General features: G+C 41.4%; 52 protein-coding genes and 1 other RNA gene (2 of these 53 only partly in view). 32 read left to right on the plus strand and 21 right to left on the minus strand.

All coding sequences use genetic code 11. The features are described from left to right. The 17 genes from murE to mutT form a co-directional block, all read left to right on the plus strand. On the plus strand, positions 1-147 hold the 3' portion of the coding sequence (murE, locus tag CXF95_RS27600) for a UDP-N-acetylmuramoyl-L-alanyl-D-glutamate--2,6-diaminopimelate ligase (protein ID WP_101201609.1). The gene continues 1,416 nt to the left of window position 1, outside the view; only the last 147 of its 1,563 coding nucleotides appear in the window; its start codon lies off the left edge, out of view; its stop codon occupies positions 145-147. Beyond that, on the plus strand, positions 144-1,553 hold the full coding sequence (murF, locus tag CXF95_RS27605) for a UDP-N-acetylmuramoyl-tripeptide--D-alanyl-D-alanine ligase (RefSeq protein WP_101201610.1): 1,410 nt from the start codon (positions 144-146) through the stop codon (positions 1,551-1,553). The genes murE and murF overlap by 4 nt, the downstream gene beginning before the upstream one ends. Continuing rightward, entirely contained in the window at positions 1,547-2,629 is a 1,083-nt protein-coding gene (gene mraY / locus CXF95_RS27610; protein WP_101201611.1) for a phospho-N-acetylmuramoyl-pentapeptide-transferase, read from the plus strand. The genes murF and mraY overlap by 7 nt, the downstream gene beginning before the upstream one ends. 17 nt (positions 2,630-2,646) lie before the next feature. After that, positions 2,647-3,954, plus strand: coding sequence for a UDP-N-acetylmuramoyl-L-alanine--D-glutamate ligase (murD, locus tag CXF95_RS27615; RefSeq protein WP_101201612.1), 1,308 nt, complete (start codon positions 2,647-2,649; stop codon positions 3,952-3,954). Further along, positions 3,951-5,291: a cell division protein FtsW gene (gene ftsW, locus CXF95_RS27620; protein WP_101201613.1), complete on the plus strand. Its 1,341-nt coding sequence runs from the start codon at positions 3,951-3,953 to the stop codon at positions 5,289-5,291. The genes murD and ftsW overlap by 4 nt, the downstream gene beginning before the upstream one ends. Continuing rightward, on the plus strand, positions 5,284-6,372 hold the full coding sequence (gene murG / locus CXF95_RS27625; protein ID WP_101201614.1) for an undecaprenyldiphospho-muramoylpentapeptide beta-N-acetylglucosaminyltransferase: 1,089 nt from the start codon (positions 5,284-5,286) through the stop codon (positions 6,370-6,372). The genes ftsW and murG overlap by 8 nt, the downstream gene beginning before the upstream one ends. Continuing rightward, entirely contained in the window at positions 6,369-7,823 is a 1,455-nt protein-coding gene (gene murC / locus CXF95_RS27630; protein ID WP_101201615.1) for a UDP-N-acetylmuramate--L-alanine ligase, read from the plus strand. The genes murG and murC overlap by 4 nt, the downstream gene beginning before the upstream one ends. Continuing rightward, positions 7,820-8,794 carry a D-alanine--D-alanine ligase gene (locus CXF95_RS27635; protein WP_101201616.1) on the plus strand — a complete coding sequence of 325 codons (975 nt, stop codon included), beginning with the start codon at positions 7,820-7,822 and terminating at the stop codon, positions 8,792-8,794. The genes murC and CXF95_RS27635 overlap by 4 nt, the downstream gene beginning before the upstream one ends. Positions 8,795-8,798: 4 nt before the next feature. Then, a complete protein-coding gene (locus CXF95_RS27640) occupies positions 8,799-9,557 on the plus strand; it encodes a cell division protein FtsQ/DivIB (protein WP_101201617.1) in 759 nt (252 codons plus the stop codon). A gap of 92 nt (positions 9,558-9,649) precedes the next feature. After that, entirely contained in the window at positions 9,650-10,879 is a 1,230-nt protein-coding gene (ftsA, locus tag CXF95_RS27645) for a cell division protein FtsA (protein WP_101201618.1), read from the plus strand. 125 nt (positions 10,880-11,004) lie between these two features. Further along, positions 11,005-12,177, plus strand: a complete 1,173-nt coding sequence (ftsZ, locus tag CXF95_RS27650) for a cell division protein FtsZ (RefSeq protein ID WP_101201619.1) — start codon at positions 11,005-11,007, stop codon at positions 12,175-12,177. 170 nt (positions 12,178-12,347) lie between these two features. Then, positions 12,348-13,262, plus strand: a complete 915-nt coding sequence (lpxC, locus tag CXF95_RS27655; RefSeq protein WP_101201620.1) for a UDP-3-O-acyl-N-acetylglucosamine deacetylase — start codon at positions 12,348-12,350, stop codon at positions 13,260-13,262. Positions 13,263-13,582: 320 nt separating this feature from the next. After that, entirely contained in the window at positions 13,583-14,491 is a 909-nt protein-coding gene (locus tag CXF95_RS27660) for a M23 family metallopeptidase (protein WP_101201621.1), read from the plus strand. 172 nt (positions 14,492-14,663) lie between these two features. Beyond that, on the plus strand, positions 14,664-17,363 hold the full coding sequence (gene secA, locus CXF95_RS27665) for a preprotein translocase subunit SecA (protein WP_101201622.1): 2,700 nt from the start codon (positions 14,664-14,666) through the stop codon (positions 17,361-17,363). Positions 17,364-17,719: 356 nt separating this feature from the next. Beyond that, the gene (locus CXF95_RS27675; RefSeq protein ID WP_101201623.1) at positions 17,720-17,929 is read left to right on the plus strand and encodes a hypothetical protein; all 210 of its coding nucleotides are present in this window, start codon (positions 17,720-17,722) and stop codon (positions 17,927-17,929) included. A gap of 246 nt (positions 17,930-18,175) precedes the next feature. Further along, positions 18,176-19,417, plus strand: a complete 1,242-nt coding sequence (gene ltrA, locus CXF95_RS27680; RefSeq protein ID WP_232787834.1) for a group II intron reverse transcriptase/maturase — start codon at positions 18,176-18,178, stop codon at positions 19,415-19,417. A 135-nt stretch (positions 19,418-19,552) separates the two neighbouring features. Beyond that, entirely contained in the window at positions 19,553-19,948 is a 396-nt protein-coding gene (gene mutT / locus CXF95_RS27685) for an 8-oxo-dGTP diphosphatase MutT (protein ID WP_101201624.1), read from the plus strand. A gap of 73 nt (positions 19,949-20,021) precedes the next feature. Here mutT and CXF95_RS27690 read toward each other — a convergent pair whose 3' ends face one another. Next, positions 20,022-21,020 carry an NADP-dependent oxidoreductase gene (locus CXF95_RS27690; protein WP_101201625.1) on the minus strand — a complete coding sequence of 333 codons (999 nt, stop codon included), beginning with the start codon at positions 21,018-21,020 and terminating at the stop codon, positions 20,022-20,024. 152 nt (positions 21,021-21,172) lie between these two features. On the opposite strand from CXF95_RS27690, the gene CXF95_RS27695 reads away from it, so the two are divergent. From CXF95_RS27695 to mtnK, 3 genes are all read left to right on the plus strand, one after another. Next, on the plus strand, positions 21,173-22,072 hold the full coding sequence (locus tag CXF95_RS27695; RefSeq protein ID WP_101201710.1) for a LysR family transcriptional regulator: 900 nt from the start codon (positions 21,173-21,175) through the stop codon (positions 22,070-22,072). 89 nt (positions 22,073-22,161) lie between these two features. Beyond that, positions 22,162-23,337 (plus strand): dipeptidase, encoded by a 1,176-nt coding sequence (locus tag CXF95_RS27700; RefSeq protein WP_101201626.1) that lies wholly within the window; start codon positions 22,162-22,164, stop codon positions 23,335-23,337. Between the two features lie 74 nt (positions 23,338-23,411). Beyond that, positions 23,412-24,656, plus strand: a complete 1,245-nt coding sequence (gene mtnK / locus CXF95_RS27705) for an S-methyl-5-thioribose kinase (RefSeq protein WP_101201627.1) — start codon at positions 23,412-23,414, stop codon at positions 24,654-24,656. A gap of 135 nt (positions 24,657-24,791) precedes the next feature. Here mtnK and CXF95_RS27710 read toward each other — a convergent pair whose 3' ends face one another. Then, entirely contained in the window at positions 24,792-25,679 is an 888-nt protein-coding gene (locus tag CXF95_RS27710) for an SDR family oxidoreductase (RefSeq protein WP_101201628.1), read from the minus strand. A gap of 126 nt (positions 25,680-25,805) precedes the next feature. After that, a complete protein-coding gene (locus tag CXF95_RS27715; protein WP_101196919.1) occupies positions 25,806-27,059 on the minus strand; it encodes a DDE-type integrase/transposase/recombinase in 1,254 nt (417 codons plus the stop codon). A gap of 153 nt (positions 27,060-27,212) precedes the next feature. On the opposite strand from CXF95_RS27715, the gene CXF95_RS27720 reads away from it, so the two are divergent. Beyond that, positions 27,213-28,652 (plus strand): IS66 family transposase, encoded by a 1,440-nt coding sequence (locus CXF95_RS27720; protein ID WP_101197042.1) that lies wholly within the window; start codon positions 27,213-27,215, stop codon positions 28,650-28,652. Between the two features lie 260 nt (positions 28,653-28,912). Then, positions 28,913-29,143, plus strand: coding sequence for a hypothetical protein (locus tag CXF95_RS30145; protein ID WP_198556732.1), 231 nt, complete (start codon positions 28,913-28,915; stop codon positions 29,141-29,143). Between the two features lie 307 nt (positions 29,144-29,450). Here CXF95_RS30145 and CXF95_RS31605 read toward each other — a convergent pair whose 3' ends face one another. Continuing rightward, positions 29,451-29,792 (minus strand): transposase, encoded by a 342-nt coding sequence (locus CXF95_RS31605; protein ID WP_157828281.1) that lies wholly within the window; start codon positions 29,790-29,792, stop codon positions 29,451-29,453. 752 nt (positions 29,793-30,544) lie between these two features. On the opposite strand from CXF95_RS31605, the gene CXF95_RS27730 reads away from it, so the two are divergent. Beyond that, positions 30,545-31,654 (plus strand): M23 family metallopeptidase, encoded by a 1,110-nt coding sequence (locus CXF95_RS27730; protein ID WP_101201630.1) that lies wholly within the window; start codon positions 30,545-30,547, stop codon positions 31,652-31,654. Next, positions 31,644-32,057, plus strand: a complete 414-nt coding sequence (locus tag CXF95_RS27735) for a polymer-forming cytoskeletal protein (RefSeq protein ID WP_101201631.1) — start codon at positions 31,644-31,646, stop codon at positions 32,055-32,057. The genes CXF95_RS27730 and CXF95_RS27735 overlap by 11 nt, the downstream gene beginning before the upstream one ends. A gap of 500 nt (positions 32,058-32,557) precedes the next feature. Here the strand turns inward: CXF95_RS27735 and rpiA are convergent, their stop codons facing one another. The 7 genes from rpiA to ssrS form a co-directional block, all read right to left on the minus strand. Continuing rightward, positions 32,558-33,214 carry a ribose-5-phosphate isomerase RpiA gene (gene rpiA, locus CXF95_RS27740; RefSeq protein WP_101201632.1) on the minus strand — a complete coding sequence of 219 codons (657 nt, stop codon included), beginning with the start codon at positions 33,212-33,214 and terminating at the stop codon, positions 32,558-32,560. 62 nt (positions 33,215-33,276) lie between these two features. After that, on the minus strand, positions 33,277-33,885 hold the full coding sequence (locus CXF95_RS27745) for a 5-formyltetrahydrofolate cyclo-ligase (protein WP_101201633.1): 609 nt from the start codon (positions 33,883-33,885) through the stop codon (positions 33,277-33,279). Next, positions 33,878-35,506, minus strand: coding sequence for a GAF domain-containing hybrid sensor histidine kinase/response regulator (locus tag CXF95_RS27750; RefSeq protein ID WP_101201711.1), 1,629 nt, complete (start codon positions 35,504-35,506; stop codon positions 33,878-33,880). The genes CXF95_RS27745 and CXF95_RS27750 overlap by 8 nt, the downstream gene beginning before the upstream one ends. Before the next feature lie 85 nt (positions 35,507-35,591). Continuing rightward, positions 35,592-36,533 (minus strand): nucleoside hydrolase, encoded by a 942-nt coding sequence (locus CXF95_RS27755; RefSeq protein WP_101201634.1) that lies wholly within the window; start codon positions 36,531-36,533, stop codon positions 35,592-35,594. 431 nt (positions 36,534-36,964) lie between these two features. Further along, positions 36,965-37,873 carry a ribokinase gene (locus CXF95_RS27760; protein WP_101201635.1) on the minus strand — a complete coding sequence of 303 codons (909 nt, stop codon included), beginning with the start codon at positions 37,871-37,873 and terminating at the stop codon, positions 36,965-36,967. A gap of 140 nt (positions 37,874-38,013) precedes the next feature. Beyond that, complete coding sequence (locus CXF95_RS27765) at positions 38,014-38,427, minus strand: hypothetical protein (RefSeq protein ID WP_101201636.1); 414 nt, start codon at positions 38,425-38,427, stop codon at positions 38,014-38,016. Positions 38,428-38,463: 36 nt separating this feature from the next. Continuing rightward, positions 38,464-38,646: non-coding RNA, 6S RNA (gene ssrS / locus CXF95_RS27770), on the minus strand. Between the two features lie 163 nt (positions 38,647-38,809). Between ssrS and CXF95_RS27775 the strand changes: the two genes are divergently transcribed. The 6 genes from CXF95_RS27775 (at position 38,810) to CXF95_RS27800 (ending at position 43,577) form a co-directional block, all read left to right on the plus strand. After that, the gene (locus CXF95_RS27775; protein WP_101201637.1) at positions 38,810-39,379 is read left to right on the plus strand and encodes a UPF0149 family protein; all 570 of its coding nucleotides are present in this window, start codon (positions 38,810-38,812) and stop codon (positions 39,377-39,379) included. Positions 39,380-39,451: 72 nt separating this feature from the next. Next, positions 39,452-40,771: a Xaa-Pro aminopeptidase gene (pepP, locus tag CXF95_RS27780; RefSeq protein ID WP_101201638.1), complete on the plus strand. Its 1,320-nt coding sequence runs from the start codon at positions 39,452-39,454 to the stop codon at positions 40,769-40,771. A gap of 4 nt (positions 40,772-40,775) precedes the next feature. After that, on the plus strand, positions 40,776-41,990 hold the full coding sequence (locus CXF95_RS27785) for an FAD-dependent monooxygenase (RefSeq protein WP_101201639.1): 1,215 nt from the start codon (positions 40,776-40,778) through the stop codon (positions 41,988-41,990). A gap of 55 nt (positions 41,991-42,045) precedes the next feature. Continuing rightward, complete coding sequence (locus CXF95_RS27790; RefSeq protein ID WP_101201640.1) at positions 42,046-42,336, plus strand: hypothetical protein; 291 nt, start codon at positions 42,046-42,048, stop codon at positions 42,334-42,336. 18 nt (positions 42,337-42,354) lie between these two features. After that, positions 42,355-42,822 (plus strand): Cys-tRNA(Pro) deacylase, encoded by a 468-nt coding sequence (gene ybaK, locus CXF95_RS27795; protein WP_101201641.1) that lies wholly within the window; start codon positions 42,355-42,357, stop codon positions 42,820-42,822. Between the two features lie 2 nt (positions 42,823-42,824). Then, positions 42,825-43,577, plus strand: a complete 753-nt coding sequence (locus CXF95_RS27800) for a sulfite exporter TauE/SafE family protein (protein ID WP_101201642.1) — start codon at positions 42,825-42,827, stop codon at positions 43,575-43,577. A 16-nt stretch (positions 43,578-43,593) separates the two neighbouring features. Here CXF95_RS27800 and CXF95_RS27805 read toward each other — a convergent pair whose 3' ends face one another. The 9 genes from CXF95_RS27805 to CXF95_RS27845 form a co-directional block, all read right to left on the minus strand. Continuing rightward, positions 43,594-45,513 (minus strand): hypothetical protein, encoded by a 1,920-nt coding sequence (locus CXF95_RS27805; RefSeq protein WP_101201643.1) that lies wholly within the window; start codon positions 45,511-45,513, stop codon positions 43,594-43,596. Next, on the minus strand, positions 45,510-47,894 hold the full coding sequence (locus CXF95_RS27810; protein ID WP_232788079.1) for a hypothetical protein: 2,385 nt from the start codon (positions 47,892-47,894) through the stop codon (positions 45,510-45,512). The genes CXF95_RS27805 and CXF95_RS27810 overlap by 4 nt, the downstream gene beginning before the upstream one ends. After that, complete coding sequence (locus CXF95_RS27815) at positions 47,895-49,070, minus strand: BatA domain-containing protein (RefSeq protein ID WP_232788080.1); 1,176 nt, start codon at positions 49,068-49,070, stop codon at positions 47,895-47,897. It lies immediately after the preceding gene. Between the two features lie 40 nt (positions 49,071-49,110). Continuing rightward, a complete protein-coding gene (locus tag CXF95_RS27820) occupies positions 49,111-50,037 on the minus strand; it encodes a DUF58 domain-containing protein (RefSeq protein WP_101201645.1) in 927 nt (308 codons plus the stop codon). A 20-nt stretch (positions 50,038-50,057) separates the two neighbouring features. Then, positions 50,058-51,104 carry a MoxR family ATPase gene (locus CXF95_RS27825; protein WP_101201646.1) on the minus strand — a complete coding sequence of 349 codons (1,047 nt, stop codon included), beginning with the start codon at positions 51,102-51,104 and terminating at the stop codon, positions 50,058-50,060. Between the two features lie 129 nt (positions 51,105-51,233). Beyond that, positions 51,234-51,932, minus strand: coding sequence for a DUF4159 domain-containing protein (locus tag CXF95_RS27830; RefSeq protein ID WP_101201712.1), 699 nt, complete (start codon positions 51,930-51,932; stop codon positions 51,234-51,236). Positions 51,933-51,990: 58 nt separating this feature from the next. Next, positions 51,991-53,334, minus strand: a complete 1,344-nt coding sequence (locus CXF95_RS27835) for a TldD/PmbA family protein (protein WP_101201647.1) — start codon at positions 53,332-53,334, stop codon at positions 51,991-51,993. Between the two features lie 30 nt (positions 53,335-53,364). Next, positions 53,365-54,993: a TldD/PmbA family protein gene (locus CXF95_RS27840; RefSeq protein ID WP_101201648.1), complete on the minus strand. Its 1,629-nt coding sequence runs from the start codon at positions 54,991-54,993 to the stop codon at positions 53,365-53,367. 163 nt (positions 54,994-55,156) lie between these two features. Then, positions 55,157-55,807 (minus strand): GDSL-type esterase/lipase family protein, encoded by a 651-nt coding sequence (locus tag CXF95_RS27845; protein WP_101201649.1) that lies wholly within the window; start codon positions 55,805-55,807, stop codon positions 55,157-55,159. A gap of 166 nt (positions 55,808-55,973) precedes the next feature. On the opposite strand from CXF95_RS27845, the gene CXF95_RS27850 reads away from it, so the two are divergent. Next, positions 55,974-56,282 (plus strand): type II toxin-antitoxin system RelE/ParE family toxin, encoded by a 309-nt coding sequence (locus CXF95_RS27850; RefSeq protein WP_101201650.1) that lies wholly within the window; start codon positions 55,974-55,976, stop codon positions 56,280-56,282. 34 nt (positions 56,283-56,316) lie between these two features. Continuing rightward, on the plus strand, positions 56,317-56,613 hold the full coding sequence (locus CXF95_RS27855; RefSeq protein ID WP_101201651.1) for a HigA family addiction module antitoxin: 297 nt from the start codon (positions 56,317-56,319) through the stop codon (positions 56,611-56,613). 236 nt (positions 56,614-56,849) lie between these two features. Here CXF95_RS27855 and CXF95_RS27860 read toward each other — a convergent pair whose 3' ends face one another. Then, on the minus strand, positions 56,850-57,671 hold the 3' portion of the coding sequence (locus CXF95_RS27860) for a S41 family peptidase (RefSeq protein WP_101201652.1). The gene runs 738 nt beyond the window's last position; only the last 822 of its 1,560 coding nucleotides appear in the window; its start codon lies off the right edge, out of view — the gene reads right to left on this strand; its stop codon occupies positions 56,850-56,852.

The raw sequence follows: 57,671 nt of genomic DNA on the forward strand, positions 1-57,671 counted from the left end.
ATGGCCGCGGCTAAGCAGGCTTCTGCAGGCGACATTATCTTAGTCGCGGGTAAAGGCCATGAAAATTATCAAATTATAGGGTGTCAAACCCTGGCTTATGATGAACGCCAGTTTGTTGCGCTTTTTCAAGAGGGGAAAACAGTATGATCCCGGTTTCACTATCCTGGGTGGCAGAACAGGTTAATGGGCAACTAATAGCTCAGCAAAAGCAGGGTTTGATCATCGAAGGTGTCAGCACGGATACCAGAAGTCTTTTACCTACTGATTTGTTTTTGGCACTAGAAGGCCCAAACTTTGATGGGCATAAGTTTGTGCAACAAGCTGAAGAAAAAGGGGCTATTGCGTTGATTTTATCACGCAAAGTCGAAACCCAGCTTCCTTATATTTTGGTGGAAGATACCACGCTGGCACTGGGTTTATTGGGGGCGGCGGTAAAAGCCAAAGTTGCACCAAAAACTGTAGGTATTACGGGTAGTAGTGGTAAAACAACCGTTAAGGAAATGGTGGCGGCCATCTTATCTCGTCGGGGTAAAGTGCTGGCGACTAAAGGTAATTTTAATAATGACTTAGGTGTGCCAATGACGTTGCTTAGACTAGAGCAGCAACATGAATTTGCGGTCATTGAGATGGGTGCCAATCATCTAGGTGAAATTGCCTATACCACTAATTTAGTTAAGCCTGATGTCGCCACTATTGTTAACGCCGCTGCCGCGCACTTAGAAGGCTTTGGCAGTTTGCTTGGGGTTGCAAGAGCAAAAAGTGAAATTTTTAAAGGTTTAACTGAGAACGAAGGTTTAGCAGTAGTCAACGCAGATAGTCAGTTTGCAGATTATTGGGTGGGTAAACTTAAGTACAATAACGTACAAACCTTCTCGGCTAAAAAACAAGCAGATGTATATGCAGAAGATATTATTCTTGGTTTGGACGGCTGCGCGCAATTTGAATTAGTCACGCCTAAAGGGCGGATCTCTATTAGTTTATCTTTGCCCGGTGAACACAATGTGAGTAATGCTGTTGTTTCTGCATCGTTGGCTTTGCACGTGGGAGCAACTTTAGAAGATATTCGCGATGGTTTGCGCGTTATGCCCCATGTTGCGGGGCGTTTACATGTCAAACAACTGACGAATCAAGTGAAAATTTTGGATGATACTTACAATGCAAATGTAGGTTCGGTGAATGCTGCAATCGACTTGTTGTCTAGCTTTGCTGGAAGAAAAATTCTGGTGCTTGGAGATATGGCAGAACTGGGTGAAAAAGCGCGCTATTACCACGAGCAAGTCGGTGAGTATGCCAAGCAAAAAGGTATCGATCATCTGTATACCTTGGGTGTGTTAAGTCAAAGTGCGAGTGATGTGTTTGCCGATAACGGTCGCCATTTTAGTCGTTTAGAGCAGTTGGTTGAATTTATTAACCAACAAACATTGCCAGAAAAATGTGATGTCAGTATTTTGGTTAAAGGTTCTCGTAGTGCAAAAATGGAATTAGTAGTCAAAGCCTTGGAGGGATCCCCATTGGGAAAGCTTGAACGCTTTAGGGAGCGAATTGCATGCTGATTTGGTTAGCCGATTGGCTACAGCAGTTTGATACGAGCTTTCGAGTCTTTTCGTATTTAACCTTGCGCGCTATCTTAAGTACCCTAACCGCATTGCTTATTGCTGTGATTATTGGCCCTAAAATGATCCGTTGGTTGCAGCGTATGCAAATTGGCCAAACTATACGGGATGATGGTCCGGAATCCCATTTGGCGAAATCAGGCACCCCCACTATGGGTGGATTATTAATTTTGGCTGCGATTGTCTTAAGCGTGCTGTTATGGGCTGATTTAACCAATAGATATGTGTGGATCACCTTATTTGTTTTGGTGAGTTTCGGGGTGATTGGTTTTGTTGATGATTATCGAAAAGTTATTCGTAAAGATGCTAAAGGGTTAATCGCTCGCTGGAAGTATTTTTGGCAGTCTGTGATTGCCATTGCCGTCGCGTTTTACTTATATTCTAGTCAACAAAATCCGGCTGAAACAGCTTTGTTAGTCCCATTTTTTAAAGACGTTATGCCGCAAATGGGTATGTTATTTATGGTGGTGACATACTTCGTCATTGTTGGCACAAGTAACGCAGTGAACTTGACTGACGGTTTGGATGGACTTGCAATCGTACCCGTTATCCTAGTTGCAGGCGCTTTTGCCATATTTGCTTATGTGACAGGCAACATCAATTTCTCTGCTTATCTGCATATACCTTATCTACCACTTACCAGTGAGTTAGTCATTGTGTGCACGGCTATAGTCGGTGCTGGTTTAGGGTTCTTGTGGTTTAACACTTATCCGGCTCAAGTGTTTATGGGTGATGTTGGCTCTTTGGCATTAGGTGGAACATTGGGTGTTCTAGCGGTATTGGTTCGCCAAGAAATCGTTTTGTTTATTATGGGCGGTATTTTTGTGGTCGAAACGTTGTCGGTTATTTTGCAAGTCGGGTCATTCAAATTACGTGGTAAACGTATTTTTAGGATGGCGCCAATACACCATCACTATGAATTAAAAGGCTGGCCCGAACCCCGCGTTATTGTGCGTTTTTGGATTATTTCTTTGATGTTAGTGTTGGTGGGATTAGCCACTTTGAAATTGCGTTAAAGGAGCATAAATAGAAAGTGAAGAAATTAACTTTAGCTAATAAAAGTATCGTTGTAGTAGGCATGGGTCTTACGGGCTTATCCTGCGTGCGATTTTTATTGACTAAAGGCGCCAAGGTGATTGCCATGGATAGCCGCAGTGAATTAACACTTAGCTTAGATGTGCCATTGTTATTAGGTGAGTTTGATACAAACAAGTTATCTCTAGCTGATTTGATAGTGCTGAGTCCCGGAGTTGATCTCAATACTCCGGCGATTCAACAAGCTATTGAATCGGGTGTGCGCGTGATTGGTGATATTGAGTTATTTGCACAGTTTAATACCTGTCCGGTTATCGCTATTACCGGCTCAAATGGTAAATCGACAGTCACCCACTTAGTGACTGAGATGTGTAAATCTGCAGGTAAAAAGGTATTGATGGGTGGCAATATTGGTGTGCCTGCTTTGGATTTATTAGGGCAATCGGCCGATGTCATTGTGCTCGAATTGTCTAGTTTTCAACTAGAAACCACCTATTCTTTGATGCCACTAGTGGCCACGGTATTAAACATTACCGCAGATCACTTAGACCGCCATGGTGACTTGGCGCGTTACCAACAAATTAAACTTAGCGTGTATAAAAACTGCGAGTTTATTGTCTGTAATCGAGATGATGATTTGTGTTATCCCGTCAACAAAAATGCGTCCATGAGTTATGGGTTATCCCAAAGTAACTCGGGTTTTTCTTGGGATAATGACAACACCTGTATCTTGTTAGACGGCAAGATATTCTTGGATAGTAAGCGTTGTTTATTGGTTGGCGCCCATAACATGTTAAACATTCAAGCTGCTGCCGCCTTGGCTAAAGTATTCGGCATAGACGATGCTAGTATTCGACAAGGCGCTCAACAATTTGGCGGCTTGCCCCATAGATGCCAAACCGTATCAATGTTCAATAATGTACGCTGGATCAATGATTCTAAAGCCACCAATGTTGGGGCCACTTTGGCTGCAATTAATGGTCTGGCAAGTCATATTAACGGCAAGTTAATATTGATTGCCGGTGGCGAAGGCAAAGGGGCTGACTTCTCTGTGATGGCCGAGTGTTTAACTCAATCTGTTGGCCTGCTCATAACCCTTGGTAAAGACGGTGATAAAATTGCCCGCTTGCACTCAAATAACGTAAAAGTACAGACCATCGAAGAGGCCGTTTTGGTGGCAGCTAAACATAGCAGGGCTGGTGATATTGTGATGCTCTCACCAGCTTGCGCCAGTTTAGACATGTTTGTTAGTTACCAGCAGCGGGGCGACTGTTTTGCCCAAGCTGTTCAGGCGCTAGCAGCATGAGTACGATAACTGAAAACAAAGTTAGCTCTCTTAAACAACTCTTTATGTCTAAGCATGACAAAACTCAAGCGCCTATTAAAGCCGATATTCAGCCATATGATCACACACTAGTACTCTTGGCGATTGCTTTATTATCAATAGGGTTGGTGGTGGTGACTTCAGCCTCAATGCCGGTCGCGGATAGGCTGTTTGGTAATCCGTTTCACTTTGCTATTCGCCATGGCATTTATGTTGTTTTGGCGATGATTTCAGCTCTAATCGTGATGCAAATACCTATGCGCTGGTGGCGTATGAGTAATGTTTGGTTGTTGCTCTTGACTGTGGTTTTATTGATTGCCGTATTGGTAATAGGTCGCAGCGTTAATGGCAGCACTCGTTGGTTGGTTATTGGGCCAATCACGATCCAAGCTGCAGAACCCGCCAAGTTGTTTTTCTTTTGTTATTTAGCGGGTTATTTAGTCCGCCGACATGAAGAAGTGACTGAGAATATAAAAGGATTTATTAAACCTTTAGTGGTGTTTTTTGCCCTTGCTACATTACTTCTATTACAACCAGACTTAGGCACGGTAGTGGTCATGTTATTCACTACTATTGGTTTGTTGTTTTTGGCAGGTGCAAAACTTTGGCAGTTTTTCAGCTTGGCCATTGCGGGCACTTTGGCGGTGGTGTTACTTATCGTTTTTGAAGAATATCGAGTTCGGCGTATTACTTCTTTCCTCGATCCATGGGCCGACCCTTTTGGTAGCGGTTATCAGTTGACTCAATCACTGATGGCATATGGTCGTGGTGATATATTTGGTCAAGGTTTAGGCAATAGTTTACAAAAACTCGAATATTTACCTGAAGCTCACACCGATTTTATCATGGCGATTTTAGCCGAAGAATTAGGTTTTTCAGGCGTTTTGACGGTCTTGATTATCATGCTCGTCATCGTGATGAAAGCCATGAAAATGGGTAATTTAGCGTTACGCAAAGAACGCCCCTTTGAAGCTTATTTAGCTTATTCTATTGGTATATGGTTCAGCTTACAAACGGCTGTCAATGTGGGTGCCAGTTCAGGTGTTTTACCCACTAAAGGATTAACCTTTCCTTTACTAAGTTACGGTGGCTCAAGTTTAATCATTATGTCAATAGCGGTAGCCATTTTAGTACGCATCGATTTTGAAATGCGCGTAGATGGTATTCAAGCTATTAATAAATCAGGTGTGGCTAAAGGCAAAAAAAGAACATTGATCAGAAAAGCCAAGCAAAAAGTCAGCACTGTTATCGAGGACGTGATTGAAGAGGCGCAAATAGAGCCATCTGGCAGTGCGAAAGCTGGAGGACAACATGACTAAACGTTTACTTGTCATGGCTGGCGGTACTGGTGGCCATGTTTTCCCAGGTTTAGCCGTTGCTTCTGAACTGGTTGCTCAAAACTGGCAAATTCATTGGCTGGGCATAGCAGGTCGTATGGAAGCTCAGATTGTTCCGCAAGCAGGTTATCCCATCAGTTTTATTGATGTAGTTGGGGTGCGTAAAAATGGCATAGGTACTTTGTTACTGGCACCCTTTAAAATAATTAAAGCAATTATCCAAGCCCATAAGGTGATTAAACAATTTCAACCTGATGTGGTGATTGGCATGGGTGGTTTCGCAAGTGGACCGGGCGGCGTTGCTGCTTGGTTGAATCGATTACCTTTAATCTTACATGAGCAAAATGCGGTACCTGGTCTGACGAATAAACTCTTGTCGCGGCTCGCTAAAAAAGTGCTGACAGGGTTTGATAAAACGTTCCCAGAGCAAAAGTTAAACCACAATAATAAATATGCCTGGGTTGGTAATCCCGTCCGGAGAGAGTTTGCACAACTACCGGAAAAAAATACCATTGATTTACCTCTTAACCTGCTTGTGGTGGGAGGGAGCTTAGGTGCGCAAGTGTTAAATGAAACTGTGCCTTTGTCACTGGCTACTATTAAACAGATACAGGTTTGCCATCAAACTGGAGCAGGGCATTTAGCAAAAGTACAAGAGGCTTATTCACAGCAAGCTATTGCAGCAGACTTGTATCAGGTTACCGAGTTTATTGATGATATTCCTGCAGCCTATGCTTGGGCTGACGTTGTCATTTGCCGAGCGGGGGCGTTAACAGTAGCTGAAGTTTCTGCAGCGGGCGTACCGGCAATATTTGTACCCTTACCCTATGCGGTAGACGATCATCAAACAAAAAATGCACAAACTTTAGTCGAGTTACAAGCAGCAGATTTGTTACCTCAAAGTGAGTTAACAGCTCAGAAGTTATGCACACTGCTTGAAAAATATCTGCAGTCACCAAATACACTTATAGAAATGGGCAAGCGTGCTAAGACTGTTGCCCGTTTAAATGCCGCTAAAGAAGTCGCCCATTATTGTATTAAATTAAGCGAGCGAGAAGAATGAAGATAGAAACCCCAACCCATTTCCATGTGCCTGAGATGCGTAGGATTAAGCATATTCATTTTGTGGGAATTGGTGGTGCGGGCATGGGTGGCATCGCCGAAGTATTGCTTAATGAAGGTTATAATATTTCTGGCTCTGATCGCCAGGCAAATGGCATGACCCAAAGATTACAGAATTTAGGCGCAACCATCTATTTTGGTCATCTTGCGAGTAATATTGAGCTAGCAAACGTGGTAGTAGTCTCTAGCGCCATTGACAATACTAATCCTGAAATCAACGCTGCTATTGAGAAGCGTATTCCTGTGATACGCCGCGCGGAAATGTTAGCCGAATTAATGCGTTTTCGCTATGGAATTGCTATAGCTGGAACACACGGTAAAACGACTACTACTAGTTTAATTTCAACTATTTTTGCTGAGGCTAAACTCGATCCTACTTTTGTGATTGGGGGCCTGTTAAACAGCGCAGGAACCAATGCCAGATTAGGTGATAGTCAATATCTCATTGCCGAAGCTGATGAAAGCGACGCGTCTTTTGTGCATCTGCAACCTATGGTGTCTGTTGTTACAAACATCGAAGCAGATCATATGGAAACCTATCAAGGTGATTTTCAGAAGATGCAGGACACCTATATTGATTTCCTGCATAACTTACCTTTCTATGGCTTAGCTGTATTGTGTATTGATGATCCTGTTATCCAAAAGTTGTTACCGCGGGTAGGTCGTAAATACCTAACCTATGGTGTATCTGAGCAAGCTGATGTGCGTGGGGTAAACATTCAATTAGGCTTTAATAAAAGTTCTTTTGATGTGATGCGGGAAAACTTACCACCACTGGCCGTCACAGTTAATCTTCCAGGGCAACATAATGTGCTGAATTCTTTGGCAGCTATTGCAGTTGCAAGTGATGAAGGACTAGATGATAAATATATAGTGAAGGCGTTGGCTGAATTTTCAGGTATTGGCCGACGCTTTGAGTTTCTGGGTGACTATGCCACGTCTAAAGGACAAGCTATTTTGATAGATGATTATGGACATCATCCAACAGAAGTTGCAGCAACTATCGCCGTAGCCAGAAATAACTGGCCAGATAGACGTTTAGTCATGGCCTATCAGCCTCACCGTTTTACGCGAACCCGAGACTTGTATGAAGACTTTGTCAAAGTGCTGTCGCAGGTAGATGTGCTGTTGTTACTCGAAGTGTATTCGGCAGGTGAAGACCCGATAGATGGTGCGGATAGCCGCTCTTTATGTCGTTCAATTCGTCAGCGTGGACAACTCGAGCCGATTTATGTGTCAAACATTACTGAACTACCAAAATTGCTATCTGAAAGCCTTAATGATCAAGATATTGTTTTGACTCAAGGTGCAGGCAACATAGGGCAAATTGCCAAGTTTTTACAAACAAGCAAATTAGAACCCGAAATACTAAGTAAAGGGTTAGAGCCGTGAGTGAGCAGCAATTAACATCCACTAACCTTGAGCCTAATACTAATCCTAGTCACTATGGAAAAGTCGCCGTAATGTTTGGCGGTAACTCGGCTGAAAGAGAGGTGTCTCTTAATTCTGGCAAAGCCGTATTGTGTGGGTTGCTTGATATGGGGATTGATGCCCACGCTTTTGACCCTGCTGAGCAACCTTTAACTCAGTTGTTGTCTGAAAAATATGAGCATGTGTTGATTATGTTACATGGTCGAGGTGGTGAAGATGGTTCACTCCAGGGGGCATTGCAGCAACTTAATTTACCGTATTCTGGAACCGGTGTATTGGGCTCTGCGTTGTGTATGGATAAAATTCGTAGTAAGCAGGTTTGGCAAAGTTTAGGACTGCCTACAGCCAATTATAAAATAGCTGATAAAAGAAGCTTTGATGCAGGATCATGCGGGGCTATAATGGCGGACTTGGGGAATGAGGTAATGGTCAAACCTGCGCAGGAGGGGTCCAGCATAGGTATGGCCAAAGTGAATAGTGCGCTACAACTAGAAATAGCCATTCAAGACGCGTTTAAATACGATGATAAAGTCTTGATAGAGCAATTCATTCATGGTTCTGAATATACCGTTAGCATACTCAATGGCAAAGCGTTGCCATCTATTAGTATGTCCACCCCCCGGGTTTTTTATGATTATGCGGCAAAATACCAAGCCGATAGCACAGTATATAGTTGTCCAAGCGGCTTGACCGATACCCTAGAAACTATGCTGGGTGAATTAGCCCTTGAAGCATTTGATGCGTTGGCCGGTTCAGGTTGGGGACGTGTCGATTTTATGCAGGATAAGCTAGGTCGCTTTTATTTGTTAGAAGCGAACACAGTGCCAGGTATGACGGAAAAAAGTTTATTGCCAATGGCAGCCAAAAAGGCAGGCTTAAGTTTTGCTGAGTTGTCTTTGTCTGTGCTTGCAACAGCTGATGTTGTGAGGTGAATGGATGAGCCAATTGCCCGCATTACAGAAGCTTCGTAAAAACGTTCATTTATTGATGGGATTGACGTTTTTGCTTTGTTTGTTGGGTTTATTGGCTTTTGCTGTCGTCGAACTTAATATTTGGCTAGAAGATGAGCAACAGGCGCCAGTACAGGATATTGTGGTTTCAGGTGAACTCACTTTTATCAATGATAAGAATATTGAAATGTTGATAAAACGCACACAGCCCGGCAGTTTTTTTGAGTTAGATGTTAACCAAACCCATCAAGCAGTTGAAGCTATGCCATGGGTGTATCGAGCGTCGGTTCGGAAACGTTGGCCTAGTGGCTTAGAAATTTTTGTGGTTGAACAACAGCCTTCTGCTATTTGGAACGGCGATATGTTGCTTAATCAATATGGTGACGCATTTGATGCGCGAATTAGTAGCGCCGATCTAAATTCGAAAATAACGCTGCCTAATTTATATGGACCAGGTGGAAGTGAGCAAACAGCACTGCAGGGTTACCGTAATATGCAGTCATTATTAGAAACATCCAATTTGTACATAGTGGAATTGTTTTTAAGCGAACGTTTTGCTTGGAATGTTGAGTTAAACAACGGCATTAAATTGAATTTAGGGCGCACTGAATTTGTTGACCGATTACAGCGATTTGTGGATTTATTACCACTTATCTTACAACAAGACAGACAAGTGGATTATGTAGACTTGCGATATGACACAGGCTTAGCTGTAGGCTGGAAATCCATTGAGAAAGCAGCATAAATCCAAGCAACATTAAAACTAAATAATAAGAGAATAAATTAACGTGAGTGTGATGAGTGTGATGAGTGTGATGAGTTTGAGAGTTGGGATATATGTCTAAGGGTACAGAAAGAAAGCTAATTGTTGGCTTAGATATAGGCACCAGTAATGTTAAAGCCGTTGTTGGTGAGTTATTAAATGACAACTCTATTAGCATTGTGGGTGTAGGTACTCATGCGTCAAAAGGCATGGATAAAGGGGGAGTAAACGACCTTAATCTTGTGGTGCAATCAGTTAAACGTGCGGTGCACGAAATGGAACTGATGGCAGACTGCAGCGTATCTTCTGTGTTTATGGCGATTTCGGGGCGTCACGTAAAATGTCAGAACGAAAGTGGCATGGTACCCATCAATAACCAGGAAGTGACTCAGGAAGATGTAGACAATGTGGTTCACGCTGCGCGGTCTGTACCCATTGCTGCTGAACGTCGTTTGTTACATGTATTGCCTCAAGAATTTACGATTGACGTACAAGAAGGCATTAAAAACCCTATCGGTATGTCAGGCGTTAGGATGGAAGCCCAAGCGCATATTATTACCTGTGCTGACGATATGGCTAAAAATTTGGTTAAGTGTGTCGAGCGCTGTGAATTAACTGCTGACCAACTGATTTTTTCGGCTCTGGCTTCTAGTTATGCGGTATTAACGGATGATGAGAAAGAATTAGGTGTGTGTGTGGTCGATATCGGTGGCGGTACCATTGATGTGGTGATCTACACCGATGGCGCAATACGACATACTGCTGTTATCCCAGCTGCGGGTAATCAAATCACTAGTGATATTGCGAAGATATTCCGAACACCTATTAGTCATGCAGAAGAGATAAAAATTAAACATGCCTGTGCCTTAAAAGATATGGTCAGCATGGAAGAAAATATCGAAGTACACAGTGTCGGTGGTAGGCCATCTAGAGCGATGTCAAGACATACATTAGCAGAGGTGATTGAGCCTCGTTATCAAGAACTGTTTGAACTGGTACATGATGAAATCCGTGCCAGTGGATTAGAAGAGCAAATTGCAGCTGGCATAGTCTTAACCGGCGGGACGGCTAAAATGGAAGGGGCAGTTGAATTCGCTGAAGAAATTTTTCAAATGCCAGTTCGTGTTGGTGAACCCTTAGGAATGAAAGGTTTATCTGAATATGTAGAAGATGCAAAATTTGCTACAGCTGTAGGTCTACTGCAATACGGAAAAGAGCATGTCATAAGCCAGCTTGCCATGAAAAACAAGGCAAGTGAGGGTGTGTGGCAACGCATTCAAAGTTGGTTTAAAGGTGAGTTTTAAGATGTGATTTTTGAGAGTTGGTCTTTAAATAAAAAGTATTAAACAAAAAGTATTAAACGATAAATAATGGGCAGCAGGCAAGGACGAATTCCTGACTGCTTTTATGTACAAACCGGAGAGTAAAAATGTTTGAGTTAATGGATAGTCACAACGAAGAAGCTGTAATTAAGGTGATTGGAGTTGGTGGCGGTGGCGGTAATGCAATAGAGCACATGGTGGCACAGAATATTGAAGGTGTAGAATTTATTGCCATCAATACCGATGCCCAGGTGTTGCGCAGTTCCTCTGCAAACGTGACATTGCAAATTGGTTCTGGTGTGACTAAAGGTTTAGGTGCAGGTGCTAATCCTAATATCGGCCGCCAAGCTGCAGAAGAAGACAGAGAAACCATACGTCAGGCCCTTGAAGGCGCAGATATGGTATTTATAACTGCCGGTATGGGAGGTGGTACAGGTACAGGAGCGGCGCCAGAAGTAGCCAAAGTAGCCAAAGAATTGGGGATTTTGACTGTGGCAGTTGTCACTAAACCTTTCCCGTTTGAAGGTCGAAAACGTACAGATTTTGCTGAGCAGGGCATTGAAGAGTTATCTAAATACGTCGATTCATTGATCACTATCCCTAATGAAAAATTACTCAAAGTGATGGGTAAAGGTACACCATTACTAAAAGCTTTCAGTGCCGCTAACGATATTTTAAGTGGTGCGGTACAAGGTATTGCAGAACTGATTACACGTCCTGGTTTGATTAACGTGGATTTTGCAGATGTAAGAACCGTTATGTCAGAAATGGGTACAGCAATGATGGGCCACGGCACTGCATCCGGTGAAGACCGTGCAGAAGAAGCCTCAGAAAGTGCCATTGCTTGTCCTCTTTTAGAAGATATCGACTTGTCTGGTGCTAGAGGTATTTTAGTTAATATTACTGCTGGCCCTGATTTCTCTATTGATGAGTTTGAAATAGTGGGTAACGCGGTTAAAGCATTTGCATCTGAAAACGCCACAGTGGTAGTGGGTACCGTAATCGATATGGATATGACTGACGAGTTGCGCGTTACGGTTGTGGCAACAGGAATTGGCGCTGAAAAGAAACCTGATATTTCATTGGTTTCTAATCGAGTGAGTAAAGTGAATGCTGACAGTAATGAGTTCAAATTGCAGGCAAATGGATCACACGTGATGCCGAGTGCGAGCGTGATGCCAGAAACTTCAAAAGCCGTAGCTAGCGAAGAAAAAGCGGTACAAGGAAATGATTTGGAATATTTGGATATTCCAGCATTTCTGCGTAAACAGGCTGACTAGGTAAACTAGGTAACTTGGTATAAAAGTGAATTATTTGGTAATAAATCTGTCTTTGTCTGGTCTAGTATTAGATATGGCGTTAAATATGACAGATTTTTGACAATGCTAAGTATATTTAGTACTATACGTCCCGCTTTTTATTCCATTAAGCTATTGATGAGCTAAAGGTTATGATTAAACAACGCACCATAAAACAATCTGTGCAAGAGACGGGTATCGGTCTGCATAAAGGTGACAAGGTCACTATGACTCTCCGGCCAGCGCCAGCGAATACGGGTATTGTATTTCGCCGCGTTGATCTTGAGCCTTATGCCGATATACCCGCTCGTGCAGATGCTGTAGGCGATACTATGCTGTGCACATGCATTAGTAACGCCGACGGTGCGAAAATTTCTACCGTTGAACATTTAGCCTCTGCTTTAGCAGGGTTAGGTATAGACAACATTATTGTAGAAGTTGACAGTGACGAGTTGCCTATTATGGATGGTAGCGCGAGTCCGTTTATCTTTTTACTGCAATCAGCAGGCATTGAAGAACTCAATGCACCAAAACAGTTTATAAAAATCAAAAAAACAATCAAAGTCGAAGACGGTGATAAATGGGCCGAGCTTCGCCCTTATGATGGTTTTAGGGTGGACTTTAGAATTGATTTTGAACACCCAGTGATCAGTCAAACTCGACAACATATGGTACTAGATTTTGATTCCTCGTCTTATGTAGATGAAGTCAGTCGTGCACGTACATTTGGTTTTATGAAAGATCTTGAATACATGAATTCACATAATTTAGCATTGGGTGGAAGCATGGAAAATGCTGTGGCATTAGACGAATATCGAGTTCTTAACCCTGAAGGTTTGCGCTACCCTGATGAGTTTTTAAAACACAAAATACTCGATGCTATAGGTGATTTGTATCTAGGTGGCCACAGTATTATTGGTGAACTGGTGGCGTATAAAACAGGTCATGGTTTGAACAATAAATTACTGAATGCATTGTTAAGAAGTAAAGAATGTTGGGAATTTGTTGGTTATGACACACCAGAAGAGATGCCTATCTGTTTTGCATCAGCATTATTAACAAACTAGGCCTTTGGTTGTTGTGCATTTTGACTATTCAATTATTACCCAGTCAAACAGTAACTTTCTATCGTTATCAATGATGTTTGGCCCAACTGTATGTTATTGTTTATGAAGGCATAAGAATAGTTGAATATAATTATCTCAACGTTTGATTAATTGCTAATAAGAAGTATGCCTTTGGTAAATTCCGAATAGGGGACATCCGAAACGTTTAAAAAAATAGCAGTGTGTCGTGATTGGTATACCTCAAAACGCTATTAGTTCAGCTACTGGTGAATTAAACTTAAAGGTATATTGAGTTCATATTGAAAAGGTAGTCAATAGTAATGAAATTAACGTTACTCTTCAGAGGTAATAAAGCACCCTTAGTGCTGAATATTGATAAGCAAAGATTGTTGTTGGGGCTAATAGTTATCAGCGTTTTTTTCCTTATTTCCAACCGCTCTACCCATTCTCCAGAAGAAAATATTGCTAGGATCCAGCATGTAAAAACAGGCTTTGTACAACAAGCTGAAGAGGTAAGTTTGCTCATCACTTCTACTGAGCAACGAATGACGGGTGTGATGCTGAAGCTAGCAGATATGCAGAGTCAAATTCAACGCTTAGATGCCTTAGGGTCAAGGTTAGTAGAGCAAGCGAAGCTTAATCCTGACGAGTTTAGTTTTAATCAAATGCCTAGCATGGGCGGTCCAAAGGACATTTCACCTGTTGATATTCAGGTTCAAGATGAGTTTTTGTCGAAAATGACTGGCATGCTTGAAAAAATTCAAAATAAAGCACAAGAACTGACAGCCCTTGAATCTATCATGTTAAGCCACCATATAGAGCAAGAGAGTAGATTAGAAGGTAAGCCTATTGCTTCTGGTTGGTTATCCTCTTATTACGGCATACGTAAAGACCCCTTTAGTGGCTTGCCATCGATGCACAAAGGGCTAGATTTTGCAGGCAAGGAAGGCGAACCTGTTCTTGCAACTGGTGCAGGCATGATTATTTGGTCTGGTTCTCTTTATGGATATGGCAATTTAGTTGAAATAGATCATGGCGATGGTTTAGTGACAAGGTACGGGCACAATAAAGCACTTAATGTTAAGATTGGCGATGTGGTAACCAAAGGACAAACTATTGCAGAAATGGGCAATACAGGTCGTTCTACTGGACCTCATGTGCATTATGAGGTCATACGCAAAGGCAAACAGCAAGATCCGTTACCTTATGTGTACCGCAAAAGCTCCTAGCAAGTTGCAGAAGTGATAAACATATTAACGACAATCGGCCATAGGGCCTATTTGAAGAACAAATAGGCCCTATGGCCGATTGTTTTATTTTAGTACAGGGTTTGTTCATAAGTTGTTCGTGATTTGTGTGCAATTAAAATTATTAATCCTTTAGATTGGAATCTGTAAATCAATGTTTTCTAGTATTTTCACCAAAATCTTCGGAAGTCGTAACGACCGGACAGTAAAAAAGCTGAGCAAGTCTGTTGACCTTATTAATCAGCTAGAAACTGAATACGAAGCCTTAACTGATGAACAGCTTAAAGACAAAACGAGCGAATTCAAACAACGTTTAGACACAGGCCAGACCACAGAAGATATTATGGTCGAAGCCTTTGCAGTGGTGCGTGAAGCGAGTAAACGAGTGTATGGAATGCGTCACTTCGATGTGCAAATGCTTGGCGGTCAAGTATTACACCAAGGTGAAATTGCTGAAATGCGCACCGGTGAGGGTAAAACCTTAACTTCAACCTTACCTTCATACCTAAATGCTATATCAGGCAAAGGTGTGCATGTTATTACGGTTAACGACTACTTAGCCAGCCGCGATGCGGACTGGAGTAAGGCGTTATTTGAATTTTTGGGTTTAACGGTAGGCTGTAATATCCCCGGCATTAATCATGAGCAAAAACGAGACGCTTATGCCGCCGACATTACTTATGGCACAAATAACGAATTTGGATTCGATTATCTACGGGACAATATGGCGTTTAGCCCAGGTGACCGTGTTCAAAAGCCCCTGCATTTTGCTGTGATTGATGAAGTGGATTCGATTCTTATTGATGAAGCGCGTACCCCTCTTATCATCTCTGGACAGGCTGAAGATAGTTCAGAGTTGTATCGCAAAATTAATGTCATTATTCCTGAGCTCACTAGGCAAGAAAAAGAAGATGAAGAAGGTGAGGCAGGTGATGGTCATTACACTATTGATGAGAAAGGTAAACAAATCCATTTAACCGAGAATGGTCAGATATTTGTAGAGCAAGTCTTACAGCGCGAAGGTATCTTACCTGAAGACGAGTCTCTGTTTGCTGCTGCTAATATTTCATTATTGCATCATGTTAATGCGGCATTACGGGCACACAAACTGTTTGCAAAAGATGTGGATTACATTGTTAAAGATAACGATATTGTGATTGTTGATGAACATACTGGACGCACCATGGAAGGACGTCGTTGGTCTGAAGGTTTACACCAAGCGATAGAAGCCAAAGAAGGCGTTAATATCCAAAATGAAAATCAAACTTTAGCCTCTATCACCTTTCAGAATTACTTCCGTTTATACGACAAACTTTCTGGTATGACAGGAACTGCAGATACTGAAGCATTTGAATTCCAAAGCATTTATGGTTTAGATACGGTTGTTATACCTACTAACCAACCTATGATACGTGATGACAAAGCAGATTTGATTTTCTTAACGGCTGATGAAAAGTACGAAGCGATTGTCGAAGATATCAAAGACTGTGTTAAACGTGGTCAACCCGCTTTGGTGGGTACCGTATCCATAGAAAATTCAGAGTTAATTTCAGATATTCTGAAAAAAGTAAAAATCTCTCACAAAGTATTGAATGCTAAATTCCACGAACAAGAAGCCGATATTATTGCCCAAGCGGGTAAACCAGGGGCTATTACCATTGCCACTAACATGGCTGGCCGTGGAACTGATATCGTTTTAGGCGGTAACTGGCAGGCTGAGATTGACAAGATCCATGATCCTAAACCAAGCAAGGTTGAAAAGATTAAAGAAGAATGGAAAATCGCCCATGACGCCGTTTTAGCATCTGGTGGTTTGCATATCATAGGCACAGAGCGCCACGAATCACGTCGAATAGATAATCAGCTACGTGGGCGTTCAGGTCGTCAAGGTGATGCAGGTTCTTCACGTTTTTACTTGTCTTTAGACGATGCGTTAATGCGTATCTTTGCCTCTGAAAAAATGGGCAATATGATGAAACGTTTAGGCATGGAACGGGGCGAAGCTATAGAGCATCCTTGGGTGACGCGAGCTATCGAAAACGCCCAGCGTAAAGTTGAAGGACGTAACTTCGACAGTCGTAAACAATTATTAGAGTATGACGATGTTGCTAATGATCAACGTAAAGTTATTTACCAGCAACGTAATGAATTATTAGATGAAGGCGAAATCAGTGGCACAATTGAAGTTATTCGTGAAGATGTCGTTAAGGGCATACTTGACCAATATATTCCGCCGCAATCGTTAGAAGAAATGTGGGATGTCCCAGGTTTAGAAGAACGTTTTAAAGCTGAATTTTTAATCGATTTGCCGGTACAAAATTGGCTTGATGAAGACGATAAGCTTTATGAAGAGAAGCTTCGAGAACGTGTCTTAGAAGAAGTCTCTACAGCATATAAAGCTAAAGAAGACATTGTCGGCCCAGAAGTGATTAGGCAATTCGAAAAAGCGGTGATGCTGCAAAATCTTGATAGCCATTGGAAAGAACATCTAGCTGCTATGGATCATTTGCGCCAAGGTATTCATTTACGTGGTTATGCACAGAAAAATCCTAAACAAGAATATAAACGTGAATCTTTTGAGTTATTTACTGAGATGTTAGAAGCGCTAAAAGTCGAAGTGGTCACTATCTTGAGTAAAGTACAAGTTAAAGCCAAAGAGGACGTTGAGGCAGTAGAAGAACAAAGACGTCAGGCAGATGATACCCCGAAAAAATTCGAACATGAATCGGCAAGTAAATCAGAACAACCTACTGCTAGTGCAGAACCTCGTCAAGGACCTAAAGTTGGACGAAATGATGCTTGCCCTTGTGGCTCTGGTAAAAAGTATAAGCAGTGTCATGGTAAGTTGAGTTGAAGTAAAGGTTAACAAATGTCAATAAAAGTCGGGCTTATGTCCGACTTTTTTGTTTGCCCAGCGAAGCTGGCAAACCCGTCTGGTTGAAAGAAACCAGTATCACCCTGATTGAGGGGAAGATGATCCGAATGGCAAGTGCGTCACTGGCTAACGGTGGGGTGTGACGGAAGCCATAGGAAGTTAGCGATACACAGCGTAAGCGAACCTGTTTCGGCGTGGTGGGTGGGTAAGCGTGCAAAATAGCGCAACGCCCAATACTCAATCAGATCCACTACGTGTTTGAGGGTGGAATAGCAAACAGGGAGCCATAACGCGGTTACCGGAACAGTAACTGGGGAAGCCTGACATCGTTTCCAATGTTATTGGAAGTTTGTATTCAAGAAGTAATTCAAGGTACAGATTGGTGCGAGGTGGCAGATGAACCCGTAGTAGTGAGTAAGGTCAGGCCGATGAAAGCCAGTAATGGTGTGGAGGATAAAACCAGACCGACTGTTGGCAGTGTGTTCAACAGAGCAGGCAATACTCAAAAGGAATCGTCTGTTGCGAAGGGGGGAAGTGTACTATAAGTGTCTGTTGTTCTTTTTTTTGAAGTGTTGTGGACTCATAAGTGTGCCGACGGGCGCAGACATCTTACTAATGGTTGCTTAGGAATAAGTGGACTGTGGTGAAGAGCCGAGTATTGGAGTAGCTTGTTAACGCTCAAGTAGATTGCCCCGATTAAGGGGCTAGCACGTTTGAGAAACAAGTGAAGTTGTCAGCCACAATGATGATAAAGCCAAGACAACGACCACAAGTTAAAGGTGAGGGTGGAAATGTTCTACAGTCTTTATGGTCGATTGTTACATGCGCAAGCATTAGAAGCGGCTTATAAACAAGTGGCAAGGGCGAAAGGTGCGGCCGGAATAGATGGGCAGAGCCTAAGCGATTTTGCAGCTGACTTGCAGAGCAATCTTCATATTTTACTGCTCGAACTGAAAGGTAAAACCTACCAAGCGCAGCCTGTACGTCGGGTAGAAATACCCAAAGAAGATGGCAGTATGCGATTGCTTGGGATACCGACAGTGCGAGACCGCATCGTCCAACAAGCGTTATTAACGATATTGCAGCCCATCTTCGATAAGGATTTTCATCCATCTAGCTATGGATATCGCCCGAAGCGAAGTTGCCATGATGCGATTAACAAGGCCACATTGTTTATAAGGCAATATGGTCGGCGTTGGGTCGTGGATATGGACTTGTCAAAGTGCTTTGACCGTTTATCCCATGAGTTAATACTCAAAGGCGTTAAGTGCAAAGTCACAGATGGCAGTGTGCTGAAATTAATCCAACAGTTTTTATCCAGTGGTGTGATGGAAGGTAACGAAGTGATACCGACTATCAAAGGCAGTCCGCAAGGCGGGGTAATCAGTCCGTTGTTATCGAACATTTACCTTGATGCATTCGACCAAGAAATGAAACGCAGAGGGCACCGAATAGTGCGTTATGCGGATGATATTTTAGTGTTATGCATCAGCCGAGTAGGCGCAGAGCATGCCTTGAACATTGCCACGACTATTTTAGAGGATGATTTACAACTTGTTGTGAATAAGACCAAAACCCATATCACGCACAGTGATGATGGTGTTAAGTTCCTCGGAGTCGAAATTGGGACACAATATACCCGAATTCAACCTAAGAAACTGGTTAACTTCAAGCAGCGAGTGAAGCAGCTCACTAAGCGTAATACAGGGAAACCGCTGATAGATATCATTAAACGGTTAACCCCTGTGCTAAGAGGGTTCGCACATTATTTTAAGATAGCCAATTGCAAGCGAGAGTTTGTGAGCTTGATGAAATGGATAAGAAGACGCATGCGCGCTATTCAATTGAAGTTGTGGAAACGCCCAGCTCGTCTTCATAGACGACTAAGGCAACTTGGCTTCAAAGGAAAGTGTGTCTTCATAAAAATGGCGTCATGGCGCAATGCGAATTGTCCAATGGCGACTATTGCCATGAAGAATAGCTGGTTCGATGAAATAGGGCTTTATCACATTGATAGGGTATTCTATGACTAACTTGTTATCACCCTTGGTGGTTTTATAGTACGCATGAGCCGTACCGTACGTACGGTTCTGTGAGAGGGATGAGGCATAAGCCTCACCCTACTCGATATGTTTATAGATTGGTTTTATTAGATGAAGGGAACCAGAATGAAAATAGTCGAAGTGGCAGTGGGTGTAATCAAACGCGGTAACCAAATCTATATTAGTAAACGCGCCGACGATTTACACCAAGGCGGTAAATGGGAGTTCCCAGGTGGTAAACGTGAAGCTAATGAAACTATTGAGCAAGCGCTTGCCAGAGAGTTGTCAGAAGAAATTGGCATAAAAGTCACAAAACAAAGCCATTTTATGCTGTTCGAACACGACTATGGCGATAAAAAGGTACGTTTAGATGTGCGTTTGGTAGAGGGGTTTGAAGGCAAGGAACATCACCAAGAAGGCCAACAAAGTCAGTGGGTCGATATTAATGACCTAAGTCAATTTACCTTTCCAGATGCCAATAAAGTGATTATTGATAAATTAGTTAGTTTATTTATTGACTGAAACTAAATAGTATTAACCAAAATCTGAAGACATCACTGGGATGTCTTCTCTTTGAATAAGTTAACCATCAGTATTACAATTTAATGATTAACTTACCTTTGTTACCACCCGTTAGTAATAAGTTCAGACCATCGACAGCTGACTCTAATCCATTTAATACATGGGCGCGGTGTTTGATTTTTCCTTGCATCACATAAGGAGTGAGTTTGGCTACTAGCGCTGGCACTTTGTCGTAGTGGTCGGGCATAGTAAAGCCTTGGATCGTCAGGCGTTTTTTGATGATGGGGACCCAATTTGGGCCTGCGCTTGGAGTTTCAGCTGTGTAATCAGAAATCATGCCGCACACCACTACTCTGCCATGGGCATTCATGTGATCGATGGCGTGATGTTGAATTGGGCCTCCGGTATTTTCAAAATAAATATCCACTCCTTGTGGCGCTAACTCGGTTAACTTGGCGTCAATATCATCTGTTTTGTAGTTAATCGCACCATCAAACCCTAAGTCATTGACTATCCAGTTACATTTTTCGTCAGAGCCCGCTACGCCGATCACGTTTAGCCCTTCTGCTTTGGCTAGTTGACCTACTATAGAGCCGACAGAGCCTGCCGCTCCACTGACGACTATGGTTTCGCCAGTTTTAGGGTGACCACAACCAAACAAACCTTGTGTGGCTGTTAACCCAGGTAAAGCAAAGACAGATAAGACCATCTCAGCATCTAGTCCAGGTTGCACTTTTCTGAGGCCTTCCCCCGTGCTTAATAGATATTCAGTCCATCCCATCATACCCATTACACGCTCACCTACAGCAAAGTCAGGATGATTACTTTCGATCACCTCACCGATACCTGAGGAACGCATCACGTCGCCTAAACCAACAGGTGGGATATAACTTTCTGTATCTGGACTCATCCAACCAACCATGGCGGGATCTAAAGACATATGGGTTTGTTTAACCAAAATCTGTCCCGGACCTGCGCTAGGTATCGATTTTTGTACGACTTCAAAAAGTTCTGCACCTATTGGGCCGGGGGCAGGGCGGGCAACAAGATTAATCGCGGTAAATGTGCTCATATTTGGAACTCCAGTATGTGATTGCTGTTAAGGCAATGATGTAAGTAATGCTAGTATTACTGAATAAAAACTTAAGATATATAGCTGAAAAAGGCTATCTTTATTGTTATAAAGACAATAATAGCCGGTTAAATTTAATATTTGAGGGAATAATGGATCAATTTAGGGCATTAAGGTATTTCAGTAAGGTCGCAGAAACGGGCAGTTTTACTAAAGCTGCGGCTGTTTTTGGGGTGCCGCCTTCTTCGTTGTCAAGACGAGTGGCAGACTTAGAAAACAGTTTAGGCGCTACCCTGTTGCAGCGCTCTACCCGTGAAGTCAAATTAACTGAAGTGGGTCAGCGTTATTACACTCAAGTACTTGATATTCTTAATCAGCTTGAGCAAAGCAATGAGGCTGTGCGCAGTTATCAAGCAAAACCCATGGGGCAGCTGCATATTAGTTCGATGGTGGGGTTTGGCGAACGTATTTTACTACCAATGCTTGACGAATTTAGTCAGCTTTATCCTGACATAGTGCTAGATGTCAGCCTTAGTGATGAATTATCTGCATTGAGTCGTGATGAAGTTGATATAGCTATTCGTGGAGGTTATGCACCCAATGAGAGAGTGTTAGCCATCAAACTAATGGGTAACCAATTTATTCCAGTGGCCGCTCCAAGTTATTTAGCTGAAATGGGCCGGCCGCAATATGCAATTGAATTGAAGCAGCATAGAGGTTTATATTTTCGAACACCCAATGGCCCTACACCTTGGTTAAGCCAAATTAATGGTCAATGGCAAGATGTTTCTGCTCCACAAGTAGCGGTTTCCAATAATGGAAAATGGTTAGGTGAGTTGGCGGCACAAGGAAAGGGCATATTGATGACGCCACGTTGGGCGGCGGCAAACTACCTTGTGAGCGGTGAGTTAGAAGAGCTAGTGTTAAATCCACAGGTTCAGATTAGTCAAAACAATGATATGGCAGTCTATTTATTGTATCAAAAGCAAAGATATCTTGTACCAAAAGTCAAAGCCGCAGTAGATTTTATAGTGGCGAGAGTTAAGTGTTAAAGCCATGCAAATATACAATTTAATTTGACATTTATGCAACGAACTAAGATTGTACATCATCAGGTTTCTTAACGCTTAGATGAATATCCATGCCTTCTAAAAAAGTAATGTTTACAATTATTTCCTCTTTCATCATTCTGGTTATTATTGGCTTTTTTGTGTTTTTCCCCGCTCAATTAGATAAACAAACCAACCGGTTACATGATTCGACATTGCCTGCGATATCCGAGCAAGCCAGAACCTTGCATAGGGATTTATTGATCGGTGATTGGCATAGTGATTCTTTATTGTGGAAAAGGGATTTGATGGACAATCATGATTATGGTCATGTGGATATTCCGAGATTGCAGCAAGGTAATGTTGCGTTACAGATGTTTACCACAGTCACTAAGTCTCCAGACGGAATTAATTACGAAACGAACAGTAGTGATGCCAGTGACAATATTACGAAACTGGCGTTAGTTAACCTTTGGCCTACAAATACTTGGAGCAGCTTAGCTGAAAGAGCGCTATTTCAGGGGAGTAAAGCATTAGAGTTGACAGATAAATTTCCCCAACAAGTTTCGCTGATCACCTCAAAAACCGCTCTCTCAGAATTTTTACTGCAACGAAAAGCGAACCCTCAATTATTAGGTATGTTGTTAGGTACTGAGGGCTCTCATGCATTAGACGGTGATTTGAGTAATATTCAACGCTTATACGATAGTGGTTTTCGTATGATGAGTTTACAGCACTTTTTTGACAACAAATTAGGTGGTTCACTGCACGGGGAAAGTGGTGAGGGTTTAACAGAATTTGGACGAGAAGCAGTACAACAAATGCAATTTTTGGGCATTATGTTGGATGTATCCCACTCTTCTGAGCAAGTGGTAAAAGACGTATTGATTATGAGTAGTCAGCCTGTATTAGTCAGCCACACTGGTTTTTATGGACATTGCCCATCACCACGAAATATTTCAGATGATTTGATGCAACAGATTGCTGCTAATGGAGGTCTTATTGCTGTGGGGTATTGGGATGCTGCTGTATGCGAGTCTAATGTAAACGAAATTGCCAAAGCGATTCAATATGGAATTACATTAGTTGGCAGCGAACATGTTGCCCTTGGTTCAGATTACGACGGTGCGACTAGTGTGCCTTTTGATACGTCTGAGTTAATTTATTTAACCCAAGCTCTGTTAGATTTAGGGGTGACTGAACAACAAATTAAGCAAGTGATGGGCGGTAATATGCTGCAATATTTACAATTACATCTGCCGGATTAAAACCTATGTGTGAGGTCAAAACTTCTAAATCAAGTATTGATTCAATTAAAATTTAATTTAACGTATAAGAATTAATGGAATATTATCAACTAACCCAAACCAATCTTACTGACTATCTAAAGTTATTACCCGAAGTTCAACTCAGGTTTTCGTCTTTTGACAGCCTAAAGGTGCAAGAAATAAACGATGGGAATATGAATTACGCTTTTGTCGTAACCAATAAGTTAGACACAAATCAATCCGTATTTGTTAAGCAGGCACCCCCCTACATCAAAGTATTAGGTGAACAGTGGCCATTGACCCGTCAACGGATGACAGCAGAAATTAATGCGTTAAATTATCAAGTTAGCGTATGCCCTGAGATGGTACCAGAGGTGTATTATCAGTCTGAGACTTTGTCTGTGCTTATCATGGAAAATCTCAGTACCCATGCTCTTTTACGCACAGAGTTAATCCAAGGACGATATTTACCTAGACTGGCGGAAGACTTGTCTACTTTCCTTGCTGAGACATTATTTTATTCTTCTGATTTCGCTCTGCCATCAGCAGATAAAAAGGCGATGGTCAGTAAAAGTAGTAATCAGGAAATGTGTCAAATCACCGAAGACTTTGTATTTACTTATCCTTTTGAACATCATGACATGAATGATTACAATCCCGCTTTGTCCCAGTCGATTATTGACTCGATTCAAAAAGATGCAAACGTCAGGGCCCATGTTGCACAAATGAAGTTCATATTTATGAATAGGCCAGAAGCCTTATTACATGGCGACTTGCATACCAGTTCGGTCATGGTTAATGTGCAACAAACCTTTGTGATTGATCCTGAGTTTTCTTTTGCAGGCCCAATGGGATTTGACATTGGTGCACTTATTGCCAATTTATACTTAAGCTACTTTTCACATGCACATAAGTCATCGGCTGAATCTGTTAATTACAGTCAATGGTTACTGCAGACTATTGACGACCTTTGGTACAAATTCGAAGCCAAGTTTTTATCTTTGTGGTCTGAACATGAACAGTCTGCGCTAAGTACCTTTATGGGCAAAGATCTAACCGGAGACAGTCATCAAATCTTTAGGCAGATATTTTTGCAACAAGTGTTTAGCAATACCCTAGGTTTTGCAGCATGTAAGATGATACGCAGAATTTTAGGCGTGGCTAAAGTGGCTGATTTTATGCAATTTGAGGATCAAAAGCTCAGAGCAAAACTAGAAACCCAAGCCCTTAAAATGGCCACAACTATGCTACTGAATCGCCAATCCTATGCAAACATTGGTGATGTGAATAAATTGGCAGAGGATGTCAGTTCAATTTAGAAAGTGGCTAGATCGTCAACTTCAAAAAAAATAAAATTTTAACTACACAGAGCACAGAAAAAAGCAAAGACGAATTACAGCTTCGCCGAAAAGACTAATGCATAGTTTGTCATAGTCTTGTATTCCTCTGTGGTTCTAAAGCATCACTATTTCATCATCTTTTAAATGACTCACAATAGGGCTGTTTTCAGCATCGGCAAACGCAGCATCTAGAAGCGATGACCTATAAGCAATTGATGAACGGAAGTTGGGGTGAGTAAATATATAAGTCTGTCCCGATTGAAGCGCTTCTACTACGCGTTTGGCTAATACCGAGGTGGGAATACCAGATTCAACTAACGCTTTTGCCTTGTTCACAGCGTCCCCTGATTTCACTAAAGTAACGGCTTGTTCCTTAACACTTTTGTATTCAGGTTGAAGATTACGTAATGACTCATGGATACGAGTTTGAACAAAAGCAGGACATAGCGCCGAGACCGCAATATTGTGCTTTTTCAATTCAACAGCCCAACTTTCTGACATGGAAACCACTGCTGCTTTTGACGCGGCATAAGCACCAGAAAAGGGCACGCCATTCATGCCAGCCATGGAGGCTACGTTAATGATCCAACCGCCTTGACCATGGCGTTTCATAGAGGGAGCGGTGGCTTGTGTACCATTTACCACGCCCATTACATTAACGTCCAATACCCATTTCCAGGTTTCAATGTTGGTTTTATCTACTGATCCGGGAATACCCCCTACACCTGCGTTATTCACCAACATATGAATATCACCAAATGTAGCTTCGGCTGCAGCAACAGTGTCCTCCCACTGTTGATAATTTGTGACGTCTAGTGGGCAGGCTAACACTTGGATATTCGCATCTTTTAATTGCTGTTCTGCTTTTGCCAGTTCTTTATGGTCTATATCAGCGATCACGATTTGCATACCTAACTGACCAAATTCCTCAGCTAATGCCAAGCCTATCCCACCCGCGCCACCAGATATAATGGCTGTTTTACCTGCAAATTCGTTCGACATAATGCTATCCCTCAATAATTAACAATGTTTATTTGTAACTATTCAGCCTCATGAAAATATATTTTGACGATCCCAGCGATCGTAAGTATATTCCAATTAACAAATGAGTCTTAAGTAAGTAAATTTTTAGGCTCGTTTATTCTGTTCAAAGATCTGGTTAAATAATTCATTACGTTCTTTTTGAAGTAATTCAGCACAAGCATTATCTGTCATTTCCATAGCTTGCTCATCTAGTATTTCAAAATGAAAGTCTGCTTTCAAATATGTTTTGGCATTGGGTAAAGATTTTAGTTTTTCATAGGGCGTCATCATACTTTTGTAAGGGTAAGTTTTACGTTGTTTCCCTTTATCATCAGTGGTGACTTCAGGAAAGAAACAAGGTCTATGATAATTGATATACGGGTAAAGATATTTTAAATTAAACGTATTGATTAACGGTGCCCATTTCTGTGGAATATGTGTGTAACCAAACTGTTTTCTTACAATTGATGCATTTTTACTTTCTGCTAAGGCATTATCGTTTGAGTGTCTTGAGCGTGATTTAGTGAGCTCTATTTCAAGTTTGGTGAGTAATTTACACACGTGTTTGTTGATGTATTCAGAGCCATTATCTGAATGAAACCCTTTGATAATAAAAGGAAATGCGGCCATCATTTGCGTTAGTACTGGAATGAGGTAACGCTCACTAATACGTTCAACTGAGCAAACAACCTCAAACTGTGTCACCTCATCAACTGCATTAATATGATACACGCCTTTTTGTTTATCTAGGTCTCCTTGGTGCACGGTATCAATACGAATATAGCCAGGCTCGCCGTTGGGTTGAGGTTTACGCCGTTCGCCAATAGGCACTTGTCTTGATTGTGTTTTTGTGAAGTGTCTGCGTTGTTTTTGGTAGCCTTGAGAGTGCCTCAAGTTATATAAATGTGAAACAGAGATAGTGGCAAGCATTTGGTATTCTGATTGCTCAAACGTATTGTAGGCACGCTCCAACAGCTTTTTAGTGGCATGACCACAGATATCATCATGCCTTGCGTCCATTTCAGCCAGTAGCTTAATATCCTTTGTACTGTAAATGGTTGAAAAGCCGTTAGTTCGGCAAGGTTGCCAGTTAATTCTGCCGACGTCCTTGTATTGTTTTATCAATCGAGTGAGTTGCTGCCGCGAGTAGCCTGTCACCTTTTTAAGGTATTGATTGACGATCCCTTTGTCGGTTTTTTTTAACGTGATATAGCGAAATTTTATCAATGTTTTTTGAATGAATTGATATCGCTGATTTTTATCACCTAAAACGGTAAAGGCGACGGCTTGGTTACCTTGAATAAAGCGTTCAAGCTCTTCAATAGTGGTGAGGTTTTCTATATTCATGATCGCTTGCATCTTATGATCATGAACAGAATTTAAGTCTTTAGACGCATTTCATTTTGGAAACACGCAATTAGTTAAGACTCATTTCATATTGGACAAGGCTTCGTATTGACTGATCCCGCTAGGATGTCAGACTTGCCTTAATATCACTTTAGTTATTAACCAATGAAGATTGACGGCATTGAAATCGACAGTGTGATCGATTCAACAAAAAAGTTGCTTACAGAGGATAAATCAATTTCGCCGGCCTTAAGAGCGGCAATTGAATTGATCATGCTGGTTGTGTCTTTGCTTGCTAATCGATTAGGACTAAATAGCCAAAACAGCAGTAAACCACCCTCCACAGATTTTGATAGAAAGAAGAATTCAAGGACTAAATCTGACAATCCGGCCGGCGGCCAGAAAGGGCGGGAGGGTAAAACGCTGAGCCCGTTCGAAGAGCCCGATGTAGTCAAGGATATTCCCGTAAACAGGGCGCTATTGCCTCCTGGGAAGTATCGTGATGCTGGCGTCCAGTGTCGTCAAGTGGTTGACATAGAAATATCACGCATGGTCACCGAATACAGAGCGCAAATACTGCTCAACGAAACAGGCAAGAAATTCACAGCTGAGTTTCCACAAGGTGTTAACAGTGCTATCCAATATGGCGATGGCATTAAAGCGCACGCGGTTTACCTGTCACAATATCAATTGCTGCCTTATAAACGTATTGAAGAGTATTTTTCCGATCAACTCAATATTCCGATCAGTGCGGGAACCTTGTTTAACTTCAATCAAAAAGCGTCAGATTTAATTGAGCAAACAGGTGCCGCGGATCGGATCAAAGCCGCACTACGAGCATCACCCGTGCTGCATGTTGATGAAACAGGCGTCAACATTAACGGCAAGCGGCGTTGGTTACATTGTGCCTCATCACTTACCTGGACGTATTTCCATGCCCACGATAAACGTGGGAAAGAGGCCATGGATGCGGCCGAGATACTGCCATGCTTTACGGGCATTCTGTGCCATGACCACTGGAAACCTTACTACAAATATATCCTATGTGAACATTCTCTGTGCAATGCCCATCATTTGAGAGAATTGGAAAGAGCGTGGGAGCAAGACAAGCAGAAATGGGCCAATGAAATGCGTGCACTGCTGACCAAGCTTTGTCAGGACGTGAAGGATAATGACGGTAAGTTAACGCCAGAGTCTGCCCGCGTCGCCAGAGAACAGTACCGTGAAATACTCTTTGAGGGTGATAAGGAGTGTCCGCCACCAAATGAGGAGGACCGACCAGCAGGACAACGGGGTCGTTTAAAACGAACCAAAGCGCGCGCCTTGCTTGAACGGCTCAGAGAATTTGAAAATGATGCGCTTAGATTTATCGAAATAAAAGATGTCCCCTTTACTAACAATCAAGGGGAAAACGATATTCGAATGACAAAAGTACATCAAAAAATATCGGGATGTTTCAGAAGTCAAAACGGTGCGGATATGTTTTGTTTGCTTCGCAGTTACATATCCAGTTGTCGCAAGCAAGATGTTTCAGCAAGTGAGGCGTTGCGACTATTGTTCAAGGGCAGGCTTCCTGACATCTTTTCATCTGCGCGACCTGAATAGTTACGTTTATTTTATAAATATGCATAGATATTAGGTGCAGATTAATTTCAAAAATACTTTATTTAGCGAATTGGTAAGGCTTCATAGAATGAATGTTGTATGATCTTTTGGATGTGTGAACGCAAGTTAAATTTCGCTGAGTGGTCACTACTTTTTACCCTGTGATAAACTGAGGTAGGGACCGACAAAATATCTTTCATGGGCAAGCCTACTTTGGTGCCTTTTGGGATACTTTAGCCGAAGTGCATAGCTATTGTTTGATGAGTAATCCTTACCCTCTCCTGATTGAAACCCCTAATGCCAGACTTAGCCGAGTAATGCGGCATATCAACGGCGTGTTTACACAGCGCTATAATCGCCTGAAACGCTATTCCTGGGCCACTATTTTGGGGGCGCTACCAAGGGATTTTGGTCAGTCAGGACAAATACCTTTTGCAACTGTCACGCAAAATCCACCGTCACTCAAACGAAACGACTATTCCAATGGTTGAGGTGCTAAAGGACTAACCGCTATCAAGCTACCCGGCATGCGTTGGCCTGCGAGAATCCGAAGATTGCCTTGACGTAGCGCCGACTTATCAATTGCTTAGCAATTACTTAAACAACCTAGCCTTTTAAGGATTACCGTCATTATGTTATGCGAGGTGTTGAAGAACAAACCAAACGCTTTCACGCCAAAGGCAATATGAGGACGACAACTAGCCTGACATCTATCTTTGACCACATTAACTTCCATTCAAGTGGATTGGAACATTGTTTGCAACTAACTGATTTTGCTAGTAATTTATAACCAATTAGCTACTGCAGCTGCAGTAGCCTTACTGCTATGAATGCTGTTATGACGATAATTTTCTCTAGATTATTTCGCGTTTGAAGTCGAAACGATTCAACTTGAGTTCCAGCTGATTTCCAAGCTTTATGAAATTCCTCTACTCGCCACCTTAACTTATAATAGCGCACTATTTTCAGTGCATCGGAAGCGCTGTTTAGAGGCTCGCCCGTATACAGTTTCCACGATAATGGTGTTATACCATTTGGAGGGTTAATCTCATTACAACTTATCACTGGTAAATTGATGCCGCCAAGTTTTTTGTGTTTTTTAGGTGGGTAAATAGTGACGCAAGCATAACGTACCGCCACTTTTGCAATACGGGCTTTGCGACTGCCTTTTTGTTGTATCTTAACCGAGTAAGGTACACAAAGTTCAATTCAAGCCCAATTTGTTTGTGTATAAGGGTTAGAGCATGACATAGAAGGGCGATGAAACGTTCACACTGTGGGTTTTCCACAAACTGATGCCACAGCTAGCTGCTGAGGGCAAAAGCTGGGTTATACAACCCAATTTGTTTATGCCGATAGTAGTCCAAGGTGTGGCTGGCTTACTACAACACAACACCCAAGGCATTAGTGAAGTGTACTCGTGGACGGCAGCATGGCAATGAGCCCCGCAAAGTGGCCATATATCTAAACAAGATGCTGTCGGCAGCCCGGTTGCTGAAAATTGCAGATTATTTCAATGTAAATCATTATGGTTGCGTTGGCTTTACGACCTATCAAATCCGCCAACGCAAAATGGAAGGCCATCAATTTCAACGTAAACTCAGCGGCCTAATAAAACGGCTGATAAAATTACATAGTTGAAGTAATGGCCATTAATAGCTTTACTCCTTTTTTGGATAATTTAAATGAACAAAAGAATTTCCCCCTTTGCTCTAAGCAAGAAAATATAGCTCACCAAATATTGATTACATTAGATAAACAGCGCCTAAATATCACAGGGCCCCAATCGATATTTAAATTACTATTCCTCGATTTTCACTCATGATTTAGCCTCTTTTTTATTATGTTAAAATTTGGTATATTATGATAACAATGTAAATATTTAAAAGATAATGCTAAAGCAGTTAGATAAAATCACTCAAGTCTACTTCCCTCATCGGCAATTATTAATACGCCAAAATGGTGAAGTTAAATATCTCCCTATCTCAACATCTATTCAGCTTGTTTTGTCTTTAATTCTGTTAACTATTTTTTCCTGGTTTAGTTATTCAACCATCAAATATTTTTCTTTAAATGCAAAAGTCTCTCAAACTAAAGATAATTTGAAACAATCTCAAACTGACTTCAATGCATTATCAGCACAATATCAGACAAAAAATACGCAATTAAATCAACAATTATCTCAACTTCAACAACAACAAATAATATTGCAAAACTTATTAGACTCATTACCAGAAAAAATTGCGCCTATTAATACATCAGATGCATCTAAGCCTCTTAATAATTCAAATGATAATACGCAAACTACTGATAATTCCGTTTTAAAAAATTTAATTCAGGTTAAAAATAGACTTGATTCACTTGAAACAGTGCAAAAAAATAGCTTTGATAAAATGTCATTACAAATCAGTAAAAGAAAACAGCAACTGATTCAAGCATTTTATTTAACAGGCATAAGTATCGATATGATTCACCATCAACCCATTTATGCACAGGGTGGTCCATTATTTGAACTGAGTGAAAACACAACTGATAAATATCATCATCTTACTAACGAACTGATTGAATTAAGGCAGTTGGAGACTTCGCTAAAGAATGTGCCAATAAAATTACCTGCAAAAAATTATTATATTTCGAGTACATATGGTTATCGTAAAGACCCTTTTGTTAACAAAAAAGCCATGCATAAAGGGATTGATATGGCTGGGTGGATTAAAACTGAGATTTATGCGCCGGCCGATGGAAAAGTTATACGTGCAGGTAAAAATGGTAGTTATGGTAACTTTATTGAAATAGATCATTTAAATGGATTTACAACACGCTATGGTCATCTATACAAGGTAAAAGTTAAAAAAGACGAATATGTCAGTGAGGATTTTGTGATCGGCCTTATGGGCAGTACAGGACGCAGCACCAGTACTCATTTGCATTATGAAGTTCTTTTTGATGATAAAACAATCAATCCATTAAAACTGACAAAGGCGCTCAAACATGTTCTCTAAAAACAAAAATATTCAAAGCCCTGCAATAGTAAACAAAAATAGCCCACCCTCTATTATTGGGGGGGATGTAGTGATTCAAGGTAATGTCACCAGTCAAGGTTTGGTGCAATTAGATGGTAAATTTGAAGGTGAAATTCATATTCATAGCCTCTCTGTTGGAGAACTAGGCTGGGTTGATGGTATAATTGACGCGCAAGAGGTTGTTATTAAGGGCAAAGTTACGGGTGCTATTCATGCCATTAAAGTGACGTTAGAGAAAACAGCTGATGTCAGTGGTGATATTACGCATCATTCCATTAGCATTGCAAGCGGAGCAAAAGTAAATGGTAGTATCACACAAATAAATGAAGAGCAAAAAGTGGCGGACCTGAACAGTAAAAAAGCAACTGAAAAAGCGGGATAACATTTAAAATAGATTATATGTAAAACAAAACGACATTTTTCGTAAAATCAAAATTCATCTTGCCGCATATTTTCCAGATTGAAATCTCTTCTATGCAAATGGGTTTATGAATGTGGGCCTATGAAAAGGGGTTAAGCCATTTGATCATTAAAACTTTATTTACTAACTTTGATGTATGCTCAGGCCACTACGAATAGAATGCAAAAATACTTGTTACCATGCGATAAACAGAGGAAGCTATCGTGCAATTCTCTCTTGGCTAGCAGAAAGTTGCGTTGAAGTTCACTGAAGCTTTAGGAGTCGATATTAGCGCCAATTGTATGCGCAGTAAGTAGCTAAAAATAACATGAACACCACAGCGCTGAGAATTGAAAGATTACAAACCCTTGACGAGTCAGCATAAAGCATAGCCAGCTTAGCAACTGGCTGATATGTTATTTACGTCAAAGTCGCTCGGTAATTAGACCGACACTATCCCTTGGTAATCACACTAATTCAGTTTAGTTGACTGTTTCAACCCCGTTATTGGTGCCAATCAATACTATGTCAGCGCCGCGAAGAGCGAACAATCCATTAGTGACCACACCTACTATGGCATTAAGCTGCCTTTCAAGTTCTACTGGGTTTAGAATTTTTAGATTATATACATCTAAAATGACATTGCCGTTGTCAGTGACGACACCTTGGCGATAGGTGGGGTCGCCACCCAGTTTGAGTATTTCTCTGGCCACATAAGAGCGAGCCATGGGGATCACTTCAACTGGCAGTGGGAATTTCCCTAACATGGGTACTTGTTTGGTATCGTCAATAATACAAATAAATTTCTCAGCCACAGCAGCAACAATTTTCTCTCTAGTGAGAGCTGCCCCCCCGCCTTTTATCATATGTTTGTGTTGGGTTATTTCGTCTGCACCGTCTACATATATATCAAATTTGTCTACTGAATTCAGGTCAAACACTTCAATGCCCATCGCTTTCAAGCGTTCTGTGGAGGCATCTGAACTAGACACGGTACCTTGAATATTATGTTTAACTTCAGCCAGTGCATCGATAAAATAATTAACAGTGGAACCTGTGCCGACACCCACAATAGTGTCTTTTTTTACATATTTTAAGGCTGCTTGGGCAGCGGCTTTCTTTTTTTCATCTTGTGTCATTGTCTATGGGACCTGTTGATTGTTAAAACCGTGGGTGGCTAAAGTGTAACTCAAGCAATAGGTTAACTAACATCAAAAAATTGATCTGGCGTGGCAATAGCATTTAATGGAATATCCCAACTATCGGTGAGTAACTGATCAGTTTGCTGGCAAGTATGCGCCAATCCAATAAGTTGAGTGGGTAGTGAGTCACGACGTATAGGCGCTAAGGTTCGATCATAATATCCGCCCCCCATACCTAATCTATTGCCTTTAGCATCAAAAGCGACCAGTGGCGTTAGGATCAGTTCAATGTTATCTAGAGTATGTATGTTTGTGCTGTTGGCAATAGGCTCATCTATGCCATAAACGTTTTTACGTGTAGGTGACTTAGGATGGTACTCAACAAACAGCAGATGCCCTTTACTAAAAGGGTGCAATACAGGTAATAACACCCTTTTACCTTGTTGCCAGCAGTAGTCAATAATTGCTACTGGGTCAATCTCACCATCATTTGCAATGTAACAGGCAATAGTTTTTGACTGAGCAAGTGTGGTTGATGTAAGACATGTTTTTAATAGGTTGTGTGCTGCAGTAGATTGTTCTTTAGAAGACAATGCCTGACGTTTTTTACGGTAATCACTACGTATTGCCTGCCTTTGCGATGTTTCTAAGCCTAGTAATTTATGCACTTGGCAAAACTGGAATAAAGCGGTTTAACGTTTGCACCAGCTTTTCTTTTTCTATGGGTTTACACAAATACTCATCCCAAATTTTGTTGTTTTCTGCAACATTGTGTTGATTAAAGACATCGGCTGATAAAGCCACTATGGGAATATTGGGATGAGTATGTTTAATTTTTTCAGAGGCCTGACGACCATCAATACCGGGTAAATGAATGTCCATGAAAATTAGGTCAAAATGTCTGTTGCTGATAATCTCAATAGCTTCTTCTCCTGTCCCCACAATGATAATCGGAATATCTAATGATTCAAATATTGCTAGCATAACTGCTTGATTAATTTCATTATCTTCGACTAAGAGTACTTTACTACTGTGATTAAAACTTGCTTTATCAGGCGAGGGATTAAGGTCTTCATTTGAAATTGTGATGTCACTTTGCAGAGGTAACTGGACTTTAAAAATACTACCTGAGCCTAAGTTACTCAGAACATTTATTGTGCCGCCTAAAATGTCAACTAAACCTTGTGTAATCGACAAGCCTAAACCACTTCCTTCGGAACTTTTAGCTTGTCCGACTTGCTGGAACTTATTGAACAGTTTTGTTTGATCTATGGATGATATGCCTGCTCCTTGATCGGCGACTGTGATCACAAATTGTTCATTATTAAGTGAAAGCTCAATCTTGACCCACTTACCGCTATTAGTAAATTTAATTGCATTGTGGGCCAAATTAGTAATAATTTGGCTGATTTTGGCTTGATCAATAGTCAAGTGAGTCGGCAAGTTATCACTGACATCTACAGAGAACTCGACCTCTTTTTCGTTAGCCGTAATGGCTAACATTCCTTCTAAATCTTTAATAAACGTTCTTAAACAAATAGATTCGAACTCGACTTGCATCATTCCAGCTTCAATTTTATTTAAATCTATAACCGAGTTCACCACGCTTAGCAGTCGTCGACCTGAATAGTCGATATGGCCTATGTATTCAGAAAACTTTACAGGTAATGTGTGATATTTAAAGTTATCTAACATCAAACGACTAAAACCGATAATAGCATTGAGTGGCGTACGCAACTCATGACTCATGTTAGATAAAAATTCAGTCTTATGTTGGTTGGCTACCTCAAGCTCTTTTATTTTTTTTCGCAATTCCATTTGTGAAATGACGGATCTGCCTAAGACTTCAAGAGCTTGACGTTGATCTTGGGTTAATTTATTCGGTTTGTCATCAATTACGCATAATGTGCCAATGGCATGTCCGTCTGGGCTTACTAATTGTGTACCTGCATAAAATCGAATATTAGGTGCAGAGGTAACCAAAGGATTATCAAAGAAACGTTTATCTTTAAGAGTATCTTCTACCTCAAAAATTTCTTTTTGATGAATAGCATGGGCGCAGAAAGCGATATCTCTTGAGATTTCTTTTGCGTCTAATCCCACCTTGGATTTAAACCACTGTCTGTCTGAATCAACCAAGCTGATTAAGGTAATCGGGGTATTACAAATTTGAGCGGCAAGTTGGGTTAAATCGTCAAATATTTTTTCTGCTTCAGTGTCTAAGACATCATAGTCGTAGAGTGCTTTTAAACGAGTGATTTCGTCTATTGATGGGGAAACAATTTTCATATTTATATTTATATTTATATTTATATTTAATTGGTCTCGCAATAACAAGACCTTAACATAATTAATTAATGCTACCTAAGCCGAATTAGCGATTGTAGGTATCCAAATACAACTGAGTCAAACGTTCATTATCCACTTTGGTTGCTACATTGATTGTCTGGGCATTGAGCCAATCAGGGCTAGCTGTGGTGTTAGGCAACGCAATTGAGGTTTGGCCAATGTTTAAAGGATCAGTCGATACTCTTGCATGGCCGGTTTGCAATCCGAACAAGCTTGGATCGACTAAATGGGCAAGAGGCATAGCATCGTGGAAAAAGCACACATCTTCGTCTCTATTTTGTGAGTAAAACTTCACGTAAAATTGTGCGGCATCATGCACAAAACCACCTAATTTAGGATTATTTTGTTTAAGCTGAGTTAAAAAATCTGGGCTGAAAGGGCAAGAGTTGGTGACATCCAAACCGAACATGTTTAGTTCCCATGACGCACCAAACACAATTTCAGCCGCGTATGCGTCGTTCCAAATATTGGCTTCTGCCACCGGTGTAACGTTACCAGGTACAAACGCAGCACCACCCATCACAGATACTGCCTTGAGCAGGTTAGGCAGTTCAGGTTCAAGACGTAAGGCCAACGCTAAATTGCCTAATGGGCCAATTGCGACCACAGTGATTTCGCCGGGGTATTTACGTGCCATATCGACTATAAACTGCGCTGAACTGCGTGGGTCTAGTTCACCCTTAGCAGGGGGGAAGTTGATATTACCAAAGCCATCATCGCCGTGCACAAAATGTGCATATCCCGACTCTTTTCCTACCCAAGGCATACCAACACCCTTACATACAGGAATATCTTTGTTAGCCAAGGCACATAAAGTAATCGCATTTTTGGCTGCCATTTCAACAGGCACATTGCCGAATACAGTCGTTAACCCTAGTACATCGATTTCAGGGTGTTGGAAGGCAAAGAAAATTGCCATTGCATCATCAATACCCGGATCGGTATCTAGTATAATTTTGTGGCTCATTTATTGTCTCCCTGAAAGGTTTTGTTAAACGAGAAAACGGTTCACGTCTTCTTTGTTAGGTATAGTATAAATTGCGTCGCACCCATCTAGTGTCTCCCAGAAAGGTTTTGTTTAGCGAGAAAACGGTTCACGTCTTCTTTATTAGGTATAGTATAAATTGCGGCGCACCCATCTAGTGTCTCCTTGAAAGGTTTTGTTTAGCGAGAAAACGATTCACGTCTTCTTTATTAGGTATAGTATAAATTGCGCCGCACCCATCTAGTGTCTCCCTGAAAGGTTATTGTTTAGCGAGAAAACGATTCACGTCTTCTTTGTTAGGTATAGTATAAATTGCGCCGCACCCATCTAGTGTCTCCCTGAAAGGTTTTGTTTAGCGAGAAAACGATTCACGTCTTCTTTATTAGGTATAGTATAAATTGCGCCGCACCCATCTAGTGTCTCCCTGAAAGGTTTTGTTTAGCGAGAAAACGATTCACGTCTTCTTTATTAGGTATAGATTGTGCCGCACCCATTTTCATAACGGCCAATGCAGAGGCTGCACAAGCACGAATTAATGCGGTTTTTGAATCGGCATGGTTACTGTAAGCAGATAAAAAATAGCCAATAAATGTATCGCCTGCTGCTGTTGTATCTACCGCGTCAACTTCAAAAGCGGGCACGTTAATAGTTTTGTCTTTCTTGAGCATACGCACCCCAGCTTTACCCAAAGTAATCAGTACTTCAGCATGTGGCCAGTCTTGACGAAAGTAGTCTTCCATTTTATCTAAATCTTGGCGCCCAGAGATCTCTTCAGCTTCCACTTCGTTGACAATTAATAAATCTATACATTCATGTGGCAGATGTTTGACTGACTCTGTCATAGGTGCAGGGTTAAAGGCTACCTTTAAGCCTTTTGCTTTGGCTTGGCTCAGCACTTGGTCAATATTGTTGGTTTCATTTTGCGTCAATACCCAATCTGCAGATTTTACAATATCTAATGCATACATGATGTCTTTAGGTGTCATTTCATGATTGGCACCGCCAAACAATACTATGGCATTTTCAGCCGAAGGGGTGACTTGAATAATCGCATGGCCAGAAGCGGTTTCAGTACATGTGACATGTTTACAATCAATACCATCACGGATCATGGTTTGTTTGAAAGCGACGTCCGTTTCGTTAATCTTACCCACATGGCGAACTTCAGAGCCAGCTCTAGCTAACGCTATGGACTGATTCGCTCCCTTTCCGCCCAGTAAACACTGGTAATGGCTGGATGCGATGGTTTCACCGGGCTGAACGAAGTGATCTACCTGATAGACATGGTCGATGTTGATTGAACCAAAATTGATAATGGCCATAATGCGCTGCTTTGCCTCTTGTTTTAAAGTTCTGATTTGGAATTTATTCTAGCCGAATAAAAACAAATAATAACCTTTAATTGAAAAGTTGACCATTTGGTCCAGAAGCAATTATATTGATTTTTACTGTGACAGCAAATTTATCTACGTAAAAAGGCGGTTAATTTATGCATAAACCCAGTTTTGGTGACATAGGGGGAAGTATTGGTTAAAAATAATCTTAAAGATACTGTGGCACCATGACCCCATGGCCACCAAGCAGCCATGACTTTTGGATGGCGTTCAATATTGCTACTGAATAGTTTTTGTTGTTTCACTAATTTCGAAAATGCACCGGCGTAATGCTTGACTTCTTCCGGGGCTTTTTTGATGGTTTTAACATCCCAGTACACAGGTAAAACCTGCTGTAAGGTAAATAATACTTGGTCTTGTTTATCTACTGAGAACTCAGCGAGCATCACTTTATCAAAATCATCATATTTCCATTTAACCACAGCAGCCAAGGCTGCTATCACATCTTTTCCGTAAGTTTGTATTTGTTCTTCTTGATTCATAAAACGTCGGGTCTCAATCTATTCTTAATAGTTTGGATGCCTCCCAAAATGCCGCTGTCTAGTAATAAGCCCGTGAACCGAAAGTTCAGGGCGGAAGTATCATCACTACCTTAGGCTTCTTGATACGAGCCAAGCTTGCACAATAGTAGTGGAATCAACTCCCTAGGTAAAAAGCATCGGCCAGGGACAAAACTGAACTGGCAAACATCCCAGGAGACGTAGAAAACTGTTTGTTATTTGACTGGTAAATAACTAGTCATCCTTCAAACATGACCATTTAATCAGTTAGCAGTCAGATATACTACCCCTATCGCATCCGCTAACGTGTATTTGCCTTCTTGAGAGTGGTAGAATTGCCTGGTCCAATGATTGAGAGAGAATTTTGAATACATCAACCAACCTTTTCGATACTTTAACTCCGTTACTCGAACGTAACAATATCTTAACCACAGCTGCAGAAGTACAAGGCATGTTTTGTGGCATGTTAGGTGGGGGGATGCCATTAGAATGCCAAGATTGGCTAGAGCCCCTCGCTGATTTTATTCACCAAGGTGAGATGTTTTCCAAAGAGGTAGACGCAGCGTTCAAAAGTCTTTTCGACAGTACATGCCAGCAGTTGGTAGAAAACGATTTTGCACTTGTGCTGTGTTTACCAGAGGATTCAACGCCCATAAACGAGCGTGGCCAAGCTTTATTAAATTGGGTACAAGGGTTTATGCTTGGTTTTGGTTTACATCAGGATGATTTAACCGGTTGTTCTGACGATGTCAAAGAAGCCCTAAACGATTTTGCAGAAATTGCCCGTATGGATGATGAAATGAGTGAAAATGAGGAGTCAGAACAGGCTTTGTTTGAAGTGATGGAATATGTGAGAGTGACCGCTATGTTATGTTTTAACGAGTTAGGTAAGTCACCGGAACAACAACAAAGTGAACCCAAAACGGTTCACTAGACGTTTATAAAGACATTCATTTAAATAAGTCTAGTTTTTTCGTAAACAGTAAAGTGAGTCAGATCATTGCCCATGGATAACACTGAATTTTTAACTCGTCAAAAATGTCTATTAGAACAAATGCAGCCTAACAGTATTTGTTTGGTTCCCGCGTCAAACTTAGTCACGCGTAGTCGCGATACTGAGTATCCATTTCGTCAAGACAGTTATTTTCAATATTTGTGTGCTTTCCCTGAGCCAGAAGCCTGGTTGGTATTGTCTAATCATCAAAAATATTCACAGGGATTGTGCGTTTTATTCTGCTTAGATAAAGACCCTTCCATGGAAATTTGGCATGGGCGCAGAGTGGGTCCAAAACACGCCAAGCAGCAATATCCAGTCAACATGGCCTTTGCGTTAGATGATTTAGATGAGCAGTTATTAGATTTGATTGATGGCCATCAAAACATCTATTTTGCTCAAGGACATAACCATGATGCAGATGACCTTGTGTTTTCGTTATTGCAAGCATTACGTGATGCCCCAAAACAAAGTAAACAGGCTCCTTCTAGTCTGATCGATGTTCGAATCATCCTAGATGAAATGCGCTTAATTAAGTCTACTAATGAAATAAACATGATGCGTCAGGCGGCAGCTGTTGCAACCCAAGCACATATCCGGGCCATGCAATTTGTTGAGTCCGGTAAAAATGAATATCACCTTGAAGCAGAGATTCATCATGAATTTGCTATGCAAGGCGCTAAATATCCAGCCTATGGCACTATAGTTGGGGCCGGTGATAATGCTTGTATTTTGCATTACACCGAAAATAATCAAGCTTTAAAAGCCGGCGATCTCGTTTTAATTGATGCAGGTTGCGAATGGCAAGGTTATGCATCGGATATTACCCGTACATTCCCTGTTTCTGGCACGTTTTCAACGGAGCAAAAGCAACTTTATCAACTGGTGTTGAATGCGCAACTTGCTGCCTTTGACATGATTAAGCCTAACAATACTATTAAGCAGGCTAGTGATGTAGCAATTGCGGTGATCACTCAAGGTTTGATTGATTTGCATATATTGAAAGGGGAATTAGCCGACAATATTGAACAACAAACCTATCGTAAGTTTTACATGCACGGTCTAAGTCATTGGCTTGGTTTAGATGTTCACGATGTGGGTCATTACAAAATAGATGGTCAAGACCGACCGCTAAAACCTGGAATGGTACTTACGATTGAACCTGGTCTTTATATCGCGCCTGATGCAGACGTTGCGAGCAAATGGTGTGGCATAGGTATTCGTATTGAAGACAATTTACTGATAACCCAAACTGGTCACGAAAATCTGACTATAGCTGCACCTAAAACCATCAGCGATATTGAAGCACTGATGCTAAACAAGAGCGGCTAACAGCATGCGTGGATTCGATATTATTGTAGTGGGTGGCGGCACAGTAGGCTTGACTCAAGCTCTCGCTTTAAAAAATAGTGGGCTCTCGGTTGCGGTTGTTGAAAGCCATGTTAGTGAGTCTATGCCAAGTGGTGATCCTCAGTTGCGAGTGAGTGCACTTACGCTAGCTTCAGAGAATATTTTACAAAACGTAGGTGCTTGGCAACATTTAGACCTTAACAGGTTATGCAGTTATGTGAATATGCAAGTGTGGGATCAAGACAGTTTTGGAAAAATCGCGTTTTCTGCTGACCAAGTTCAAAAAAAGCAACTCGGTCATATTGTTGAAAATCAGGCTATTAGGCATAGTTTATGGACCCAAGCCCAGAACAGTAGCCATATTGAATTACTGGCCCCTAAAAAAATTAAGCAATTGGTTTTTGGACAACAAGAATGTTTTATTACCTTAGACGACAATAGCCAGTTAACTGCTAGATTAGTCATAGGTGCTGATGGCGCTAATTCGATAGTCAAAAAACAAGCAAACTTAGCACAAACATTCTGGGATTATGATCAACATGCGATAGTTGCAACGGTTAAAACTATTTTGCCCCACAATCACACCGCTAGGCAGATTTTCACTCCCACTGGACCTTTGGCTTTCTTGCCTTTATGGGATGAATATCATTGTTCTATTGTGTGGTCACAAGATGAACCTAAAGCAGCCGAACTGCTCAAACTCTCAAATCAAGAATTTAATAAATCTCTGACTGCAGCATTTGATTGCACCTTAGGTTTATGTGAACTCGTGAGTGACAGGCAAAGCTATCCCCTTAAAATGCGTTACACACGCCAGTGGGTAGGTAATAGAGTCGCTATTATTGGCGACGCTGCACATACGATCCACCCTTTGGCTGGTCAGGGTGCCAATCTAGGTATATCGGATGCCGCTGCTTTGGCTGAACAGATTATTAAGTTGGTCGAACAAGACAAGGATTTTGGTTTAGCTAAAAATTTAAGACCTTTTGAGCGTTGGCGTAAAACTGAAGCCGTTAAAATGGTGGCAGCAATGGAGGGTTTTAAGCGTTTATTTGCTGGAGATCAATCTGTTAAGAAATTAATCAGAGATACTGGATTAAGTTTGGCTAATCACTCATTATTTACGAAACAAAAAATCATTCAACATGCCATGGGTCTTGAAGGTGAACTGCCTGAACTCGCTAAAGTGCGTTCAGATTAAGAATTTGTGTTTTTAAGTTTCAACAGCCGTGATTTATATTTAAAAGGAATATTCAGTGAATAAAATTTTTATTGTTAGCGCTTTAACCCTAACACTTGTTGCTTGTGGCTCTCATCAAGCACCCGCTTACGAAACAGACAAACGCCCAGAAGACCGAGGTGAATATACTGGTGTGGCTGGTGTGGTTCAAAAGCAAAAAGATCAAGCTTACATGGCTAACCAAGCCAACAAATTGAGATGCCAAGATTCGCGATTAGATTTGGTTGATGCCGAGGCTGAAGGGGATATCAATATGATCCGTCAAGTCAAAGCCAGAGTCCAAAAAAATTGTGTGGTAGAAAATTAGTCGTTGGAACATGGTCTTATGACCCCCGCGATTAACTGTGCCAAAAAGGCAAAAATTGAATATACCCTTCATCAATACGACCATGACAGTAGTAATGCTTCTTATGGACCGGAAGCAGCCGAAAAACTGGGCGTATTGCCTGAGCGTGTATTTAAAACCCTAGTGGTTAAACTCGATGCCACCCAGCTAGTTGTTGCCATACTGCCAGTTAATTCTATGTTGAGTATGAAGAATGTTGTCAAGGCTTGCGGTGGTCGAAAGGCTGAAATGGCGGATAAAGTTGAAGTGCAACGCAGTTCGGGTTACGTATTAGGTGGTGTGAGTCCTCTTGGACAGAAAAAGTCTTTGAAGACCGTTATTGATCAGTCTGCCCAACAGTATCCAACTATCTATGTGAGTGGTGGCCGTAGAGGACTTGAAATAGAGTTAAATGCGCTAGACTTGCAAACCCTTACACTGGCTACATTCGCGCCACTATCACAGTGACTATGCTGGAGTTATTTGGATATTCCCTTAGTTATTCTAGTTTGGCGCTACTGTTTTTAGTGGCGTTTTTTATTGGTATGGCAAAAACCGGTGTCCATGGCATATCCATGTTTGCGGTGCCTTTGTTAGCCATTATGTTCGGCGGTAAAAGCTCAGCAGGTCTTATGTTACCTATGTTGATTATGGCTGACCTGTTTGCAGTGAAGTATTACCATAGAGATGCCAACTGGGGATACTTGTTCAAACTATTCCCTTCTGCAGCCATTGGTGTATTAGTGGGTACTTGGCTTGGTAATGTAATCGATGACCAAGTATTTAGAACCATCATGAGTGTTATTATCTTTGTTAGTTTGGCCATTATGTTGTGGATGGAAAAAGGTGACAAAGGCGCCATTCCCGATTATCTTTGGTTTGCATTATTGATGGGGTTATTGGGTGGGGTCACGACTATGATTGGCAATCTAGCAGGCTCGGTTATGGCTCTGTATCTACTCAGTATGCGTTTACCTAAGAATGAATATATTGGTACAGCAGCGTGGTTTTTTCTAGCCATCAATCTGTTCAAAGTACCCTTTCATGTATTCAGTTGGCAAAGTATTGATGTGAACTCTTTTCTACTTAACCTTATATGTTTACCTTTTATTGCTTTAGGTGCTTGGTCTGGTATTTGGCTAGTTAAACGCATTCCTGAAAAATACTATCGCTGGCTGGTGATTGGCATGACGGGCGTCGCGTCAATTTTAATGTTGGTTTAGTACATTACAAGTTAAGCTAAAACAGCTTCCGTTCCAGCCATAACATACTCATAGATACCACTAACAACCCCCAAAACCAGTCTTTATCAAGGGATTTCACTGACTGTTTGTTAAACTGCTTTGGGTTGTGTTGTTTCGCCATGTTTTGGCTCGCGTGCTGTTTTTGCGTTTGTTGCCATACGGGCCAATCTTCCTCAGCATGGGCATATAACCAAGTATTTATTAACGAGCTTTGATCATGTTGTGAATTGGCTAACCCTCTGTTTTTCCACCAAGCAAGCTTGTGCCATCCTTCATTCGCGGGCCATATTGTGAGGCATTGTTGCTCGGTTGGTAAAAAGTCCTCAGTCAATATTGTGGGCTGCGTGTTTTGATTATGGGTAGCAATACCGGAAGCTGAACCACCGAGTAAACATCTTTGCACCGCCTGATTGACCAAAAGTAACGTGTCGGATTGAGTATTTAGCCAATAGGGGGGCTGTTTGGGTCTGGCTAAGCTATAGATGACATTCTGCCAATAGTGACTATATTGTTCGGTCAACCCCGAAGTCTGCCAGCCATAAGTAGCATTAATAAGTGATACTGCCACTTGCCCCAATCCTATTTTGCTACGAGATACCAATATTCGGGCTTCGTTATTTTGTACCAAATATGAACTTTCAGCGGAAGTTATCGTGGCTTTTACTAATGGTATGGCCTGTTCAATGTTGCTATGTGGCCAATTAGGGATAGCTGAATAATTTGCCACATCTAAAGGTTGAATATGAATATCCAAAAGCCAGTTAAGTGATGCCACTGGCCAAGCGTTGACGAGTTCATTGTCGGCAACAATATATACACCCAAACCATTTTTAATCGCTGTTTGCAAGGCATGCATCTGCTTTACTGGCAGTGATAGTAAGGCGCGACCATCAATCAGCAGCCAATCAAAGTAAGCTAATGTTTGCTTACTAAATACTGGGGTGATATGTGGTAATGTTTCTGTGTTTAGGTTGATATTTTGTTGGATATCTTTATTTTGACTAATTTGTGTCAAGACCCTTATTTGACTACCCAATGCCGCCGCCCAGTTCTTTAATTGTCGCGTTTCAAAAGAAGGCGCCGATTGTTTAATAAGTATTTTAACAGGTGCTGGCTGGGTAACTGAAAACGCAATAGGTTCATCTGCTAAAAGTGTAGTATCGCCAGATTTGTATAGTTGTAGACGATAGACCCACTGCCCAGTAATTTTTGCTGGAAAGCTTAAGGTAAAACGTTCTGCAGCTTTAAGCCTTATTGTATCGACGATTTCTCCTACTGGGTCCAACAAACTCAGTTGATAAATGGTATCTGCTGCAGGATCACCAGTGCCTTGCAGTTGCCCTTGTACTTCGATAAATTGTCCTACAACAGACTCTTTCGACCATTGCATATTCACTAGTCCGACAGCTGGCTTGGATGGGGTAAAGGTCACTGAAATATTCGCAAACGCTTCGTCCATCAAAAGTTGCAGATCTTGCCACTGGGTTAAACTAAGCCCATCGCCTAAGACATGCAGATTATCAAACCTAGGTTGGTGAGATAACAATTGTGATGGAACATCAAGTAGGGTAGCGACATCTAATATATTGTGGTCATCTATGGATTTAACTGCCTCACGAAGTACAAAAACAGATTGTTCTCTGTCTATTTTGTTTAACTGTTGAGGCGTTGTGCCTTTAGTCACGAGATAAGTGACTGACGCTTGGTTACTTATTATATGTATATCAAAGGCCAATCCAACCACCATCAAAGCGGCAACAGTGTTAACGACTAACACCCCCGCCAGCCTGATTCTTTTGTGTTTTAGACGTTGCTTAGCAAAGTAACAACTGATCATTAAGCCAATCATCAACAGTAACATCGAGACACTTGCTGTTATTGGATAGTGAGAAAATAACCCTAGTGAGAAAGTCATGGTTGCGACTCATTTTTCAGCACTTTTTCTAGCTCTTTTTTTAGTACTGTTTCTCGCACTACTTTCTGCATTTTTTCATGCTGTTGTAAAAATGCCTGGTACTGTTGCAGCATAGTGTTCTGTAAAGAATAGGTTGTTTGTCGCGTTGTTGGTGCCGCGATAGGCGAAGGCAATGTTTGCCACAACTTCTTTATCAGAGCGGTGCTACAACCCTTACAATTATGTAAATCAAAAGAGTTGGCTTGCTGCATTTTTTCCAAGGTAGCGATAAAATTAATGTCATTAGGATTTGCCGTTAATTGCTCAGAAAAATATGCTTTTACGTTTTCTAGACTCTTTGTTTGCTCAGTTGTTAAGGCTTTAGAGCTCCATTGGTCCGAGTGTTGGTTGAGTGTATTAAGTAAAAATACAATTGATGGCATTGATGGCATAGTTGAGTTTGTTTTAAGTGTTTGTTCATCACGCTGATAACTAAGGATGTCTGATAAATCACCCTGATAACGGCGTTTTTCCGATACTGGGGGCGGTTCAAAGCCTAAACGTTTAACATAAATACGATCGGCTTGTTTAGCTCGGTTTAGGAAAGCCAAGGCTTGACTTTCAAAGGGTAGGGCAAGCTCAGGTTCTGATAGCAGTAGATGCAATTCAGCCTGCCACATATTGGCAATGGCGCGTTTCATAAGTAGTTTGGGGCTTGGCAGTCCTTTTTTGATGAAATTGCCATCGTCGGCTTCACCATGGGCGTGTCCAAACTGCTCAATAATTTGATTATAGCCAGATTTATCAGTCTGCTCTGATTGATGCTCTGCGCCATCGTGTTCATGTTCCGCAGCCGTTTGTGGTGATTTTTCATTGGCATATTCGTCATGTCCATCATGTGTTATCTCGGGGCCGGCCTCCATTGATTGAAGAGTACCACTATCAAATTCATCACCTAAGAACTGACCATATTTTTGTTTAAGAAAGCTTTGTGATGCGCCTAGTTCACGAGATATGCGATTAAAGTTTTCAATGGAGATATTTGGTTTGTCGGCGACTAATTCTTTGGTTTCGATAATAATTTGTCTCTGACTTTTAAAATACTCTGGCATAAAATCCATGAGCAAGCCATCTGCTAACACTGTCTGTTCTTCTTCTTCGAGCCACCGAATGATTTTGCTAGCGGAGTGACTTTGTTGAGCAATTGGCAGGCGGTTATCCCAGGCTCTAATACTGAAATATAGTTCGTCACCGGGCTGCATACCCAGTTCAACTAAATCCCAGTTTTTAAAGAAATATGCTTTGTCCTCGACCTCTGATTGGGTATCAAATTGGAAGCTTTGATCGCGAAATTTGACCGCTTCTCCAGAGCCACTAGCAATAGACGCCAGTATTTCAACACGCCCTATACCAAAGTCATCTTCGATTGATACTGTCGCTTGCACGTTAGGAATGGCATTTTTAGCTAATTCGGTAATCGTCCCAGTGGGCGCGATAAAACGAATGCTCGGTTTGGTGTCTGCGGTGACAGCAAGGGTGTGTATATCACCCAACATTATCTCATCAACAGCAATATGATAAACACCTGATTGATTTAACGTTGCACTGCTTAAGTAAACATTGTCAGCTTGTTTAATGAGCGAGATACGTTGTTTGTCTGGAAGCATAATAGACAAATTCTTTTGCTTATTGACCCCATTAACCTCATTGACCTCAGCGACGCCTGTGAACTGAAGTCGCCATGTGACGGTTGAGCCTGCAATTAATGCTAAGTTCAAGTCTGATGTTTGCCAAGGTGCCAAACCGGTGTAACTGGGTGCAGTGACAGTGATACTTTTAACCTCAAATTGAATAGGTTTGATAGGTTTAGAGAGGTCACTCATCTCTTGAGTCTTAGTGGCATCATTTTCAATTAAAAGACCTGACGGGATGATTTGCAGCAATGTAAAAATGAGTAACGCTATAGCATTAAGCAGTAAAGGCTTAGTGGATGAATACTTTGGTAAGTGTGAATCAATACCGGTGGTTAATAATTTGTCTACTTGCGGCTGAATTCGGTTTTTTTGCAATTGTTGCAAGGTCGTTAGAGTGCTATTTGGCAGTAAAATCAGTTCTGCACTTTCTTCACATTCGCTGAATTGTCGATTCAGATGTAGCAGTATTTTGTTCGCCGTAATATTTTGATATTGTTTACTTCGTGAATACACCAACGCAGCAAAACTTATCATGAGAACAACTGCTGTGATTGGCCAAACAACCCAATCAGTGATCCAGTAAACAGGTATACCGACACAAATGCCAATCAAAAGGGTGTATGCGAGTTTTTGCCATAACCATCTTCGCCTAAGGTGAATGACAATCTTATTCAGTGTTTTGTTTTCTGTGTTTGGCGAACTAGACAATTATTCATCCACCCCAGCTTTGAGTTGACAGTTTGGCCATTCACTTAATATTCTCTCTAGAATAAATATGCCGATTAACATCAAAACCAGCCAAATATGTAAGGATGACCCATGAGTATTTTTACTGGGTGACGCTTTGATAGTTTGTTTTTTAAAAGGTAAGGGCACTAATTGATTGCCACCCGTTGCTAAGTTTTGAATAATTTGCCCCGTTGATAATCGAGCATTCTCTAACCACCAACTTTGGCTTTGTGATGAATACAATAACCGAGTTAGGGTTAATGCAAAGTCCGCTTGTTTAACATTGTTAAGCGCTGCTTGAGTGATATATGTATGTTGCCACGGTAATTCAAAAGGGCGACCTTGTTGAGTCAGTCTCTGTTCTCTCAGGTCAATTATTTTGTCATAAATTAGTAAGTGCCCACTGTTCTCACTTGATATGTTATTCGTATCATAATCAACCTTGGCACTTAATTTATCTTGTGTGTTGATCACCTCAAACGCCGCACGTAAATAGACTAATAATGGTTCGCTCGAATTATCGTATATCACTTTTATGTTAACTAAATTTTCTTGAACGACAGTCTCTACAGGTATTGTTTTCACCTGCCATTGAACTCGTCTAGGTAGCGGTACTTTACTTCCTATAAAGTGTTTCAGGCGATTTGTTGTATACACGGTTATCGATGAATCAGCTGCCAATTGTGCTGTATAGTCGGCTACTTTACTCCATAAGTTAAGTACAGGTGTTTGTTGGGAATTCGTCGACCACTGTGCTAATTCTGCTGTATTGATATTGCGGTTGTTGCTACTAATAAGGACTAAATCTGAACCTTTAACTTGGTCAATTAATGTTTGCTTTTCGATGTCTGTGGCATGGTTTAGCCAGTCTTCGGTTAACAATATATGTGAGTTAACCTGTAGATTGACGTTCTGCCAATACAGTTGAGTGAGTATCAAGGTCGCAAGCATTAACATCGCCATACGTAGCCCCAGTAAAATTAACTGGGTTAATCTGAGCTGTCGTAACACGGGGGAGGTGCTAACTTTGATAAATGCGATATGTGCAAACGCGATAACCCTAGGGCGGGCTTTGCTTAATAAGTGAATACCCAGTGGGATAAGCAAGGTTAACAAACCCCACATGGCTAAGGGTGATTCTAATATAAAAGGCATATTAAACATGTCTCTTACTCGGCCAACAAAGAACAAATGTTCATCGTAACTTTTGCCTTGCCGCTAAAAACTGATGTAATGTTTTGTCTAATGGCTGGTCAATGTTGGCGATACAATGCTGAATGTTGAGCTGGTTAAAGGTTTTTTTCATCGTTTCTTGCCAGGTTTGTCGTGCCACCAGGTAGTCGCTTTTTACTTCTTCTGCAGAGACTAAAACCTGTTGTTTACTTTCTCTGTCTTCAAAGCGAATCTGTCCTTTATAAGGGAACTTAAGTTCATCATCACTTTCTAGTTGTACTGCAATCACCTCGGTTTTTTTGCTGACCAAACTTTGCATGAAATCGACTATTTCATTGTCCTTTTGATAAAAATCACTGAGCACAAAAATAAGACTATTAGAGTGCATGCGGCTTAAGTGGCGTTGCAACATTTGTGGCGACGGGAACACCGAACCAGTAGACATCTGACTGAGTTGCAGCAGCAATTTTTGCCAGTGTTGTTTACCTGTTAAAGCGGGCGAAAAGTGCAGACTCTCACTCGACAGTCCCAATAAACCGACCGCATCACTTTGTTTGTGTGCGATGTAAGCGATAGTGGCCAACAGGTGTTTAGCATAATCAAACTTATGCCAGCCTTTGTTAGATTTTGATTTAGAATGAGAGTCAGAGCTAGATTCAGACGAACGTTGCAACATAGATGCGCTGGCATCTAACACTAGCCAAATATTGATATTGCTTTCACGCTCTGCTTCTCGCACAAAATATCGGTCTGAGCGTGCAAATAACTTCCAATCAATATTGCAAAGAGCATCGCCAGGTTCATAGGCGCGATACTGGCTGAACTCTAGACCTGTTCCGCGCTGCACACTGTCATGTAATCCATGCAATAAGCCTTCGGCAACCGTCTTTGCTACCAAAGGCATATCTTTGATACTGGCGAGTACAAGTGGGTCAATAAGTGGTTGCATGCTATCCGCTTTTTAACATGTTAAACCGCGGGTGACGTTGGGGAATAATGGGAAGAAGCGCCAAAAGGACTGACTGGCTGTGCTAAATCCTTTAATAAACCATCCACCACATCATCGCTGGATATATTCTGCGCTTCTGCTTGAAAGCTCAATAATAGTCGATGTCTTAACACCCCATGGGCCACCTGTTTGATATCATCCATGGTAACGGCAAAGCGTTTTGACAGTAACGCATTAGCCTTGGCACACAACACCATTGCTTGACCTGCACGAGGCCCTGCTCCCCAGCGCACGTATTGATTAACAGCTGATGACTGACTATTGCCAGGGCGTGTATTGCGGGCGAGTTGATTGATGTATACCAGCAGTGGTTCAGATATTTCTATATCTCTGACCACATGTTGCAAGCTGATAATCTGTTGTGCATTGAGTACCGCATTTAACGTGGCTTGGGTATTACCTGTGGTGCGGCGCAAAATCTCTATTTCTTCTAACTCAGAGGGGTAATCCACTTTTATAAACATTAAAAAGCGGTCAAGTTGCGCCTCAGGCAAAGGATAAGTACCTGCTTGTTCAACAGGGTTTTGCGTGGCTAACACAAAAAACGGCTTTGGTAAGGCGTAACTGGTTCCCGCGTAACTAATGCTCTTTTCTTGCATGGCTTCCAGCAGCGCTGCTTGAGTTTTAGGCGGGGTACGATTGATTTCGTCGGCTAATAGAATGTTGGTAAAAACGGGGCCTTGCTGAAATTTAAAGAAACGGTCGCCTGACTCATGATCGGTTTCTAATATTTCAGTACCAATAATATCACTGGGCATCAAATCAGGCGTAAACTGCACGCGTTTAAATCCCAGCTCGAGCGTTTCTGCTAAGGCATTGACCATAAGTGTTTTAGCTAATCCTGGTACACCTTCTAACAAACAATGCCCGCCAGCTAACATACTGATCAACAATTGCTGGATCACCTCTTTCTGTCCAACAATCACTTTACCAACTTCATGCTCAACCAGAGCCAGCTTGTCCAGTAATACAAGAACGTCTTGTTCGGATAAATTCTGTCTACTCATAAAATCTCTTAAAGTTGATGTGGGAAAAAGCTACGAGCTGCGAGCTACGAGCCTCTAGCTAAAGACAAAATCTTATAAGCTTTTGGTTTTTTTAGCTCGTAGCTAGAAGCTCGCAGCTCGTATCTGCCCTTAAGCCGTCATTGCGTAAATCACAATGTTGACTGCAAACTTGGTGTTGTCGATTTTTAGCCAGCGTTTGTTTCTAAAGTCGTAATCCCATTCACAGCCCAAGTCTTTATTGCTGTATAACACGGCTATTCTGCCATTTATTTCAATAGCTTTGAGGTATTCGTGAACCAAATCGTCACCCCAACCATTTAGCTCAACTGAGGTGCGTGGTGGCCCGTCAAATTCAAAAAAAGACGAATATAATGGATGTTCATTAGGAATTTTTTTTAGCGCCTCTGGGCCAAACATATCCCCCATTTGTGCTTCAAACGTTTTGGCAAACATGCCGTCAATATCGTGATTACAGTCGTCTACAAAAACAAAACCGCCGTTTTCAACATAACGTTGAAAGTGTTGTCTCTCTTGCAAGTTAAACTGCACTAATCTGTGGCCTGCCATATAACAAAAGGGTGCACTTAACATACTAGGATCGGACAGTGGGATCACTCGTTCCTGTAAATCGACTCGCAAACTGGTGTACTCAATTAAGGAATTGAGTACGTTCGCGGGCATACGTTCATCAACTTCCCAATTACCTGATTCGTAACTCAAGCGGGTAAAGTAAAAGTCGTATTCACTATTTTGACTGCGCACAGCTAAAGGTAATGCGGCTAAAACAGCAACAGCACAACCAGAGCGAATAAAGTGACGGCGATCCATAGGGATATAGGGTAAATAAATAGCCACAAACTATTCTGTGTAACTTGTGGCTAATTGTTTATACCGCGTCAGATAAACTGCTGAAAGTAAAATCTCTGATTTTCATCGGCGGGATCATATTGCCGTCGATACGTTCAGGTTTACCTAAGGCTTCAATATTGTTTAACATCACTATCGGACTTTCGTTAAAACGGAAGTTTTTGATGGGATATTTTATTTTGCCATCTTCAATATAGAATGTGCCATCGCGGGTTAACCCGGTATATAGCAAGGTTTGTGGATCGAGTGAGCGAATATACCAAAGGCGTGTGACCAAAATGCCTCTACGGGTATTTTTTATCATCTCTTCTAAGGATTCGTTGCCCCCATCCATAATGATATTACCTCCACGAGGAACGTAAGCCACCCCCGTTTTTTTCGCCCAATAAGGTGAATTAGGCATATTGACTACTGTGCCGTTTTTGATCCAATCGGTGCGATTGCGTGGGTAGCCGTCTCCCGAAAAAGGGGCTGCTGGAGCAATAGGGTGGCTCGGGTCAGTGTAAATGTTGACTCTTTCATCAAACATTTTTTGGCCTAACTTATTTTTAGGGGCTTTTTCAGCATCTTCGCCTTCTTTTAGTTTGTAACTTAAAAAGCTACGCCCTTCATCCGCGCCTCTTTGAGCAAAATTACGCACCATATTGCCTAATAATCCAACGCTAGCTGCAGGCTCTAAAATCACGGTGTATTTGCCTGGCTCCATCGCTTTGGCGTCAACCGAACCTTTAGACTTTTGAATCGCAATGCTTGACGCTTTAGCGGTGTCTAACAATGAATAATCGCTAAAGTTACGTGTAACCCAACCAGAGCCTTTACCGTCTTCGGTGCGAATAGTCACAGAAAAGTCTACATCTGTAGATTTATTATATGCGAACAAACCTTTGTTATTTATTATGGCGCTAAACGTCACAAACTCTTCTAAAAAGCCTGCAGCAACCAGTTTGTTCTTTTTCGACGGCACTATGCTGTCTTCGGCAGCTTGTGCTCTATTTTCAGGGGTGACATTTGCTGTGGACTCAAAATAAGTTTTAGAAGGCGAGTATTTTTGTGGTCCAAATAAAGGCATATGTTCTGCATTTTCAGGTGCCAGTTTGGCTAACTCTTCAGAGCGGCGCACTACTTTTTCAAGTGATGCATCGTCAAACTCGTTGATAGTCGCGGTGCCGGTTTTTTTGCCAAAAGTGGATTGTACTGCTAGCACCAGATCGCTTTCTTCGCCAGCTGTAGAGACAGTATTTCTGGCATAACGAATGTTGCCGCCTATACTGCCATCTAAGTTACATTCAATTTCGTCAGCTTTAGAGTATTTTAATACTTTGGTCAGTAACTCTTTGGCGTTTTTTTCAGATAAAATAGTCATAATTTGAATTCCTTCTAAAGGGTTACCGACTTACACATTACGCGCAGTGTTGATGACGTTAATGTTGTTGAATCTCGTAGTCGGACAACCATGAGAAACCGCGCTAACCTGTGAAGGTTGACCTTTACCATCAAAGAAAGAACCACCCACACGATAATCTGATTTGCCAGCCATTTGGGTGCAACTGTTCCAAAATTCTTGGGTGTTGGACTGATAAGCCACATCTTCAATCTGATCAGTGATTTTTCCATCTTTGATTTCGTAAAACAGTTGCCCACCAAATTGGAAGTTGTACCTTTGTTGATCGATTGAGAACGACCCACGACCTGCGATATAAATACCATTTTCGACGTCTTTGATTACATCTTCAGCTGAAATGTCTTTTTCATTAGGTTTTAAAGATACATTGGGCATCCGCTGAAATTGCACATCACGCCAGCTTTGGGAGTAACTACAACCATGTGATTCGTTTTGGTCAATCATATGGACTTGATCGCGCGTCGCTTGATAGTTAACTAAAATGCCGTCTTTGACTAAGTCCCAGTCTTTGGTTTTGACACCTTCATCATCATAAGCAACATTGCCTAATGAATAAGGTTGGGTTTTATCTGCAAACAGGTTAACCCTGTCAGAGCCATATTGAAATTTGCCACTTTTCCATTTGTCTAAGGTAGCAAAACTGGTGCCTGCATAATTGGCTTCGTAACCTAATACTCTATCGAGTTCTAAGGGATGCCCAACCGATTCATGAATGGTCAACATAAGGTGTGCAGGATCTAACACTAAATCGTATTTGCCCGGCTCAACTGATTTTGCTTTCAGTTTTTCTTTCAGTTGCTTACCTGCAGCAGCAGCATCTTCAACCAAGTCATAGGAGTTGTTATACCCCACGTTAGCACCCGTAATTTTGATTTTATCTTTTTCTAGACCATCTAAATATTCGAAGCCCATGCCCACAGGATTGCCTAAACCGTTGCGTTGTTTAAAGCCATTTTTACCTATGCCAGTGGCGTAAAACGGTGCCCATAAGCGGTGCACATCTTGATCAATATAAGAGCCGTCTGTTGAGGCAAAATATTTTTGTTCATTCACTAAAAATAGCATGGAGGTAATGTAGTTAGCACCATTATCCATGGCAGCAGCGTTAGCTGCGAGCAACAAATCAGCTTTGTCTTTAATGGGCACTTCCATCGCATTTTTGGTGATAGGTGTTTGCCAACTCACTTCACCCACACCTTTAACAGGTGCAAGCTTAACCGGCATTGTCTGAAATTTAGAGTTGGCTTTAGCCACGGCGACTGCACGTTCGGCCGTTTTAGCCACGCTGTCTGGGGTCATATTTGAAGTAGAGGCAAAACCCCAAGTTCCATTTGCGATTACGCGAACACCAATACCTGCTGACTCAGTATTAACAATATTATCGACACGGGTTTCACGGGTGGTTACAAATTGGTTTAGATAGCGGCCAATACGTGCATCTGCATAGCTTGCTCCAGCCGATTTAGCTGCATTAAGAGCAATATCTGCGAGCTTCTTTTTATAGGCTACGTCCATGGGTTTATCTAACATTTGCTCTGCTGAAATGGCGATGCCAGTTATGGGCAGCATTAATGCGCCCACACCTACACCTCCGATTTTAATAAAATCGCGTCTTTCCATTATTGTTTCCTCTGCCGTTGTTTTTTATATTTATTATTAATCACATCAGTGTATTGCATTGTTTGAATGGCACTCAATAGGCTAAGAACAGTTATTTGACTCGAATACGTAACAAACCGTTACATAAATGTAAAATTTCACACAGTTGGAATATTAGAGGGACTTAGTTATGCTCGATATAGGATAAAATAGCATGACCCCATTTATGATATTGGGTGGCATTAGGGTGAAGTAAATCAGGCATAACCGATTCCAGTAATACGCCATTCTCAGTCAGAAATTGGTGGTTGATATCTAACCAATGTATTTGTTTGCCATCGGTAAATGTTTTGATTAAAGCATTGCTAGCATCCACTCGCTGGCGCATGGGTTTATTAGTGTTTCTACTACGTGGAAAGATTGCCATAAGCAATACTTTGCTTGTTGGCAGCCGATGACGTAATTCATCTAATATTGATTGAACACCTGCCGCTATGTCTTCTGGAGCATCAAGTCTATGCCCCGCGTTATTCGTACCCATTAACAAAACGACCCATTTGGGTGACAGACTGTCTAACTCACCGTTTTGTATACGCCACAACAAGTGTTCGGTTCTGTCCCCAGCAAAACCAAGATTAAATGCCTTGGGATGCACAAAATGTTGTTGCCAATATTCCTCTCCTTCTACTTCCCACGCATGAGTGATTGAGTCTCCGAGAAACAAGATATCGATAGGTTGGTCACTGGCCTTAAGCTCCTTCAGTTTTTGCTGGTGGCGTGTTAGCCACCAGTCTTCAGTGCGAGGTGTAGAAATAATGGATAAAGGTTTTTTCAATGTACATTGGCTTTTGTTTATTGTTTTATTTAGAAAGTACCGCTTAAAACAATTACTGATGATTTAGCAAGAAGCCATTTTAACCTACCTAGGTTTCAAAAGTTATGCATAATTTGATAAGTGTAAACTATTGGTTTACACTTTGTATTCAGACCAAGGAGCGTAAATGGCAATTAAAAGTTTCTCTCATAAAGGACTGAAAAAGCTGTTTTACAAGGGCGATAGTAGTGGTATCCAGCCGATCCATACTGACAAACTTGTAATTATGTTAGATATCATTCAAGCATCTCACTATCCAAAAGATATGAAAGCTATATATGGACCTAAATTTAGGGAAAAAGTCGGTTCGGGAGCAGGAGTTTACTCAGTAGACGTGAGTGGTAACTGGCGAGTGACGTTTGAAATCGAAGATGATGGTGCTGTTCTGCTTGACTACCGTGACTATCACGGAAAGCAGATCAAAGCGAAAAAATAGGATCCAAAATCATTTGGAAAGTAAGGGGAATAAAATGGAAAAAATGACTAGATGTCCCACCCATCCTGGGCTTGTATTTAAAACAACTGTGTTGGATGAAAACAATATTACAGTATCTAAAGCGGCAGAAGCCCTTGGGTTGTCAAGAACTACCATGAGTAGGTTTTGCAACGGACGTACTCCTTGCACGCCTGATATAGCGCAAAGAATAGCGTTGTCGATTGATAGTAATGTAGCCGTTTGGATAAATCTTCAAGCAAATTATGATGCTTGGTTTGCTGAAAATAACGAAAAGCCCCATGTTCAGAAACTGCTAAACGTTGCTGCATAATGATACTTCGAAAACTCCAAGAACCTGTTCGAAAATGGGTTTGTAAAGAGTGTGATATCAGCAACTTTTTCAGTCTTGGAATTCAAAGACTGAAAATTCACCATGGCAAAAAATGTGTTTCAAGTACGGTGTGGATGAGTTGGAATAAATGAATTACCCAGCTATTCTTCGCTGGTGGCGTGTTAGCCTCCAGTCTTCGGTGCGCTTAGTTGGTATAATAGCTAGATGTAGCAGGGTCACTTCGATGAAACCAACTGAAGAGCGCGCTTAATGTTGTCTTCTTCTATCGATAAGTAATTAGATTTATTCACGTCAAACTCGATATCCAAAACATTAGTATTTCCCTCAAGCCTAATGCCATTTAATGACACTGTTCGTGTAACAGGGACTCGATACTCAAAAAGCAACTGGCCTTGAGAAAAATCTTGTTGCAAACCTTCTCCGCTAATAATTGACGCGATCTCCCCATCAGACATGAGGATTACATAGACCATTAACCTTGCATATGTGCCGTCAGTCGACGGCATTTGCCCCACTACTTTTGCATTAGAAAATGCCTTTAAGCGCCAAATTAAATCGTCGCAGGAACTCACACATCTGCTATTGGTTATCAATACCAACCGGTTAAACTTAATATGATTTGGGTTCGATTTAATCAATGTTGGTAAACATGTGTTTGAGCCCCGACAAAAGTCACCACGTGCAGGTAGAAAGTTGTTTTCTTTCTGGTTTTCTTTTAATTGAGCAAACCAATCTTCGGCATAGTCACTGCCATAAAACATGGCTTGGCGAATACTCGTTTGGCTAATCTCACCTATATTTTTGTATTCGACTAAGTTATCCACAAATCCATTTGCCGTTAGAGCAGCAACCCAAGGTGTGTTTTCGGAGCCGCCACCGTTGTTTTGCAAATCTATGAGTAGGTTTGCGGCTGGTGTTTTGTTGATGATTGCATTAATGGAATTAATATCTGTACACATACCTACTTCAAATGGCTTTGAGCAATAAAAATCGTCAAATTTATTTCCCCAATTATCGAATTCTAGAATTTTTAGCAA

Source organism: Paraglaciecola sp. MB-3u-78 (genome assembly GCF_002835935.1).
In the GTDB taxonomy this organism is placed as follows: Bacteria; Pseudomonadota; Gammaproteobacteria; order Enterobacterales; family Alteromonadaceae; genus Paraglaciecola.

What these genes read in the sequence shown, in the direction of transcription:
- ltrA (WP_232787834.1), top strand. Translation starts at nt 18,176, where the DNA reads ATGTTCTACAGTCTTTATGGTCGATTGTTACATGCGCAAGCATTAGAA.
- mraY (WP_101201611.1), top strand. Translation starts at nt 1,547, where the DNA reads ATGCTGATTTGGTTAGCCGATTGGCTACAGCAGTTTGATACGAGCTTT.
- ftsW (WP_101201613.1), top strand. Translation starts at nt 3,951, where the DNA reads ATGAGTACGATAACTGAAAACAAAGTTAGCTCTCTTAAACAACTCTTT.
- CXF95_RS27800 (WP_101201642.1), top strand. Translation starts at nt 42,825, where the DNA reads ATGCTGGAGTTATTTGGATATTCCCTTAGTTATTCTAGTTTGGCGCTA.
- mtnK (WP_101201627.1), top strand. Translation starts at nt 23,412, where the DNA reads ATGGAATATTATCAACTAACCCAAACCAATCTTACTGACTATCTAAAG.
- CXF95_RS27730 (WP_101201630.1), top strand. Translation starts at nt 30,545, where the DNA reads ATGCTAAAGCAGTTAGATAAAATCACTCAAGTCTACTTCCCTCATCGG.
- CXF95_RS27855 (WP_101201651.1), top strand. Translation starts at nt 56,317, where the DNA reads ATGGAAAAAATGACTAGATGTCCCACCCATCCTGGGCTTGTATTTAAA.
- CXF95_RS27750 (WP_101201711.1), bottom strand. Translation starts at nt 35,506, where the DNA reads ATGAAAATTGTTTCCCCATCAATAGACGAAATCACTCGTTTAAAAGCA.
- CXF95_RS27840 (WP_101201648.1), bottom strand. Translation starts at nt 54,993, where the DNA reads ATGGAAAGACGCGATTTTATTAAAATCGGAGGTGTAGGTGTGGGCGCA.
- CXF95_RS27805 (WP_101201643.1), bottom strand. Translation starts at nt 45,513, where the DNA reads ATGACTTTCTCACTAGGGTTATTTTCTCACTATCCAATAACAGCAAGT.
- CXF95_RS27675 (WP_101201623.1), top strand. Translation starts at nt 17,720, where the DNA reads ATGTTATTGGAAGTTTGTATTCAAGAAGTAATTCAAGGTACAGATTGG.
- CXF95_RS27690 (WP_101201625.1), bottom strand. Translation starts at nt 21,020, where the DNA reads ATGAGCACATTTACCGCGATTAATCTTGTTGCCCGCCCTGCCCCCGGC.
- CXF95_RS27850 (WP_101201650.1), top strand. Translation starts at nt 55,974, where the DNA reads ATGGCAATTAAAAGTTTCTCTCATAAAGGACTGAAAAAGCTGTTTTAC.
- CXF95_RS27710 (WP_101201628.1), bottom strand. Translation starts at nt 25,679, where the DNA reads ATGTCGAACGAATTTGCAGGTAAAACAGCCATTATATCTGGTGGCGCG.
- CXF95_RS27715 (WP_101196919.1), bottom strand. Translation starts at nt 27,059, where the DNA reads ATGCAAGCGATCATGAATATAGAAAACCTCACCACTATTGAAGAGCTT.
- mutT (WP_101201624.1), top strand. Translation starts at nt 19,553, where the DNA reads ATGAAAATAGTCGAAGTGGCAGTGGGTGTAATCAAACGCGGTAACCAA.
- CXF95_RS27695 (WP_101201710.1), top strand. Translation starts at nt 21,173, where the DNA reads ATGGATCAATTTAGGGCATTAAGGTATTTCAGTAAGGTCGCAGAAACG.
- ftsZ (WP_101201619.1), top strand. Translation starts at nt 11,005, where the DNA reads ATGTTTGAGTTAATGGATAGTCACAACGAAGAAGCTGTAATTAAGGTG.
- CXF95_RS27660 (WP_101201621.1), top strand. Translation starts at nt 13,583, where the DNA reads ATGAAATTAACGTTACTCTTCAGAGGTAATAAAGCACCCTTAGTGCTG.
- CXF95_RS27700 (WP_101201626.1), top strand. Translation starts at nt 22,162, where the DNA reads ATGCCTTCTAAAAAAGTAATGTTTACAATTATTTCCTCTTTCATCATT.
- murF (WP_101201610.1), top strand. Translation starts at nt 144, where the DNA reads ATGATCCCGGTTTCACTATCCTGGGTGGCAGAACAGGTTAATGGGCAA.
- CXF95_RS27760 (WP_101201635.1), bottom strand. Translation starts at nt 37,873, where the DNA reads ATGGCCATTATCAATTTTGGTTCAATCAACATCGACCATGTCTATCAG.
- murG (WP_101201614.1), top strand. Translation starts at nt 5,284, where the DNA reads ATGACTAAACGTTTACTTGTCATGGCTGGCGGTACTGGTGGCCATGTT.
- CXF95_RS27755 (WP_101201634.1), bottom strand. Translation starts at nt 36,533, where the DNA reads ATGAGCCACAAAATTATACTAGATACCGATCCGGGTATTGATGATGCA.
- CXF95_RS27735 (WP_101201631.1), top strand. Translation starts at nt 31,644, where the DNA reads ATGTTCTCTAAAAACAAAAATATTCAAAGCCCTGCAATAGTAAACAAA.
- lpxC (WP_101201620.1), top strand. Translation starts at nt 12,348, where the DNA reads ATGATTAAACAACGCACCATAAAACAATCTGTGCAAGAGACGGGTATC.
- CXF95_RS27820 (WP_101201645.1), bottom strand. Translation starts at nt 50,037, where the DNA reads ATGCAACCACTTATTGACCCACTTGTACTCGCCAGTATCAAAGATATG.
- secA (WP_101201622.1), top strand. Translation starts at nt 14,664, where the DNA reads ATGTTTTCTAGTATTTTCACCAAAATCTTCGGAAGTCGTAACGACCGG.
- ybaK (WP_101201641.1), top strand. Translation starts at nt 42,355, where the DNA reads ATGACCCCCGCGATTAACTGTGCCAAAAAGGCAAAAATTGAATATACC.
- CXF95_RS27815 (WP_232788080.1), bottom strand. Translation starts at nt 49,070, where the DNA reads ATGCCTTTTATATTAGAATCACCCTTAGCCATGTGGGGTTTGTTAACC.
- pepP (WP_101201638.1), top strand. Translation starts at nt 39,452, where the DNA reads ATGGATAACACTGAATTTTTAACTCGTCAAAAATGTCTATTAGAACAA.
- rpiA (WP_101201632.1), bottom strand. Translation starts at nt 33,214, where the DNA reads ATGACACAAGATGAAAAAAAGAAAGCCGCTGCCCAAGCAGCCTTAAAA.
- CXF95_RS27785 (WP_101201639.1), top strand. Translation starts at nt 40,776, where the DNA reads ATGCGTGGATTCGATATTATTGTAGTGGGTGGCGGCACAGTAGGCTTG.
- CXF95_RS27765 (WP_101201636.1), bottom strand. Translation starts at nt 38,427, where the DNA reads ATGAATCAAGAAGAACAAATACAAACTTACGGAAAAGATGTGATAGCA.
- ftsA (WP_101201618.1), top strand. Translation starts at nt 9,650, where the DNA reads ATGTCTAAGGGTACAGAAAGAAAGCTAATTGTTGGCTTAGATATAGGC.
- CXF95_RS27835 (WP_101201647.1), bottom strand. Translation starts at nt 53,334, where the DNA reads ATGACTATTTTATCTGAAAAAAACGCCAAAGAGTTACTGACCAAAGTA.
- CXF95_RS27830 (WP_101201712.1), bottom strand. Translation starts at nt 51,932, where the DNA reads ATGGATCGCCGTCACTTTATTCGCTCTGGTTGTGCTGTTGCTGTTTTA.
- CXF95_RS27640 (WP_101201617.1), top strand. Translation starts at nt 8,799, where the DNA reads ATGAGCCAATTGCCCGCATTACAGAAGCTTCGTAAAAACGTTCATTTA.
- CXF95_RS27825 (WP_101201646.1), bottom strand. Translation starts at nt 51,104, where the DNA reads ATGAGTAGACAGAATTTATCCGAACAAGACGTTCTTGTATTACTGGAC.
- CXF95_RS27720 (WP_101197042.1), top strand. Translation starts at nt 27,213, where the DNA reads ATGAAGATTGACGGCATTGAAATCGACAGTGTGATCGATTCAACAAAA.
- murC (WP_101201615.1), top strand. Translation starts at nt 6,369, where the DNA reads ATGAAGATAGAAACCCCAACCCATTTCCATGTGCCTGAGATGCGTAGG.
- CXF95_RS30145 (WP_198556732.1), top strand. Translation starts at nt 28,913, where the DNA reads ATGAGTAATCCTTACCCTCTCCTGATTGAAACCCCTAATGCCAGACTT.